49 protein-coding genes, 1 pseudogene and 2 riboswitches are annotated in these 57,232 nt (G+C 36.4%); of the genes and pseudogenes, 43 read left to right on the forward strand and 7 right to left on the reverse strand.

What is annotated here, in order from left to right:
* Nucleotides 1–192 precede the first annotated feature (192 nt).
* From QZ657_RS11500 to QZ657_RS11525, 6 genes and pseudogenes are all read left to right on the forward strand, one after another.
* Nucleotides 193–1,368 carry an XRE family transcriptional regulator gene (locus tag QZ657_RS11500; RefSeq protein WP_291967012.1) on the forward strand — a complete coding sequence of 392 codons (1,176 nt, stop codon included), beginning with the start codon at nucleotides 193–195 and terminating at the stop codon, nucleotides 1,366–1,368.
* Entirely contained in the window at nucleotides 1,368–1,874 is a 507-nt protein-coding gene (locus QZ657_RS11505) for a DUF4411 family protein (protein ID WP_291967014.1), read from the forward strand. Before QZ657_RS11500 ends, QZ657_RS11505 begins: the two co-directional genes overlap by 1 nt.
* A 153-nt stretch (nucleotides 1,875–2,027) precedes the next feature.
* A pseudogene (locus QZ657_RS11510) lies at nucleotides 2,028–2,216 on the forward strand (sulfatase-like hydrolase/transferase); the annotation flags it as partial.
* A gap of 360 nt (nucleotides 2,217–2,576) precedes the next feature.
* Nucleotides 2,577–2,680: riboswitch (SAM riboswitch) on the forward strand.
* Between the two features lie 116 nt (nucleotides 2,681–2,796).
* Entirely contained in the window at nucleotides 2,797–4,071 is a 1,275-nt protein-coding gene (locus QZ657_RS11515; protein WP_291967016.1) for an O-acetylhomoserine aminocarboxypropyltransferase/cysteine synthase family protein, read from the forward strand.
* A 186-nt stretch (nucleotides 4,072–4,257) separates the two neighbouring features.
* Nucleotides 4,258–7,644 carry a bifunctional aspartate kinase/homoserine dehydrogenase I gene (gene thrA / locus QZ657_RS11520; protein WP_291967018.1) on the forward strand — a complete coding sequence of 1,129 codons (3,387 nt, stop codon included), beginning with the start codon at nucleotides 4,258–4,260 and terminating at the stop codon, nucleotides 7,642–7,644.
* Nucleotides 7,645–7,725: 81 nt separating this feature from the next.
* On the forward strand, nucleotides 7,726–8,898 hold the full coding sequence (locus tag QZ657_RS11525) for a trans-sulfuration enzyme family protein (RefSeq protein WP_291967020.1): 1,173 nt from the start codon (nucleotides 7,726–7,728) through the stop codon (nucleotides 8,896–8,898).
* Between the two features lie 70 nt (nucleotides 8,899–8,968).
* On the opposite strand, the gene QZ657_RS11530 is transcribed toward QZ657_RS11525, so the two are convergent.
* Entirely contained in the window at nucleotides 8,969–9,502 is a 534-nt protein-coding gene (locus QZ657_RS11530) for a hypothetical protein (RefSeq protein ID WP_276473488.1), read from the reverse strand.
* Between the two features lie 86 nt (nucleotides 9,503–9,588).
* On the opposite strand from QZ657_RS11530, the gene QZ657_RS11535 reads away from it, so the two are divergent.
* The 21 genes from QZ657_RS11535 to QZ657_RS11635 all read left to right on the forward strand — a co-directional run bounded on the left by QZ657_RS11535 (nucleotide 9,589) and on the right by QZ657_RS11635 (nucleotide 34,162).
* Complete coding sequence (locus tag QZ657_RS11535; protein WP_291967022.1) at nucleotides 9,589–9,999, forward strand: RrF2 family transcriptional regulator; 411 nt, start codon at nucleotides 9,589–9,591, stop codon at nucleotides 9,997–9,999.
* Nucleotides 10,000–10,197: 198 nt separating this feature from the next.
* A complete protein-coding gene (locus tag QZ657_RS11540) occupies nucleotides 10,198–10,461 on the forward strand; it encodes a DUF2061 domain-containing protein (protein ID WP_276473490.1) in 264 nt (87 codons plus the stop codon).
* A gap of 14 nt (nucleotides 10,462–10,475) precedes the next feature.
* Nucleotides 10,476–11,099 carry a phosphoadenosine phosphosulfate reductase family protein gene (locus tag QZ657_RS11545; protein WP_291967024.1) on the forward strand — a complete coding sequence of 208 codons (624 nt, stop codon included), beginning with the start codon at nucleotides 10,476–10,478 and terminating at the stop codon, nucleotides 11,097–11,099.
* Between the two features lie 46 nt (nucleotides 11,100–11,145).
* Nucleotides 11,146–12,096 carry a sulfate adenylyltransferase subunit CysD gene (gene cysD, locus QZ657_RS11550; protein WP_276473492.1) on the forward strand — a complete coding sequence of 317 codons (951 nt, stop codon included), beginning with the start codon at nucleotides 11,146–11,148 and terminating at the stop codon, nucleotides 12,094–12,096.
* Between the two features lie 82 nt (nucleotides 12,097–12,178).
* Nucleotides 12,179–13,426 (forward strand): sulfate adenylyltransferase subunit 1, encoded by a 1,248-nt coding sequence (locus QZ657_RS11555; RefSeq protein ID WP_291967026.1) that lies wholly within the window; start codon nucleotides 12,179–12,181, stop codon nucleotides 13,424–13,426.
* Between the two features lie 111 nt (nucleotides 13,427–13,537).
* A complete protein-coding gene (locus tag QZ657_RS11560) occupies nucleotides 13,538–15,628 on the forward strand; it encodes a HEPN domain-containing protein (RefSeq protein ID WP_291967027.1) in 2,091 nt (696 codons plus the stop codon).
* A 3-nt stretch (nucleotides 15,629–15,631) separates the two neighbouring features.
* Nucleotides 15,632–16,435 carry a uroporphyrinogen-III C-methyltransferase gene (gene cobA / locus QZ657_RS11565; protein WP_291967029.1) on the forward strand — a complete coding sequence of 268 codons (804 nt, stop codon included), beginning with the start codon at nucleotides 15,632–15,634 and terminating at the stop codon, nucleotides 16,433–16,435.
* 112 nt (nucleotides 16,436–16,547) lie between these two features.
* Entirely contained in the window at nucleotides 16,548–17,609 is a 1,062-nt protein-coding gene (locus tag QZ657_RS11570; RefSeq protein WP_291962406.1) for an NAD(P)/FAD-dependent oxidoreductase, read from the forward strand.
* A gap of 159 nt (nucleotides 17,610–17,768) precedes the next feature.
* A riboswitch (SAM riboswitch) is annotated at nucleotides 17,769–17,878 on the forward strand.
* Between the two features lie 79 nt (nucleotides 17,879–17,957).
* Nucleotides 17,958–18,959 (forward strand): homocysteine S-methyltransferase family protein, encoded by a 1,002-nt coding sequence (locus QZ657_RS11575; RefSeq protein WP_291967031.1) that lies wholly within the window; start codon nucleotides 17,958–17,960, stop codon nucleotides 18,957–18,959.
* Nucleotides 18,960–18,983: 24 nt separating this feature from the next.
* Nucleotides 18,984–19,340, forward strand: coding sequence for a four helix bundle protein (locus QZ657_RS11580; protein ID WP_276473497.1), 357 nt, complete (start codon nucleotides 18,984–18,986; stop codon nucleotides 19,338–19,340).
* Nucleotides 19,340–22,108 carry a methionine synthase gene (gene metH, locus QZ657_RS11585; protein ID WP_291967034.1) on the forward strand — a complete coding sequence of 923 codons (2,769 nt, stop codon included), beginning with the start codon at nucleotides 19,340–19,342 and terminating at the stop codon, nucleotides 22,106–22,108. The genes QZ657_RS11580 and metH overlap by 1 nt, the downstream gene beginning before the upstream one ends.
* A gap of 176 nt (nucleotides 22,109–22,284) precedes the next feature.
* A complete protein-coding gene (gene metF / locus QZ657_RS11590) occupies nucleotides 22,285–23,238 on the forward strand; it encodes a methylenetetrahydrofolate reductase [NAD(P)H] (RefSeq protein ID WP_276473499.1) in 954 nt (317 codons plus the stop codon).
* Between the two features lie 108 nt (nucleotides 23,239–23,346).
* On the forward strand, nucleotides 23,347–24,444 hold the full coding sequence (locus QZ657_RS11595) for an acyloxyacyl hydrolase (protein ID WP_291967036.1): 1,098 nt from the start codon (nucleotides 23,347–23,349) through the stop codon (nucleotides 24,442–24,444).
* 31 nt (nucleotides 24,445–24,475) lie between these two features.
* Complete coding sequence (locus QZ657_RS11600) at nucleotides 24,476–25,264, forward strand: head GIN domain-containing protein (RefSeq protein WP_291967038.1); 789 nt, start codon at nucleotides 24,476–24,478, stop codon at nucleotides 25,262–25,264.
* A complete protein-coding gene (locus QZ657_RS11605; protein ID WP_291967039.1) occupies nucleotides 25,261–26,388 on the forward strand; it encodes a serine hydrolase domain-containing protein in 1,128 nt (375 codons plus the stop codon). Before QZ657_RS11600 ends, QZ657_RS11605 begins: the two co-directional genes overlap by 4 nt.
* 117 nt (nucleotides 26,389–26,505) lie before the next feature.
* Nucleotides 26,506–27,615, forward strand: a complete 1,110-nt coding sequence (locus QZ657_RS11610) for a hypothetical protein (protein ID WP_291967041.1) — start codon at nucleotides 26,506–26,508, stop codon at nucleotides 27,613–27,615.
* A gap of 342 nt (nucleotides 27,616–27,957) precedes the next feature.
* A complete protein-coding gene (locus tag QZ657_RS11615; RefSeq protein ID WP_291967043.1) occupies nucleotides 27,958–28,785 on the forward strand; it encodes a prephenate dehydratase in 828 nt (275 codons plus the stop codon).
* The gene (locus QZ657_RS11620) at nucleotides 28,782–29,930 is read left to right on the forward strand and encodes a pyridoxal phosphate-dependent aminotransferase (protein ID WP_291967045.1); all 1,149 of its coding nucleotides are present in this window, start codon (nucleotides 28,782–28,784) and stop codon (nucleotides 29,928–29,930) included. Before QZ657_RS11615 ends, QZ657_RS11620 begins: the two co-directional genes overlap by 4 nt.
* A gap of 30 nt (nucleotides 29,931–29,960) precedes the next feature.
* Entirely contained in the window at nucleotides 29,961–30,827 is an 867-nt protein-coding gene (locus QZ657_RS11625; RefSeq protein WP_291967046.1) for a prephenate dehydrogenase, read from the forward strand.
* Between the two features lie 6 nt (nucleotides 30,828–30,833).
* Complete coding sequence (locus tag QZ657_RS11630; RefSeq protein WP_276473505.1) at nucleotides 30,834–31,916, forward strand: bifunctional 3-deoxy-7-phosphoheptulonate synthase/chorismate mutase type II; 1,083 nt, start codon at nucleotides 30,834–30,836, stop codon at nucleotides 31,914–31,916.
* 155 nt (nucleotides 31,917–32,071) lie between these two features.
* Nucleotides 32,072–34,162 carry a DUF5723 family protein gene (locus QZ657_RS11635; protein WP_291967048.1) on the forward strand — a complete coding sequence of 697 codons (2,091 nt, stop codon included), beginning with the start codon at nucleotides 32,072–32,074 and terminating at the stop codon, nucleotides 34,160–34,162.
* Nucleotides 34,163–34,226: 64 nt separating this feature from the next.
* On the opposite strand, the gene QZ657_RS11640 is transcribed toward QZ657_RS11635, so the two are convergent.
* Entirely contained in the window at nucleotides 34,227–34,667 is a 441-nt protein-coding gene (locus tag QZ657_RS11640) for a hypothetical protein (protein WP_291967049.1), read from the reverse strand.
* A 174-nt stretch (nucleotides 34,668–34,841) separates the two neighbouring features.
* Nucleotides 34,842–35,654, reverse strand: a complete 813-nt coding sequence (locus QZ657_RS11645; protein WP_291967051.1) for a hypothetical protein — start codon at nucleotides 35,652–35,654, stop codon at nucleotides 34,842–34,844.
* Between the two features lie 107 nt (nucleotides 35,655–35,761).
* Between QZ657_RS11645 and rsgA the strand changes: the two genes are divergently transcribed.
* The 13 genes from rsgA to QZ657_RS11710 all read left to right on the forward strand — a co-directional run bounded on the left by rsgA (nucleotide 35,762) and on the right by QZ657_RS11710 (nucleotide 50,981).
* Nucleotides 35,762–36,715, forward strand: a complete 954-nt coding sequence (gene rsgA, locus QZ657_RS11650) for a ribosome small subunit-dependent GTPase A (protein ID WP_276473509.1) — start codon at nucleotides 35,762–35,764, stop codon at nucleotides 36,713–36,715.
* Nucleotides 36,712–37,164 carry a D-aminoacyl-tRNA deacylase gene (gene dtd / locus QZ657_RS11655; RefSeq protein ID WP_291967054.1) on the forward strand — a complete coding sequence of 151 codons (453 nt, stop codon included), beginning with the start codon at nucleotides 36,712–36,714 and terminating at the stop codon, nucleotides 37,162–37,164. The genes rsgA and dtd overlap by 4 nt, the downstream gene beginning before the upstream one ends.
* Nucleotides 37,165–37,241: 77 nt before the next feature.
* Complete coding sequence (locus tag QZ657_RS11660; RefSeq protein ID WP_291962267.1) at nucleotides 37,242–39,164, forward strand: DUF3857 domain-containing transglutaminase family protein; 1,923 nt, start codon at nucleotides 37,242–37,244, stop codon at nucleotides 39,162–39,164.
* A gap of 72 nt (nucleotides 39,165–39,236) precedes the next feature.
* The gene (locus tag QZ657_RS11665) at nucleotides 39,237–41,183 is read left to right on the forward strand and encodes a transglutaminase (RefSeq protein ID WP_291967055.1); all 1,947 of its coding nucleotides are present in this window, start codon (nucleotides 39,237–39,239) and stop codon (nucleotides 41,181–41,183) included.
* Nucleotides 41,184–41,254: 71 nt separating this feature from the next.
* Entirely contained in the window at nucleotides 41,255–43,231 is a 1,977-nt protein-coding gene (locus QZ657_RS11670) for a DUF3857 domain-containing protein (RefSeq protein WP_291967057.1), read from the forward strand.
* A gap of 8 nt (nucleotides 43,232–43,239) precedes the next feature.
* Complete coding sequence (locus QZ657_RS11675) at nucleotides 43,240–43,566, forward strand: nucleotide pyrophosphohydrolase (protein WP_276473514.1); 327 nt, start codon at nucleotides 43,240–43,242, stop codon at nucleotides 43,564–43,566.
* 37 nt (nucleotides 43,567–43,603) lie between these two features.
* Nucleotides 43,604–44,833, forward strand: a complete 1,230-nt coding sequence (aroA, locus tag QZ657_RS11680) for a 3-phosphoshikimate 1-carboxyvinyltransferase (protein WP_291967059.1) — start codon at nucleotides 43,604–43,606, stop codon at nucleotides 44,831–44,833.
* A 79-nt stretch (nucleotides 44,834–44,912) separates the two neighbouring features.
* Nucleotides 44,913–45,962 (forward strand): tRNA preQ1(34) S-adenosylmethionine ribosyltransferase-isomerase QueA, encoded by a 1,050-nt coding sequence (queA, locus tag QZ657_RS11685; protein WP_276473516.1) that lies wholly within the window; start codon nucleotides 44,913–44,915, stop codon nucleotides 45,960–45,962.
* A 101-nt stretch (nucleotides 45,963–46,063) separates the two neighbouring features.
* Nucleotides 46,064–47,107: a 23S rRNA (adenine(2503)-C(2))-methyltransferase RlmN gene (gene rlmN / locus QZ657_RS11690; protein ID WP_291967061.1), complete on the forward strand. Its 1,044-nt coding sequence runs from the start codon at nucleotides 46,064–46,066 to the stop codon at nucleotides 47,105–47,107.
* A gap of 302 nt (nucleotides 47,108–47,409) precedes the next feature.
* A complete protein-coding gene (locus QZ657_RS11695) occupies nucleotides 47,410–48,387 on the forward strand; it encodes a polyprenyl synthetase family protein (RefSeq protein ID WP_291963372.1) in 978 nt (325 codons plus the stop codon).
* A gap of 133 nt (nucleotides 48,388–48,520) precedes the next feature.
* A complete protein-coding gene (locus QZ657_RS11700) occupies nucleotides 48,521–49,084 on the forward strand; it encodes an RNA polymerase sigma factor (RefSeq protein WP_291963370.1) in 564 nt (187 codons plus the stop codon).
* Nucleotides 49,071–49,820, forward strand: coding sequence for a hypothetical protein (locus QZ657_RS11705; protein WP_291967063.1), 750 nt, complete (start codon nucleotides 49,071–49,073; stop codon nucleotides 49,818–49,820). Before QZ657_RS11700 ends, QZ657_RS11705 begins: the two co-directional genes overlap by 14 nt.
* A gap of 87 nt (nucleotides 49,821–49,907) precedes the next feature.
* Entirely contained in the window at nucleotides 49,908–50,981 is a 1,074-nt protein-coding gene (locus QZ657_RS11710) for a hypothetical protein (protein ID WP_291967065.1), read from the forward strand.
* Between the two features lie 57 nt (nucleotides 50,982–51,038).
* Here the strand turns inward: QZ657_RS11710 and QZ657_RS11715 are convergent, their stop codons facing one another.
* Entirely contained in the window at nucleotides 51,039–51,290 is a 252-nt protein-coding gene (locus tag QZ657_RS11715) for a zinc-ribbon domain-containing protein (protein ID WP_291963365.1), read from the reverse strand.
* A gap of 68 nt (nucleotides 51,291–51,358) precedes the next feature.
* Between QZ657_RS11715 and dnaG the strand changes: the two genes are divergently transcribed.
* Nucleotides 51,359–53,344, forward strand: a complete 1,986-nt coding sequence (gene dnaG, locus QZ657_RS11720) for a DNA primase (protein WP_291967067.1) — start codon at nucleotides 51,359–51,361, stop codon at nucleotides 53,342–53,344.
* A 72-nt stretch (nucleotides 53,345–53,416) separates the two neighbouring features.
* On the opposite strand, the gene QZ657_RS11725 is transcribed toward dnaG, so the two are convergent.
* Nucleotides 53,417–54,046, reverse strand: a complete 630-nt coding sequence (locus QZ657_RS11725) for a response regulator transcription factor (RefSeq protein WP_276473523.1) — start codon at nucleotides 54,044–54,046, stop codon at nucleotides 53,417–53,419.
* 167 nt (nucleotides 54,047–54,213) lie between these two features.
* Nucleotides 54,214–55,002 carry an NAD(+) synthase gene (gene nadE / locus QZ657_RS11730; RefSeq protein ID WP_276473524.1) on the reverse strand — a complete coding sequence of 263 codons (789 nt, stop codon included), beginning with the start codon at nucleotides 55,000–55,002 and terminating at the stop codon, nucleotides 54,214–54,216.
* 115 nt (nucleotides 55,003–55,117) lie between these two features.
* On the opposite strand from nadE, the gene gldB reads away from it, so the two are divergent.
* Entirely contained in the window at nucleotides 55,118–56,050 is a 933-nt protein-coding gene (gene gldB / locus QZ657_RS11735; RefSeq protein WP_291963359.1) for a gliding motility lipoprotein GldB, read from the forward strand.
* Nucleotides 56,051–56,392: a gliding motility protein GldC gene (gene gldC, locus QZ657_RS11740; protein ID WP_276473526.1), complete on the forward strand. Its 342-nt coding sequence runs from the start codon at nucleotides 56,051–56,053 to the stop codon at nucleotides 56,390–56,392.
* Here gldC and QZ657_RS11745 read toward each other — a convergent pair.
* On the reverse strand, nucleotides 56,389–57,048 hold the full coding sequence (locus tag QZ657_RS11745; RefSeq protein ID WP_291967069.1) for a hypothetical protein: 660 nt from the start codon (nucleotides 57,046–57,048) through the stop codon (nucleotides 56,389–56,391). The two genes, gldC and QZ657_RS11745, sit on opposite strands and share 4 nt — an antisense overlap.
* Nucleotides 57,049–57,232: the final 184 nt, after the last annotated feature.

Here is a 57,232-nt window from a genome sequence, read left to right on the forward strand (position 1 = left end):
TTCCGCTAATAGATTTAAATCCGCAGACCTATGTAGATAATATTTTTGAAGCTGACGAGTCGGACTTTAAAACCCAAACACATACGGTGTTTACGGATTCAAGTATAGAGTTTTCTGTGATGGAGTAAATTTTCAAAATTAGGAGGTAACTTATTAGTTTTATAAATAAAGTTAAATTTGTAGATTAAGGATATGGCTGATAAAGCATTTATAACATTTGAGATTTTAAAGTGGGCCAGAGAATCCGCGAGAATTTCTGTTGAAGATGCTGCAAAAAAAGTTTCTGTATCGCCGGAGAGATATTTAACCTGGGAGAGTGGAAGTGACTTCCCAACTATTCGACAAGCTCAAGTTTTGGCAAAAAGTTTTAAAAGACCATTCTCGCTATTGTTTCTACCTAAAATTCCTAAAGATTTCCAACCACTTCAAGATTATAGGAGAAATGATTCGAAAAAATTAGATACGGCCTCGTTATTTATTATTCGTGAAGTTCAAGAAAAGCAAAATTGGATAAGTGAATTTTTTGAAGATATGGGAGAAAGTCCACTACCTTTTGTTGGTAAATTTTCGATTAATGATAACCCAGAGATTGTTGCAAATGATATTTTAAATACTTTAAACATAAATCCGGCAAATTATAATAAGACTCCAATCAACGAATGGATAGAGAAAGCAGAAGCATCTGGTGTTTTCGTCTCACGAGCGAGTAATTATCATTCTAGGTTACTTTTAGATAGAGATTTAATACAAGGGTTTGCGATTGCTGACAGGTATGCACCTTTTCTTTTTGTCAATTCGAAGAATAATTGGAGTGCACCACAACTATTTACACTTGTACACGAATTAGCACATATATGGATAGCTAAGTCAGGTATTTCAAATGAAGTGGATATTGAATATAGTAAAAGACCTCTATCAAGATTTCATCCAGTTGAATTATTCTGCAATTTAGTCGCTGCAAATGCTTTAATGCCAAAAGAAATAATCACACAACTTGAGAGGAATATATTTGACTCTAATAATTTAATTTTCAAGCAATCTAAGGAGTTGGGTGTTAGTTCATTTGCATTTTTAGTAAGAGCTTTAAATTTGAATTTAATAACTATTTCTGAATATAAACTATTAAAGGATGATGCTGAAACTGAGTTTGAAATATTCTTAGAAAAAGAAAGGTTAAAAAAGGAAAAACAGAAAGAAAAGAAGAATGGACCTAATCCTTATCTACTTCGGTTAAATAAAAATAGTAGGCTATTTACGAGAATTGTTATGGACTCTTTTAATAATGGGTCTTTATCTCCTTCAATTGCAAGTAATCTTCTTAATACACAAATTAATAATTTTCAAAAATTCGAAAAACTACTTACATAATGTTTGAAGATGAAAAAGTTATTTATTGTATAGATGCTAATATTCTTATTCAAGCATGGCAAAAATATTATTCCCCTGATATTTGTCCATCATATTGGGAAGTTTTAGATGAACTAGGTCAGAAAGGTAAGATTTTTATTCCTGAGTTAGTTTATGAGGAAATTCAGAAAGGTGAAGATGATCTTTTTAAATGGTTGAAGAATAGCAAAATTCCTATAAAGAAAATAGATGGGGAAGTAGCTAATTGTTTAAAAGAGATTTATGCGGCAAACTCTGATCATCAATATTTAGTTTCGAGTAATGGAATACATTCTAAAGCAGACCCTTGGGTAATTGCACACGCTATGAAAGAAAAAGCTACCGTGGTAACTAAGGAGAAAAAGGATTTTATAAGTAAGAAAACTAAAATAAAAATCCCTCATGTTTGCGATAATATGAATGTTGACTGGATTGACGATTTTGACTTCATTAAAAAGGTGAATTTAAAATTCACTTGTAAATTGTAATCAACCAAATTGTTCGTGAAGTAATTTAAAATAAACTTATTTCATACTTATAATAAAAGTCACAACGAACAACAACGAACAACAACGAACAACAACGAACGAACAACAACCAAAATGAAAAAATTAATCCTAACCGCTGCAGTCCTACTTTTCTTGCTGCCATTTACGACTAGGGCGCAAAAAAGCAATACTAAAAAGCCCAATATTATTTTCATCATGTCAGATAATCATGCGTATAAGGCTATAGACGCATATGATAATAGATTACTGCAAACACCCAATATTGATCGCTTGGCAAAAGAGGGCATGCTGTTTGCTAATGCCAGTGTTACCAATTCTATTTAACATAATTTTTCTTCCCGAAAAAGGTCGTAAAAATCACTCGAAGAGACATCTGTACTTAGTTTTGTAAAGTTTTTAAAATTCAAATAACCATATTGTCAGTTCGAGTGCTTTCTATCTCATTTTTCATGAGGTAGAAAGTGTATCGAGAACAGGTTTGGAACACGTGAGCTTCTTTTTTACTTTAAAAAACACATATATGTTGACTTTGTAGAATATTTTGAACCACACATGTTTTAATTTTAAAGACCCACAGAAAAATAACAACACACCCTCAAATTATATATTTTTCATAAAATACTAGGTTTTTAAATTTTTCTGCCTTTATATTTGTAGCTCAAAGTTCACACACGTATTGAATAGTTATCAAGAAAGGTGGAGGGATTAGACCCTTTGAAACCTTAGCAACCCTTTGTTCCATACAAAGAAGGTGCTACATTCTACCCTTAGGGGAAGGATAACAGTAATCGATTTTTTCGATATTACTTTCTTATAACTTTTTGATTTTACTTACTCACATTTTTATGTGGTTAAGTTGGGCTTTTTAATTATTAAAATAATTTTTAAAAACAACAAAATCATGAGTAATTACAAATTAGCAACAAACGCATTACACGCAGGTCACGACACCACTATAAATGGAGGTACAAGGGCAGTGCCTATTTATCAAACATCATCGTATGTATTTAATGATACCGATCATGCCGCAAACTTATTTTCACTTAAAGAACTAGGGTTTATTTACACACGTTTAAACAACCCTACCAATCAAATTTTACAAGATAGATTAGCTGCTGTTGAAGGTGGTGTTGGTGCTGTGGTCTTTGCATCTGGTACTGCTGCTATTTCTACAGGTTTATTGACCTTGTTAAAAGCGGGCGATCATATTGTAGCATCCAGCAGTTTATACGGTGGCACCTTTAATTTATTGAATGTTACCCTACCAAGATTCGGAATCACGACCACCTTTGTAGATGCATCTGATCCTGAAAATTTTGGAAAAGCGGTACAAGATAATACAAGGGCTTTCTTTGTGGAGTCTTTAGGGAATCCGAAATTGGATGTGTTGGATTTAAAAGGAATCTCAAAGGAGTCTAAAGCAGCAGGAGTACCTTTTATAGTAGACAATACGGTAGCTACTCCTTCATTGTTAAACCCTATTGAGCACGGTGCCAACTTGGTCATTCATTCATTGACAAAATATATTGGCGGTCAAGGAACGTCTTTAGGTGGCGCAATTATAGATGCCGGTACGTTTGATTGGACCAACGGAAAATTCCCTGAATTTACAGAACCATCTGCAGGTTACCACGGTTTGGTATATAGCGAGGCATTAGGTGCTGCAGCATTTACCTTTAAATTGATACTGGAAGGTTTACGTGATTTTGGTGGTGCATTGAGTCCGTATAACGCCTTCCAAATTATACAAGGTTTAGAGACTTTGCCGGTACGTATAAAGCAACACAGTGCAAATGCATTGGAATTGGCTACTTGGTTAGAAGGAAGGAAAGAAGTGGCTTGGGTAAATTACCCAGGATTAAAGAGCAATAAATACTATGACTTGGCGCAAGAATACTTGCCAAAAGGTCAAAGCGGATTGGTTACCTTTGGTATCAAAGGCGGTTTTGAAGCGGCTAAAAAGGTTACCGATGCCACTAAGATCTTTTCTTTGTTGGCCAACATTGGTGACACTAAATCATTGATCATTCACCCGGCAAGTACTACCCACCAGCAATTAACTGCAGAACAGCAAGAAGGTGCAGGGGTTGGGCAAGATTTAATTCGTTTGTCGGTAGGTCTTGAAGATATAGAAGATTTAAAAGCAGATTTAGAGCAGGCATTTGCCAGTCTTTAAATTAGATAAGGTAAAAGCTGAAACCACCGATCACTGAGCGTAGCCGAAGTGATCGGTGGTTTAAGAAAAAAAGAATATTGGTGGCGGCTGAGCCTAGCCGAAGTCATTGAAGGTTCAAGAATATATTATTTTACATGTGGTGGCTGAGCGCAGTCGAAGCTCAGCCACAAATTGATTTTGAAATAGATGTTACATCAACTACAGATTAAAAAATACAAGACCCTAAGCGGTAGTGTTCAAGATATTCAATTATCATATCAGGTATTTGGAAAAAAATTGCATACTGCACCCATTATATTGGTGAACCATGCATTAACAGGCAATTCTAATGTTACCGGTGAAAATGGTTGGTGGTCTGCCTTGATCGGGGAAGAGAAGTGTATAGATACTAACAAGTACACTATTTTGGCATTCAACATTCCGGGCAATGGTCATGACAAGTTTGTAATAGAGAACTATAAGGATTTTGTAGCCGGTGATGTGGCTAGAATATTTTTATTGGGCCTACAGCAGTTAAAAGTAGAACGTTTGTTTGCATTGATCGGTGGATCTTTAGGTGGTGGTATCGCCTGGGAAATGGCAGCATTGCACCCAACACTGACAGAACATTTGATTCCTGTGGCATCTGACTGGAAATCGACCGATTGGTTAATAGCCAATTGCCAAATACAGGAACAGTTTTTAGTGAATTCTAAACAACCTGTGCATGATGCCCGTATGCATGCCATGTTATGTTATAGGACCCCGGCTTCCTTTAAAGAGCGATTTAAACGAAGTACCAATGAGGAGCTTAAGGTTTTTAATGTAGAAAGTTGGTTAATGCACCATGGCGATAAGCTACAAGAGCGTTTTCAATTGTCTGCGTATAAGTTGATGAATCAATTGTTAAAGACCATTGATGTTACTAGGGATGGTGATGAGAATTTTATTAAACTACAAAATAGCGATACCAATATTCATATAATCGGGGTAGATTCGGATATGTTCTTTACTGCCCAAGAAAACAAAGATACCTTTAAGCAATTGGCACAGGCAAAGAGCAATGTTACCTATGGTGAAGTACAGTCGTTACATGGGCATGATGCCTTTTTGATCGAGTTTGATCAAATGGAAAAATTGCTGACCGGTATTTTTAATACCAACGGTAATATCAAGAAGATCAAAATCCTAAAATTTGGTGGTAAATCGTTGAGCAATGGCGAGGGACTTGAGCGTGTATTGGATATCGTTACACAAAAGGTCAAGAACAATGAGAATGTAGCCATGGTGGTTTCCGCAAGGGAAAAGGCTACAGATCAGCTAGAGGGTATGCTAGAGAAAGCAGCCAAGGGAAAAGATTATAGGTCAGATTTTGAAGCGCTGGAAAAGTATCAAAAACATACCTATTCCAACGTAAATCTATCTGCCGAATTCAAAGGCTTGGCAAAATTGTATGAAGGAGTTTCTTTGTTGGGAGATTACAGTGCCAAAATAAAAGATGAGGTGTTGGCGTATGGCGAGTTGATCTCTGCCAAACTGGTAACCAAACTATTGATCGGTAAAGGAATCAATGCCAAACTTGTAGATACACGTGAAGTCATTAAGACCGATGATACCTTTGGTGACGCCAAGGTGCTTGAAAATGAATCCAAAGAATTGGTGCTTTTAAAATTTGCTGAGATTCCGAGTGATACGGTAGCGGTAGTAACCGGTTTTATAGCCTCTACAGTGGAGAACGAGACAACGACCTTAGGTAGGAATGGTAGTAACTATTCCGCCGCATTATTGGCTAATTTCTTAGATGCCGAAGAATTACAGAATTACACTCATGTTGATGGTATTTATACGGCAAATCCTGATTATGTACCAGAGGCGAAAAGACTGGCGAACCTGTCTTATGAAGAAGCAAATGAGCTCGCCAATTTTGGAGCAACCATTCTACATGCCAAAACCATAATTCCCTTAATTGAGAAGAACATTCCTTTACGTATTTTAAATACCTATAATGATGATAATGAGGGTACTTTAATAAGTGCCAAATCCAGTAAAGAAGGTATAAAGTCGCTCTCGGTAATAGAAGATGTTGCCATGATTAATATAGAAGGTCGTGGCTTGTTAGGGAAAGTAGGGGTAGATGCCCGTATTTTTAAAGCCTTACAATCTAGCAATATTAGTGTGAGCATTATTTCCCAAGGATCATCTGAAAGGGGAATAGGTCTTGTGGTGAAAAAGGATAAGGCAAAAAGGGCAAAGCTGGCACTGGAAAATGAGTTTAGCAACGATTTTGAATCAAAGGATGTAAATATGATTACGGTGATGGATGATGTGTCTATCATATCTATCGTAGGTCAAGATTTAAGCACTTTTCACAATCCGTTCAATGCATTGATTAAAAACCAGATCGTACCGTTGTTGTTCAATAATACGGTATCTGGCAAGAACGTAAGTTTGGTGGTAAAGAAATCAGATTTGCATAAGGCGGTCAATGTTATGCACGGTCAGGTGTTCGGCATCAGTAAGAAAATTAATATTCTGATTTTCGGTCACGGTAATGTAGGCGGTACGTTGATAGAACAGATTTTAAAATCGGCAAAGTCCATTAAAGAGCGCAAGAAATTAGACCTAAGGGTTTTTGGAATTGCAAACTCTAAAAAGATATTGTTGAATGAAAAAGGCATTGCCAAGAATTGGAAAACAAAATTAGAGCAGAAAGGAAAACCGTATAAGATTGATGACGTCTTTGAATTTGCAAAGCGTCACCATTTAGAGAACCTTATTGTAATAGATAATACGGCAAGTAAAGATTTTGTTGCCAACTATTTTGAATTTGTAGAGCATGGTTTTGATATTGTGTCATCTAACAAAATTGCCAATACCTTGCGTTACGATTTTTATCAGTTACTGAGGGAAGAATTGCAAAAAAATCAAAAGCAATATCTGTATGAAACCAATGTAGGAGCAGGATTGCCATTGATTGATACCATTAAGTTGTTACATTTATCCGGAGAGAATATAACAAGGATAAAAGGCGTATTCTCAGGTTCTTTAAGTTATATTTTCAATACATTCTCAGAAGTGGATGTACCTTTTTCATCGATTTTGAAAGATGCAATGCAAAAAGGATTTACGGAACCAGATCCACGTGAAGATCTTTCAGGAAATGATGTTGGGCGTAAATTATTGATTTTAGCACGTGAACTGGATTTGCATAATGAGTTTACGGATATCAATATTGAAAACCTGATACCTAAAAAATTGCAAGATGGTCAGGTAGATTTCTTCTTACAGCATTTAGAAGTGTTGGATACCAAGTTCAATGAAATTAAGAAAAACCAAAAACCAGATCATGTATTGCGTTATGTAGGTGATCTGCACGGAAATCTTCAGAAAGAAAAAGGAGTGTTAGATGTTAAATTGGTCTCCGTGCCCAAAGAAAGTGCCCTAGGGCAAGTTAAAGGGTCGGATTCCATAATAGAGATCTATACGGAATCTTATGGGGAAAACCCGTTAGTAATACAAGGTGCAGGCGCGGGCGCGGCAGTAACCGCAAGAGGTGTCTTTGGGGATATATTGCGAATTGCGGAGAAAGGCTAGTGAAAAGTACGAAGTACAAAGTCATAAGTACGAAGTATATGAAAGTAGAAATAGGAATAGGAAAAGAGAAGAATTAGTGAAATGAAAAAGAACAACAATAAATTTGAAACGAACGCAATACGTACACAATTAAAACGAAGCGAAAATTTGGAGCATTCCGTTCCATTGTATTTGACCTCTAGTTTTGTATTTGAAGATGCTGAAGATATGCGTGCTTCGTTCGCCGAGGAAAAAGATCGTAACATCTATTCAAGATACTCTAATCCTAATTCATCTGAATTTATAGAAAAGGTATGCCAAATGGAAGGTGCAGAGAGCGGATTTGCTTTTGCATCGGGTATGGCAGCGGTGTTTTCTACATTGGCAGCATTGTTAGATAGCGGTGATCATGTGCTATCGGCAAGAAGTATTTTTGGTTCTACGCATTCATTATTTACCAACTTTTTTCCAAAGTGGAATATTGATCACACATACTTTAAAATAGATGCCTTAGAAGAAATTGAAAATCTAATTACTCCGAAAACAAAGATCATCTATGCGGAAACACCTACCAATCCAGGTGTTGATGTATTAGATTTAGAAGAGTTGGGTAAGATTGCCAAAAAGAATAATCTAATTTTAATCATAGATAATTGTTTTGCATCACCTTACTTACAACAGCCTATTAAATTTGGGGCGGACTTGGTCATACATTCCGGTACCAAACTAATGGATGGTCAAGGCAGGGTTTTGGCTGGTATTACCGTAGGTAGTGCAGATTTGATGGATAAGGTATATCGATTCTCACGAATTACCGGTCCGGCACTTTCACCTTTCAATGCGTGGGTACTTTCTAAAAGTTTAGAAACACTGGCAATAAGAGTTGATAGGCATTGTGATAATGCTTTAAAGTTAGCCGAATATTTAGAAGCGAGCGATAAGGTAAATTGGGTAAAATATCCATTTTTAAAATCGCACCCAAAATATGAAATTGCAAAAAAGCAAATGAAAGCGGGTGGTTGTGTAGTAGCCTTTGAAGTTAAAGGCGGTTTAGAAGCGGGTAGGGAGTTTTTCGATTCCATTAAACTATTATCCCTTTCTGCCAATTTAGGAGATTCAAGAACCATAGTAACACATCCAGCGTCAACAACACATAGTAAATTGAGTGTAGAGGAACGTGCTGCAGTGGGGATATCAGATGGTACGGTCAGAATTTCTGTAGGTCTGGAACATATAGACGATATCATAGCGGATATTGCTCAAGCTTTAGGCTAAAAGAGATAGTGATAAAAACAAAAAAAGCCCGGTACATACCGGGCTTTTTGTTTGTTTTATATAAGGAAGGTTATTTTGTTAATGTCATATTATAAGTGGCACTAACACTTGTAGTACCGCCCAAAACTTCAACGGTATCGTCTAATTCATATCTAAGAGACATTTTAGAATCGGTTAGCTCTGTAATGGTCAATCCAATTTCTTCTTCATCACTAGAAACAAAATATAAAGTGTTGCCATCTAGTCTCCATTTATCGGATTGAAAAAAATCTTCACCAACTATTTCTTCAGATTGTGATTCTCCCATAAAGGTTGTAGTCAATATAGTAGTGTAAGAACCTTCGCTGATAACATTCTGTGGGTCTTCGGAAAAAGTGACGACCGTGTCAAAATCTTTTCCAATAGACGTAAACGTAGTTTCTATAGAAGTTTGTTCAAAAGTTGTAACGGACTCACCATCTTTAGTTTCAAGAGCGGTCAAGTTCCATGTTCCAATTATTTCACTCTCGCTAGCGGCAGAAACAGAAGCGTCATCGTCACTAGAACATGATGTGAAAACTAAAGCGAACATTGTAATAATCGATAATAAGTGTACTTTTTTCATAATTAATTTAATGGTTGTGACTGTATAACGATGATTTGTTGATTCAAGTATTTAGTACATATTTTTTATTTGGCTATCTTAGCAACATGCTCTCAAAAAAGACAAAATATGGTTTAAAGGCGCTAGCTTTTTTGGCGTCTCAACCTCATAAAAAACCAGTTCAAATCTCAGAAATTGCCGAGAAAGAGAATATCTCTCAAAAATTTTTGGAGAGTATACTTCTAAGTTTGAGAAAAACGGGATTTTTGGGTTCTAAGAAAGGTAAAGGCGGGGGATATTATCTGTTAAAAACTCCAGAGGAGATTTCAATGACCGATGTTATGAGGGTGCTTGAAGGCCCTATAGCAATGGTGCCATGTGTAAGCCTTAATTTCTATGAGACGTGCGATGATTGTCCTGATGAAAACACATGCTCCGTACATAAATTAATGTTGCAGGTGCGTGATAGTGCCTTAGAGGTGTACAGAAGCAATACTTTAAAGGATATCATTTCTTAGCGTTCAAAATTCATTCATTATTATTTTATTGGAATTCAATATGTTGCGAAATAGTAAATTTTTGTGTCCATTTGTTAATAATCTACTAAATCTATAGGGTAATAGAAATTTATCTGAATTTTTGGCGACTACTTTGAAAATATATACTATTTTTGAAAACTCTATTAAATTAGTAGGGTAATAAAAATTAAGTAAAAGATGATTGCAGATCAACTTGTTTTGAATAAAAAAGAGTCAAAGACTACCTATAAAGAAGATAAAACTTCAGAGAAACCGCTACGTAGTATTGCAAAAGCGTTTAGTTGGAGGGTAATTGGTACGTTAGATACGTTGGTGATATCCTATATATTAACAGGTGAAATTTCTATTGCGGCCTCTATTGCCTCTATAGATTTTGTAACAAAAATGATTCTGTATTTTTTTCACGAAAGAATCTGGAATTTAGTAAAGTGGGGTAAATAGAAAAGAAAAGGATTATGGCATTGACAGAAGCACAAGTTCAACAATTGAACGTTCAGTTTAAAGGAATACCACCTCAAGAAATTATTTCTTGGGCAGTAAAACATGCTCAGGTTCCTGTAGTAACTACAAATTTTAGACCATACGAAGTGGCTATTTTGCATGCCGTTTCAGAGGTGAGAAAAGATATTCCTGTGGTTTGGTGCGATACAGGGTATAATACTCCTAAAACCTATAAACATGCAGAAGAATTGACTGAAAGGTTGAATTTGAACATAAAATTATATGTGCCAAAACAAACTACCGCGCATAGAGATGCCGTAATGGGTATACCACAAATAGATGATCCTAGGCATGCAGAGTTTACCGAGCAGGTGAAATTGGAGCCTTTTAAAAGGGCAATGGCAGATTTTAAACCAGATGTTTGGTTTACTAACCTTAGAAAAGGGCAGACCGCACATAGGGATAGTTTGGATATATTAAGCCTAAGTAAAGACGGTGTATTAAAGGTGAGTCCGTTTTATCATTGGAACGATACTCAGCTAGATGCCTATTTGAAAAAGTATGATTTACCTAACGAGCATAACTATTTTGATCCAACCAAAGTGTTGGCAAATAGGGAGTGCGGGTTGCATAGTTAACCCTAGGTAGTAGAAAAAATAAAGATAATTGATCTAAAAAAGTATAATGAGTAATACAAGCACGGAATTGGAGGCAACACCTTCTTTAGACCTTTTAAAAGATACATCTCAAATAAATGCCCTTGAAAATGAGGCTATTTATATCATTAGGGAGGTTGCAGCTCAGTTTGAGAAGCCGGTACTTTTGTTTTCGGGAGGAAAAGACTCGATCACATTGGTGCGTTTGGCACAGAAGGCATTTTGGCCATCAAAAATTCCTTTCCCTTTAATGCATATAGATACAGGTCATAACTTTCCTGAAACCATAGAATTTAGAGATAGATTGGTAGAAGAGTTGGGTCTGGAATTAATTGTGCGTAATGTACAGGATTCTATTGATCAAGGTAAGGTGAAAGAAGAATCTGGTAGGTATTCAAGTAGAAATAGCTTGCAGACAACAACGTTGTTAGATGCCATTGAAGAATTTAAGTTCGACGCTTGTATTGGTGGGGCTCGTAGAGATGAAGAAAAGGCACGTGCAAAAGAACGTATATTTTCTGTTCGAGATGATTTTGGTCAGTGGGATGAGCGTAATCAGCGCCCAGAGTTGTTTGATATGTTGAACGGGCAAATAGAATTGGGGCAGAACGTAAGAGTATTCCCTATTTCTAACTGGACAGAGTTAGATGTTTGGTCGTATATCAAAGAGGAACAAATTGAAATTCCTTCCATCTATTTTGCGCATAAGCGTAAAACCTTCTTAAGGGACGGTATGATCTGGTCTGCAGAAGATGGTATCGTATTTAGGGAAGAAGATGAGGTAGTAGAAGAACGTTTGGTGCGTTTTCGTACCGTAGGCGACATGTCTTGTACGGCAGCCGTTCTTTCAGATGCAGAAACGATTGATAAGGTAGTAGAGGAAATTAGGGATTCATCCATTTCAGAGCGTGGCGCACGTATAGACGATAAGCGTTCAGAAGCGGCAATGGAAAAAAGAAAACAACAAGGATATTTTTAATCTGGTTGATAGTTGTTAGTTATTCGTTGATAGTACATCACGAATAAAACTAACAACCAAGAACCGACAACGAACAACGAAATTGGAAGTACTAAAAATAGCAACAGCAGGTAGTGTAGATGACGGTAAAAGTACCTTGATTGGGAGAATATTGTATGATACAAAGTCACTGACCAGCGATAAATTAGAGGCAATAGAAAAGACCAGTAAGCAAAAGGGATATGATTATTTGGATTTCTCTTTGGCAACAGACGGTCTAGTTGCGGAACGTGAGCAAGGTATCACGATAGATGTAGCCCATATCTATTTCTCAACGGCAAAGAAAAGTTACATTATAGCGGATACACCTGGGCACGTAGAATATACGCGTAACATGGTAACTGGAGCTTCAACTTCACAAGCGGCGATCATTTTGATCGATGCACGTAAAGGGGTAATAGAGCAAACTAATAGACACTTCTTCATCAATAACCTATTACGCATAAAAGATGTAGTGGTAGCTATTAATAAGATGGATTTGGTAGACTATTCTGAAGAAACTTACAATGCAATTAAAGCTGATTTTGAGTCATTGATGGCAAAGAGAGATTATCAAGATCAGAAAATCACTTTTATTCCTGTAAGCGCGTTGAAAGGTGATAACGTAGTAAACTTGTCAGACAAGACCCCTTGGTATAAGGGACAGTCTTTGTTGGAGCATTTTGAAGCATTGGATAGAAAGGATATTTTCAATGTGGGTACACCACGTTTTCCGGTGCAATATGTTATCCGTCCAAAAACGGATGAACACCATGATTTTAGGGGATTTGCCGGTAAAGTATATGGTGGCGAATTAAGCGTAGGCGATGAGGTAGTGGCGCTTCCATCACAGACACGCTCTAAAATAAAAGATATTTATTTTCATAATAAGAAATATAAAACGGCATCAAGGAGATCATCGGTAACCATAACATTGGAAGATGAAATTAATTTGAGTCGCGGAGATATGTTAGTGAAAGCGGGTGATCTGCCAACGGTAGACAAGCAATTTACGGCAACGATCTCTTGGATGGATTCATTGCCTTTGGCGGCCGGTAATAAATATATTGTTCAACATGGTGTCAATAAAGTATTGGCAAAGGTAGAGCAAGTGCACCATAAGATCGCTCCGGATTATTCTGGTATAGATGAGAAAACGGAGTCTTTGGGCATGAATGATATTGCTCAAGTGAGTTTCCGTTTAAATAAACCAATTTTCTATGATCAATTTAAAAATCACAGAACAAACGGTTCATTTATATTGATCGATACAAAATCCAACAGTACCGTAGGTGCAGGATTCATAAGTTAATATAAACATGTCAATTTTATATTGACTGTTTTTATTAAGTCTATAAAATCTATAGGCAAAATATAGTAATAATTTACATCGGTATTTATACTGAACATTTAATACTAAGCAATGCAAAGTTTTAGAACAGAATTAGAAAATCAGGTAGTTGAAAAGGATATTCTTGAATTGGAACGTAAAATTCATGAGTTTCATGGTGGCAAGCTAGATGAAGAAAAATTTAGAAGTCTTCGGTTGGCACGTGGTGTTTACGGACAGCGTCAAGAAGGGGTTCAAATGATTCGTATAAAGTTGCCTTATGGTAAGGTGACCTCTAAGCAGTTGCTTCGTATTTGTGATGTGTCGGACGAATATTCTACAGGTAGATTGCATATTACCACACGCCAAGATATTCAGATCCACTATGTAGATTTGAATAGAACGCCACAGTTGTGGGCAGAATTGGAGAAAGATGAAATTACCTTAAGGGAAGCCTGTGGTAACACGGTACGTAACGTAACCGCAAGTGAAACGGCGGGTATTGATGTTGATGAACCTTTTGATGTTTCACCTTATGCACACGCATTATTTCAGTATTTCCTTAGAAATCCTGTAAGTCAAGAAATGGGACGTAAGTTCAAAGTTTCTTTTTCCGCAAGTGATGCGGATACCGGTTTGTCCTATATGCATGATTTGGGCTTTATTGCCAAAATACAAAATGGTGAAATAGGTTTTAAAGTAATGCTTGGTGGCGGATTGGGTTCCCAACCACGACATGCCGATGAGTTGTACAGCTTTTTGCCTGCGGATCAGATAATTCCTTTAATGGAAACCGTGGTTCGTGTTTTTGACCGTTACGGTGAACGTAAAAGTAGAGCTAAAGCTAGAATGAAATTCTTGTTGAAAGATTTAGGTCTTGACGGATTTAAGGAGCTTTTGGCGGCAGAGAAAACGGCGGTACCTTTTGATACTTTTCCAATAGACCCAGAGGCATATCCTAAGGTGAAGGTGTCAGAATTAGAGGTTCCGGCAGTAGAGATTAGTGACGTAAAAGCTTTTGAACAGTGGAAATCTACCAACGTAATACCACAAAAACAACCAGGTTATTTTGCTTTGGGTATTAAGGTGTTATTGGGTGATTTCTATACGGATAAAGCACGTTTATTGGCAAACTTGGTGCAGAAATATGCAGCAGGTGAGTTAAGATTGTCCTTACGTCAAAACATTTTGATTCCTTTCGTAAAAGAAGAGAACGTAGCATTCTTTTATACTGAATTGGAAAAGTTAGGTTTTGTAGAGGCTGGTTATAATAAGGCTCTTGATATCACCGCTTGCCCTGGTACGGATACCTGTAATCTGGGAATTGCAAGTAGTACGGGAATTGCAGAGGAACTGGAAAGAGTGATAAAAACAGAATACCCAGATTATATAAATAACGATGATGTTGTCATAAAAATCAGTGGTTGTATGAATGCCTGTGGGCAGCACAATATGGCAAATATTGGTTTTCAGGGCATGTCCGTTCGTACAAAGGATAAATTGGTAGCTCCTGCGCTTCAGGTATTGTTGGGCGGTAGCAATGATGGTAATGGTAACGGTCGTTTTGCGGACAAGGTGGTAAAAGTGCCAAGTAAAAGAGGTCCGGAAGCATTGCGTTTGATTTTAAATGATTTTGATGCCAATGGTGGAGATCTATCGTTCCCGGATTATTATGCCGAAAAAGGACAAATGTATTTCTATGATTTTCTTACGCCATTATCATCAATAGATGATTTAACGCCAGAAGACTTTATAGATTGGGGTAATACGGAGCGTTATGAAAAAGCTATCGGTGTAGGTGAATGTGCCGGTGTTGTTATCGACTTGATCGCAACATTACTTTTTGAAAGTGAAGAGAAAATTCAGAATGCACAAGAAATGTTCGATGCGGAAAAATGGTCTGCCAGCATCTATCACGCATATTCTTCTATGGTAAACTCGGCTAAGGCGATGTTGACCGCAGAAAATACGAAAGTGAATACCCACGTAAGTATCATTAAGGATTTTGATGAGAAATTTGTTGCCGATGGTAGAATTGCCGTAGCGGGCGGATTTGAAAAATTGGTACTTCAATTAAATCAGAACGAACCAACAAAAGAATTTGCACAATCTTACATAAAGGATGCGAAAGAATTTTTGGAAACTGTTGAAAAGTTCAGACAGCAAGAATTGGCAGAAGCATAGATAATGGCAAATCATTTACAACATATAGAGAAACCTAAGTTAACCGTAGTTGGTGCAGGACCAGGTGATGTGGAGCTGATTACGTTAAAAGCGATCAGAACGCTGGAAAATGCCGATGTGGTTTTGTACGATGCTTTGGTGAATGAGGAGTTGCTGGATTATGCCAAGAATGCGGAATTGATTTTTGTAGGTAAACGTAAAGGATGCTATGCATATCAACAAGAGCAAATTAATGAGCTTATTGTAAGTAGGGCAAAATCTAACGGACATGTGGTGCGGTTAAAAGGAGGGGATCCTTTTGTATTCGGTCGCGGTTCGGAAGAAATGGAATATGCCGCTTCTCATGGGTTGCAAGTAGCCATGGTACCTGGTATATCGTCAAGTTTAAGTGTGCCTGCATATCAAAACATTCCGGTAACAAAAAGAGGTTCTTCAGAAAGTTTTTGGGTAATTACAGGAACTACAAAAGAGCATAAACTATCAACAGATGTTGCCTTAGCTGCAAAAAGTAGTGCTACGGTAGTCATATTGATGGGGATGTCAAAACTCCCTCAGATAGTAGAATTATTTAAGTCTGAAGGTAAATCGGAATTACCTATAGCTATAATTCAGAACGGAACGCGAAAGAATGAAAAAATAGGAGTTGCGACTATAGATACCATAGTTGATGTGGTGGAGAAAGAAAATCTTTCTAATCCTGCTATCATTATCATAGGAGAAGTAGTTAGACATCGTGAAGCGTTAGCGGAGGCAACTCATAAGTTTGCTGAAGAGCATGTTAGTTTTGTTGAAGTAAATAAAGCATAGCATATTTAGTAAAGGATAAGTATATAGAATAAGTGAAATTAAAAGAAGCTAAAAAGTAGTTGTATAGAATGATGTCAACTTTGTAGAATTACTTTTTACTAAAAAGAGAATTATGATTAAAACAGATATGCTCATTATAGGAGCGGGACCTACCGGATTGTTCACGGTGTTTGAAGCAGGATTATTAAAGTTAAAAACGCATTTAATAGATGCATTGCCACAACCAGGTGGTCAGTGTTCAGAGATATATCCTAAAAAGCCTATCTATGATATTCCTGCATTTCCAGAAATTTTGGCAGGTACTTTGGTAGATAACCTTATGGAACAGATAAAGCCTTTTGAACCAGGATTCACTTTGGGAGAAAGAGCAGAAACGCTAGATAAGTTAGAAGATGGTTCTTTTGTGGTTACTACCAATAAAGGAACAAAGCACAATGCGCCTGTAGTGGTGATTGCAGGTGGTCTGGGTTCTTTTGAGCCAAGAAAACCACCTATTGCTAACATCGTAAACTTTGAAGATACAGGTGTTTCCTATATGATCAAAGATCCAGAAGTATATCGCGATAAAAAAGTGGTCATTGCCGGTGGTGGAGATTCTGCCTTGGACTGGGCTATATTTTTGACCGATGTAGCGGCAGAAGTAACCTTGGTACACAGAAGGGATGAATTTAGAGGGGCATTGGATTCCGTTGAGAAAGCATCTGAACTGGCGAAATTGGGTAAAATCAAGTTGATTACCAAAGCTGAGGTAAAAGAGCTGCACGGTGAAAATGAACTTAAGGCAGTGGTTATTAAGCACACGGACAAGGAAAAAGAAGATACTTATTTAGAAGTGGATAATTTTATTCCTTTATTCGGTCTGTCTCCTAAATTAGGTCCTATAGGTGATTGGGGCTTGGAAATTCAGAAAAATGCCATTAAGGTAAATAACGCAAAAGATTACCAGACCAATATACCGGGAGTATATGCCATTGGTGATGTGAATACTTATGAAGGTAAGTTGAAATTGATACTTTCAGGTTTCCATGAAGCAGCTGTTATGTGCCAATATGCATACCAGCAGATCAACCCAGGTAAGCGCTTTGTAATGAAATATACAACCGTTGGTGGTGTTGAAGGTTTTGATGGTTCTAAGAAAGAAGCAAAGAAAGAAGTAGTACAAAGTATCGCATAAATTATATTATTTGAGTAGTACGGCCTCCGGATGCTTTAGACGTGCGGGGGCTTTTTTTGTGACATTTTTTAAGAATTTCGTTGGCTAAAAAAACCATTGAAGTCTTGGTAAAGAGCGAGTAGTGCCGTTACTTTGCAATTCGTTCCTAATTAAATTGTATTGTTATCAAGAAAGGCGGAGGGACTAGACCCTGTGAAACCTTGGCAACCCTTTCCGTAGTGGAAAAGAAGGTGCTACATTCTATCCTCATTCAAAAGGACAGATAACTAAAGAAAGAACATAATTACCTTCCTTTCCTTACTTGATATCATATATTTTAAAGCGAACAAATAATTTGTTAAGCGTAAAATGAAGGATATAAAAGAAATTTTAAAAGAGCGTATTTTAATACTGGATGGTGCCATGGGTACTATGCTTCAACGTTATAAGTTTACTGAAGAAGATTTTAGGGGAGAACGCTTTAAGGATTGGGAACATCCGTTGCAAGGTAACAATGATTTGTTGTCGTTAACGCAACCCGATGCTATAGCAGATGTTCACCGTCAGTATTTTGATGCTGGGGCAGATATTGTAGAGACCAATACCTTTTCCGGAACTACGATTGCTATGGCAGATTATTTTATGGAAGATTTGGTGTATGAGCTCAACTATGAATCTGCGCGTATTGCCAAAATGGTAGCAGATGAGTTCACTGCAAAAGAACCAAATAAGCCTCGTTTTGTAGCCGGTAGTATTGGACCCACCAATAAAACGGCAAGTATGTCACCAGATGTAAATGATCCAGGTTATAGGGCTATTTCATTTGATGAGCTACGTATTGCATATAAACAACAGGTAGAAGCTTTATTAGATGGTGGGTCTGATATTTTATTGGTAGAAACCATTTTTGACACGCTCAATGCCAAGGCGGCATTATTTGCCATAGAAGAAGTTAAAGAAGAACGAAATATAGATGTTCCCATAATGGTTAGTGGTACTATTACCGATGCATCCGGTAGAACATTATCGGGTCAAACGGCCGAGGCATTTTTAATATCCATATCCCACATTCCTATTTTATCGGTTGGGTTTAATTGTGCTTTAGGTGCAAACCAGTTGGTACCTCATTTAGAGGTGTTGTCCACCAAAAGTGAACATGCGGTCTCAGCGCACCCCAATGCCGGTTTGCCAAATGCATTTGGAGAGTACGACGAAACTCCTGAGCAAATGGCAGAACAAATAAGAGAATACGCAGAGAAGGGGCTAGTAAATATAGTAGGTGGATGTTGCGGAACTACTCCTGAACACATTACGGCAATAGCTGAGGTGGTGTCCAAGTATGAACCTAGAAAGTTGACAGTTGTCGGTTGATGGTTGTCAGTAAATAGTAACTGAATGGAATATACAGAATTAGAAGTGTGGAAAGAATCTAGGGTTTTGGCGAATTTGATATATAAAGTTTCTCAGCAGTTTCCTAAAGTTGAAATGTATGGGTTAACAAATCAGATACGTCGTTGTGCTGTTTCAGTTCCGTCAAATATAGCTGAAGGATGTGGAAGAAGAACAGCAGCAGATACTATCCAGTTTTTACACATTTCTAGAGGTTCTTTATATGAACTGGAAACTCAGTTATTCATCGCTTTGGATCAAGAATATTTGATTAAAGAAGATTTTGAATCGATTGCGAAGCAAATTTTAAAATGTAAAAAACTCATTAATGGGTTTATCAATTACTATAAAAAGACCAAATAATGTCTGGAAGTATTTCAAAAAAACCATCAACTGACAACGGTCAACCAACAACTAAATACCTGAAATTGTCAGGTTTGGAACCCCTAATAGTCACTCCCGAAACGAACTTCATAAACGTTGGTGAGCGAACAAACGTTGCGGGTTCAAAAAAGTTTCTTCGTTTAGTAAAAGAGGAAAAGTTTGAAGAGGCATTGGCAGTGGCTAGGGAGCAGGTTGAAAATGGTGCTCAGGTTATTGATATTAACATGGATGACGGATTGATCGATGGTAAACAGGCCATGGTCAAATTTTTAAACCTTGTTATATCGGAGCCGGATATTTCTCGTGTGCCTATTATGATCGACAGTTCTAAATGGGAAATCATTGAAGCTGGTCTGCAAGTTGTTCAAGGTAAATGTGTGGTAAACTCCATTAGCTTAAAAGAGGGCGAAGAACAATTTATACACCACGCCAAACTCATAAAAAGATATGGTGCCGCGGTAATTGTTATGGCTTTTGATGAGGTAGGTCAGGCAGATAATTATGACCGTAGAATTGAAATAGCAAAACGTTCGTATGATGTTTTGGTGAACAAGGTAAATTTTGCACCAGAGGATATCATTTTCGACTTAAATATTTTTCCGGTAGCAACGGGAATGGATGAGCATAAATTAAATGCTGTTGATTTTATTGAAGCTACAAGATGGGTCCGTGAAAACTTGCCACATGCCAGTGTAAGTGGTGGAGTTAGTAATGTTTCGTTTTCATTTAGGGGCAATAACCCGGTGCGTGAGGCTATGCACTCGGTCTTCTTGTACCACGCTATAAAAGCAGGTATGAACATGGGTATTGTAAATCCTAGTATGCTAGAGGTGTACGATGATATTCCTAAAGATTTATTGGAGCATGTAGAAGACGTTATCTTAAATAGAAGAGATGATGCAACAGAGCGCTTATTAGATTTTGCGGAATCTGTAGTCGGTAAAACCAAGGAAAGTAAAATAGATCTTTCTTGGAGAGAAGAACCTTTACAGGATAGAATTACACGTGCCTTGGTAAAAGGTATTGATCAATATATTGTTGAAGATGTAGAAGAGGCTAGAGTAGCTGCCGATAAGCCAATAGAGGTTATTGAGGGCAACTTAATGACGGGTATGAACGTGGTGGGCGATTTATTCGGTAGCGGAAAAATGTTCTTGCCGCAAGTGGTAAAATCTGCCCGAGTGATGAAAAAGGCGGTAGCTTATTTATTACCCTATATTGAAGAAGAAAAGTTATTGAATCCGCAAGTTGGAGATTCTGATAATGCCGGCAAGATATTAATGGCAACCGTAAAGGGCGATGTTCATGATATTGGTAAAAATATTGTGGGTGTAGTATTGGCGTGTAACAATTATGAGATCGTTGATCTAGGCGTAATGGTGCCACCGGAAAAAATTATTGCAGCAGCTATTGAGCATAATGTAGATATTATAGGTCTTAGCGGATTAATTACCCCATCATTGGATGAGATGGTGCATTTGGCAAAGGAAATGCAACGTAAAGATTTCAAGATTCCGTTGTTGATCGGTGGTGCAACCACTAGTAAAGCACATACCGCGGTAAAGATCGATCCACAATATAAAGAGGCAGTAGTTCATGTAAACGATGCTTCTAGAGCGGTAACCGTGGTGGGCGATTTATTGCAGAAAGAAACATCTACAAGCTATAAGAAAAGTATAAAAGATGATTATGATGTGTTTAGGGAAAAGTTCTTGAACCGTTCATCTAGTAAAACATATAAGCCAATTTCTGCGGCACGGAGAAATAAGTTTAAAATAGATTGGAAAACTTCTGAAATTGTAAAGCCGAACGAATTGGGTATTCAGGTGATCGAAGATTTAGATCTGAATCTTTTGGTACCCTATATAGATTGGACTCCCTTCTTCAGAAGTTGGGAACTGCATGGTAAATACCCGGCAATTTTGACCGATGAGGTTGTTGGGGAACAAGCAACCGATTTATTCGCAGACGCTCAAGAGATGCTGAACAAGATAATTTCCGAAAAGAAATTAAAGGCTAAAGGTGTATTTGGACTGTTTCCGGCAAATTCCATTAATGACGATGATATTTTAGTCGATACTAGTTCAAGTTTAGAAGGGAATACAGGGTCGCTTAGCGGAGCCGAAACAGATGGGAACTATACTTTCCGTACCCTTCGCCAACAATTGGAGCGTAGGGAAGGAGTCGCAGATTATGCCTTGGCGGATTTTATTGCTCCAAAAGAATCTGGGAAACAAGACTACATGGGTTGTTTCTGTGTGTCCACAGGGTTTGGTACTGCAGAAATGGCGGCGCAATATGAGAAAGACCTAGATGACTATAACTCCATCATGGTAAAGGCATTGGCGGATCGTTTAGCCGAAGCATTTGCTGAATACTTGCATAAAGAGGTGAGAACAGCGCATTGGGGTTATGCCGCCAATGAAGATCTGAGCAATGAAGATTTAATCAAGGAATCTTATAAAGGTATTCGTCCTGCGCCTGGTTATCCTGCTTGTCCCGATCACTTGGAAAAACTGACCATTTGGGATATTCTGAAAGTAAAGGAAACCATAGGTGTGGAGTTAACAGATAGTCTTGCCATGTGGCCGGCCGCATCTGTAAGCGGATATTATTTTGGTAACCCGGAAGCCCGTTACTTTGGTCTTGGTAAAATAAAACTGGATCAAGTAAAGGATTTTGCGGAACGAAAGGGGGTTTCGTTTGAAGAAGCCGAGAAATGGCTTGCACCAAATATAGTGGACTAATGCGTTAGGGATTGCAGCGGCATCTTTTTCTATTTCTGAACTGTGCCAATGTTAAGTAAAAAGAGTTGTTGAAATAGAAAAAATATAGCGAAAAGCCCGCCCGAACGCCCAAAGAAGAATTAAAGTAAATAAGCCTCTTGAAGGTTTGCTCATAACCAAGAGTAAAAGAATATAAAATGAAAGTTACAGACCATATCACCAATGCAAAGGGAAAAACACTTTTTTCTTTTGAGATCGTACCGCCGGTAAAGGGGAAAAATATTCAGGAATTGTACAATAATATTGATCCTTTAATGGAGTTTAACCCTCCGTTCATTGATGTGACTACATCGCGTGAAGAAACTATCTATATTAAGAAAGAAGGGCTTTTGGATAAGAAAACAACACGTATGAGACCTGGTACTGTAGGTATTTGTGCGTCTATTCAACATAAATATAATGTTGATACGGTGCCTCATGTGCTTTGTGGTGGTTTTACAAGGGAAGAGACGGAGTACATGTTGGTAGATTGTCATTATTTGGGCATACAGAATGTAATGGCTTTACGTGGTGATGCCCGTAGTGAGCAAAAGTATTTTGAACCTACAGAAGGCGGTCATCCATTTGCTATAGATTTGGTTAAGCAAGTGCAGGCATTAAACTGTGGTAAATATTTGCATGAAACTATAGAAAGCGAACACTGCAGTGATTTCTGTATTGGTGTGGCCGGTTATCCGGAAAAACATTTAGAATCTCCATCATTACAATCAGACCTAAAGCGATTAAAGGAAAAGGTAGATGCCGGTGCGGATTATGTGGTTACGCAAATGTTCTTTGATAATAAAAAGTATTTTGAATTTGTAGAAGCTGCAAAGGAAATTGGAATTACCGTACCTATTATACCGGGCATTAAGCCTATTGCCGTAAAGAGGCACATGCAATTATTGCCGCAGGTGTTCAGAATAGATATGCCACAAGATTTAATAGAAGCTGTTGATGCTTGCGCCACCAACAAAGATGTACGTAAAGTAGGTATAGAATGGGCAATTCAACAATCTAAGGAATTGAAGGCGGCAGGTGTTCCTGTATTGCATTACTATTCTATGGGGAAATCCGATAATATTAAGGCGATAGCGGAAGCACTTTTTTAAAGGTTTAGAAAGTATTTAGTAGAGCGTATTAAGTACAAAATGTCCGATAATGATAATACTTGGTACTTAATACTTGGTACTTGATACTTATAACTATTTTTGCCTACAATGAATTTTAAGTTTCTAACCATTGTAATGCTATCGGTAAGTTTTTGCTTTGCGCAAGAAGCTACCGAGAAAAAGAAGTATACGCTTGATGCCAACCAATTCTATGGTTCCATCATACTGCACAATCCAGATATTTCGCATTTGATCACATCGCACCCGGCAGGGGTTATTTTAAGTTATAACCGCAAAACGTATGGGGAAGAAGAATGGGAAGAGTTGTATAATTATCCGGATCTGGGTTACTCCTTTATTTATCAGAATACGAACAACAGCACGTTGGGCGATAATTATGGTTTGTATGCGCACTACAATTTTTACTTTTTTAGGCGGAACATGCAATTACGCGTAGGGCAAGGTATTGCATACGCTACTAACCCGTACGATAAAGAGACCAATTTTAGAAATAATGCCTACGGCTCGGATTTTTTAAGTTCAACCTATTTAATGCTGAACTATCATAAAGAGAATATTATAAAAGGATTGGGATTTAAGGCAGGTGTGTCCGTAATTCACTATTCCAACGCCAATTTTAGGGCGCCGAATACGTCTACTAATACCTTGGCATTTAATGCCGGTTTTGTATATGATCTAGATGGTGGTACTGAAATTGATTATGTACACAGGGAAAAGGAAAAATTGACTGAGCCATTACGTTACAATTTTGCGTTGAGAGCAGGTTTAAACGAGAGTGATGTTATTGATTCCGGTCAATATGGCTTTGTAGTGCTTTCTGCCTATGCCGATAAAAGGGTTGGAAGAAAAAGTGCTCTTCAAGTGGGAACAGATGTATACTTTTCTAATTTTTTGAAAGAGTTGATCAGGTATCAAAGTATTGCTTTCCCAGAGAATGATGTGGATGCAGATGATGATTATAAAAGGGTAGGTGTATTTGCGGGTCATGAACTGTTCATTAATGAAATGTCCGTCATTTCACAATTTGGCTACTACGTGTATTATCCGTTCGATTTTGAAGGTCGCACCTATTTGCGTGTGGGATTAAAGCGCTATTTTGGAGATAAAGTTTTTGGGGCAGTAACCTTAAAGTCTCACGGCGCAAAAGCGGAAGCGGTAGAATTTGGGATAGGAATACGATTGTAGAAATATAATGTTAGAAAATAGAAAACATAAAATGGACAATTGGACAAAAGGGATGTACCAAACATTTTTGACTTTCACTACTATGTTTGTTTTGCTGCTCATAGGTAATTCTTGTGATTCAGAAAACGCTTCGGATTGTTTTCAGAGTACAGGTGATATGATACGAGAGGAAGTTACAGTAGCTGAATTTACGAGTATTACCGTATTTGAGAATGTGACTTTGGTTATAAAACAAGGCGACACCCAAAAAGTAGAAATAGAAACCGGTGAAAATCTTAGAAATGAGGTTTCTGCTGTTGTAGAAGATGGTCAATTATTACTGACCGATACAAACGATTGTAATTATGTAAGAGATTATGCTACCACTACGGTCTATGTGACTACCCCTAATTTGACCAGTATACGTAGCAGTACAGGTTTTCCTATTAAAAGTGACGGAGTTTTGGCTTTTGATAGCTTAAGATTGTTGTCGGAAAGTTTTACGAATCCGGAAGCAGAAACAACAGATGGGGAATTTGATCTAGATTTAGAAGTGGCTTCGTTAAGTTTAACGGTTAACGGCATTGCCTATTTTAAGTTGAAAGGAACAGCGGAAAGTATGAGTATTACCATAGCTGCGGGTGATTCTAGAATTGAGGCTGAAGCATTGATCACTGATCGTGTTACCATAAACCATAGAGGTTCAAATGATATTTTAGTGAATCCGCAAGAAAGTCTTACCGGAGTATTAAGGGGTACTGGCGATGTACAAAGCTATAACCGCCCGGCAACTGTTGAAGTGGAAGAATTGTATAACGGAAGATTGATTTTTGTGGAATGAATCCCATTTTAAAATATCTGAAAAATGTATTCGCTACTAAACGAGTGTTGGGAGATGACCCGACTTTGACCGGATTGGTAAAAGCAGATGCTATTTTACAAGATATGTATGCCGATGATAAATTTCCAGGATTGGCAATTACGGTTTTAAAAGAAGGAAAAACCATTTTCCAAAAAGGGTATGGGTATGCGGATTTAGATACCAAAAGATATGTAGACCCAAAATCCTCAATTTTTAGAATTGCAAGTGTATCCAAGCCTATAGCGGCTACCGCATTGGCACATATGGTGCAAGAAGGGTTGATCTCATTAGACAAATCTTTCTATGCCTATCTGCCAGATTACCCCAAGAAAAAGTGGGATTTCACTATTCGTCAATTGGCTAGCCATACATCAGGTATACGTGTGTATAAAGGCAAGGAATTCGCCTTGAACGAACCTTTTGGCATAAAGGACAGTTTGTCAATCTTTAAAAACGATCCGTTGGTATTTGAACCAGGTACCGAATATTTGTACAATAGTTTTGATTGGGTAATGATTTCGGCGGCCATGCAAGAAGCAAGTGGTATTCCGTTTGAAGCATATGTGCAGGAGAAAGTATTGGATCCATTGGGAATGAAAAACACATACATACCAAAAAGGCATCCTGATGATAACCTTAAGCAATCGGATATAGATGTGAATGCTATTGCAACATCCGAAGCACAGAACAATGTAACTTCATTTTATACCAAAAGTATGTCCGGGTTTAGAAAAGCGACTCCCGTAGACATCTTTTACAAGCTTGCTGGTGGAGGTTATTTATCAACTTCAGAAGATATTGCAAAATTCGGTCAGGCATTTTTAAATCAAAAAGTAGGGGTAAAAGAAGCCGTTTTGAATCAATTTTTAACTGCTGAGCTAGTAAACGGTAATTCTACATACTACGGTTTAGGTTGGCAAGTAAGTGAAGATGCCAAAGGGCGTAAGTTTTTTGGACATGTGGGTAGTGGGGTAGGTGGGTATTCCAATTTTTTCGTGTATCCAAAAGAGCAATTGGTATTTTCAATTCTGATCAATAGTACAGACCCTAAAGTACAAGAAGATCTTGATGTTGTGATAGATAGCATATTGAACGTAACGTAAGTTTTAATAAAAAGTTACCAATGTTATTAAATAGTATACTCTTACAATTTTGACTACTTTTTTCAGTTAGTAATTAATATTCGTTTAGTAAATATTAACAAACAACCAATCGTAATTATGAAAAAACCTAATTTATTTATCTTGTTCTTTTTAAGTATTATCATTTTTTCTTGTTCAAAAGATGATAGTAATGGCAGTTTCTCAGATGATATAGATCCAGATGGAGTTAATGTAAAAGAAGAAGTTTTATTAGATATAAATGCAACCTCTTCTGGAATTGCAATAGAAGGGGCTACATTGAATGATGGCGGAGTAACGCCAACAGGAGGTGTAGATTTTAGTTTGGATTATACTTCTCAAACTGCATTTCAAGACTATGGATTTGAAATAATTTTTGACGCACCAACAGATTTTGCCGGAGCTTATATTCAGTTGTTCGATGAAAATGGAATGGCAGATAGTTATATAGATGTACCTTCAAGTGCTACAGAAGTATATTATGGAGGCAAATTCTTATCAAAAGAAAGAAAAGATATTTTCACTAAAAAAGGAGCGTCTACCCAAAAAGATGAAGATACTGTAATAGACGTCAATTTTTCTAATACTGTTCCTGCCGGAACATTCTGTTATGCAATTTGTGTATATGATAGCCAAGGTAACATTAGTCAACCAGTAGAAGTATGTGTAACAGTTGAGTCTTGGGGAGGTAATGTAAATCTTGTGGGCGACTGGGATTTTACAAAACAAATAGATAATGGAGAAACTATTGCCGTTGGTGAAGAAATATGTGAAAGTTATGACTCTACGCTAAATTGCGATAATGGAACTCAACGAGAGGTAGAACTGGATGAATGTTATACACTTAATAATCTACTGATTACATTTAATGAAAACGGGACCTATTTCTTTAGTCAAGAATCCAATTATAAAAGCTATGATTACGCTGCATCTAATGAGTCTTGCGAGGTTATATATGAAGAAGATGGTGGTGAGGCCTATACATCTTCAGGCAACTGGGCTTTTAACGAAGAGGAGAATATTTTGACCTTGGTAGAATTTGAATATACTGAAACTGGAGACGGAGAAACTTATACGGACGTAGAACCAGATGGTTACTTATTGTTAGAAGGAGAAATAAGACTTTCAGCTAATGAATTAATAATTTCAGAATCGGATACTTTTAATGGAGAAACAGAACTTTACGAATATTTTTTCAGTAAAAAGTAAGGACAAATAATTAGTTTGTTTAAAAGACCTCTTTCTAGAGGTCTTTTTTATTTCTATTGGTAATTCATGTTTAATTTAAATTTTTAACACAAAACCTTCGTATTTTGAGATAGAAATTGAATTTTTTAAAATAATAAAACGGAAAACGACCATTTTTAAATATAATTACTACATTAGCCACAGATTACAAAAGTGATGACAAAACAATATTTCTGGAACGGTTTTTATTTTTACTTCTTTTTTAAGAGAGGTACGGGACTGTTGTAGTATATTTTAAATATAAAATAGAATCTAAGTTCCGATGTACATCGGAACTTTTTTTTTGAATAAAACGGAGCAAAAGTGAGTCTAAAAATAGCCATACAGGGAATAAAGGGCAGTAACCACCATCAAGTGGCAAAAGATTGTTATGGTGATGATATTGAGTTGGTAGAATGCCTTTCTTTTGATGCTTTGGTAGATAAGTTGTTGACCAAAGAAGCGGATCAGGGTGTTATGGCCATTGAAAATTCCATTGCAGGATCGATCATTCCTAATTATGCTTTGGTAAACCATAATAACCTACACATCATTGGGGAGTATTATTTAAACATCCATCACAATTTAATGGTATTAAAAGGCCAGAAAATTGAGGATATAACAGAAGTAAGTTCGCACCCAATGGCACTATTGCAGTGTAAGGAATATTTTAGACAATATCCGCATATAAAATTGGTGGAAGACGTAGATACGGCAGAGACCGCAAAGCGAATTCAAAAAGAAAAACTTAAGCATGTAGCGGCTATTGCTCCTAACGTTGCGGCAGAATTATATGGGTTGGACATCGTAGCGAACGACATACAAACCATTCAAAATAATGCTACGCGTTTTATCATTGTAAAAACAAAAAATGATGCACTGCCAGAGGCAGAGATCAGTAAGGCATCTTTACGGTTTTTAACAGACCATAAAAGAGGTAGTTTGGCGGCAGTGCTTAATGTTATGAGCGATTGTAGATTGAATTTAACCAAAATACAGTCGTTACCGGTGATAGAAACACCTTGGAAATATGCTTTTTTTGTTGATGTAACTTTTAATGATTATGCAGATTTCACGAAGGCTAAAAGTCTATTGAACATCATGGCAGAAGACTTTAAGATTTTGGGTGAATATAAAAATGTAAGACAATGATACGTACTGCCAAAAGGTTAGATACCATACAGGAATACTACTTCTCAAAAAAATTGAGAGAAGTTCGTGGTTTAATGGCACAAGGTAAACCTATCATTAATATGGGTATTGGTAGTCCTGATCTGGCTCCGTCCCAAGAGGTTTTAAAAGCCATACAAGCAGCAGTGTTAGAGAACGGTGCGCACCAATACCAAAGTTACCAAGGCTTGCCTCAGTTAAGAAATGCCATAGCCAATTTTTACAAGAATAAATTTAGTGTTACCGCAGACCCAAATACCGAAATTTTACCATTAATGGGATCTAAGGAAGGTATAATGCATATAAGCCTTGCTTTTTTGAATGAGGGTGATGAGGTATTGATACCAAATCCTGGGTACCCAACATACACCTCTGTAACCAATTTGGTAGGGGCCGTGCCAAAATACTATGATTTAACCGCTGATAATGGTTGGTTTCCAGATTTGGAGGCATTGGCAAAGCAAGATTTATCAAGGGTAAAGGTAATGTGGTTAAGCTATCCTCATATGCCAACAGGTGCTACGGCAACCAAAGAGCAGTTTATAAAGATGGTAGCATTTGCCCAAGAGCATGATATTTTATTGGTGAACGATAATCCATATAGTTTTGTTTTGAATGACGAACCTGCCAGTATTTTAAGCTTGCCCAATGCAAAAAATGTTTGTTTAGAATTGAATTCTTTGAGTAAGACGTTCAACATGGCCGGTTGGCGTGTAGGTTTTGTTTTAGGTAGCAATGAGCATATCAATGCTATTTTAAAGGTAAAGAGCAACATGGACTCCGGTATGTTCTACGGCATACAAAAAGGAGCAATTGCCGCCTTGAATAGCAGTGATGACTGGTTTAAGGAACTAAAGGAAGTTTATGGTAAGCGAAGAGAATTGATCTATAAGTTGGTAGACAAGCTTGGCTGTTCATATGATCGTAACGCAGTAGGCATGTTCGTTTGGGCCAAATTGCCGGAAGGCAGTGTATCATCAGAAGAGTTCATAGATGATATTTTATATAATAAAGATCTGTTTATTACGCCAGGAACCATTTTTGGGAGTAATGGTGAAGGCTATATTCGTTTTTCACTATGTATAACGGAGCATAAGATAGAAGAGGCAATTAAAAGATTTGAATAATAGGTCTTAAGACTAAAGCGTAGCTTTAAAATGAATGTATTTGTAATAGGTATCGGTTTAATAGGAGGTTCTTTGGCGAAAGACATAAAGTCGGCATTCGACAATGTTACCGTCTATGGCATAGAATCTAATGAGGCAAACTTGGCTGAAGCATTGTCTTTGGGTATTATAGATAAAAAAGCTACCTATCAAGATTTACAATTGGCAGATATGGTCGTTGTAAGTATACCGGTAGATGTTATGGTTACCGAGCTTCCTGTTATTTTGAATGCCGTTCATGAAGATTGTGTTGTTTTTGATGTAGGGTCTACCAAATCCATGATTTGCAAGGTGTTGGAAAATCATCCTAAGAGAAGAAACTTTTTGGCATGTCATCCTATTGCAGGAACCGAGTTTTCGGGTCCGTCCGCAGCGATCAACAATTTATTCAAAGACAAAACAAATATTATTTGTGAGGTAGAGTTAACGGCATTTAAGCTCCAAGAAAGAGCATTAAAAGTTTTTCAAGCTATTGGCATGAGAATACGTTATATGAACCCTGTTGCTCATGATAAGCACATAGCTTACGTATCTCATTTATCTCACATAAGTTCATTTATGTTGGGTAAAACAGTGATCGAGAAAGAGAAGAACGAGCGTGATATTTTTGATATGGCCGGTAGTGGGTTTGAAAGCACGGTGCGTTTGGCAAAGAGTTCTCCTGCCATGTGGACACCTATTTTTAAACAGAATAAAGAGAATGTGGTAGAAACTTTGGAGGAGTACATTCAAAATCTAACCGCATTTAAGGAACTGTTGTTGAAAGATGATTATGAGGGCATTTATAATGAAATGAATAATACGAATAAGATTAAAGGAATATTAAAAAGAAATACCGTTAAACAAGAAATAGAATAAGTAAAAATGGAAAATTCAAAACAAATGAGAACATGGTTGGATGATTTAAACCTTGACCATCCACTAGTAATAGCAGGGCCATGTAGTGCGGAAACCGAGGAGCAAGTGTTAGGTATAGCACACTCCCTAAAAGATACCGATGTAAACTATTACAGAGCAGGTATATGGAAACCACGTACTCGCCCAGGAAATTTTGAAGGTGTAGGAGCTTTGGGGCTTAAGTGGCTTCAAAAGGTAAAAGCTGAAACAGGTATGAAAACGGCTACCGAGGTGGCCAACCGTGCTCATGTAGAATTAGCTTTAGAGCATGATATAGATTTATTATGGATAGGGGCAAGATCAACCGTTAGTCCGTTCATTATGCAAGAATTGGCAGATGCACTTAAGGGCACCGACAAGGTTGTATTGGTAAAGAACCCGGTAAATCCAGATTTAGCTTTATGGTTAGGCGGTATTGAAAGGTTACATACGGCAGGTATTAAAAAGTTGGGTGCAATTCATAGAGGATTCTCTACATATGAGAAAACCAAGTATAGAAATATACCGGAATGGCAAATGGCGATCGAATTTCAGAACAGATTTCCAGATTTACCTTTAATCAACGATCCATCTCATATCACAGGTAAGAGAGATATGATCTTTGATGTTTCTCAGACTGCTTTAGATTTAAATTTCGACGGATTAATGATCGAAACGCACCATGATCCAGATAATGCATGGAGTGATGCCGCACAACAGGTAACTCCAGAGAAATTGGTTCAGATTATGAGAGACCTAAAAATTAGAAAAGAGAGTGATCCAGAGGCGGAATACAATGCCCAGTTGAGTAACTTAAGAGCTCAGATAGATGTTATTGACAGTCAATTGATAGAAACATTGGGTAAGAGAATGAAAGTTTCGGACGGTATAGGTGAGCTTAAAAAGCAAAAAAACGTTGCCGTATTACAATCTAATAGATGGAACCAAATTTTAGGTGCAATGATACTTGAAGGGGAAAGTAAGGGACTTAGTGAAGAATTTGTTCTTCGTATGTTCAAGGCTATTCACCAAGAGTCTATCAACCACCAAGAAAAGATAGTGAACGGTTAAGGTTTACATAACTTTATAAATACAAAACATCCGTAATATGCGGATGTTTTTTTATGTCTTAATTTTAATAAGTAAGAAAAATAATACATTTTTAACAATATCCCTAATTTACAGTCGTTAGGGGTCTAAAGAACCATTTTAACCAATTAAAAAGTATGAAGAAAGTAGTATTGTTTACGTTCATGTTAATGGCATCATTTGCTGTAAAAGCCCAATCGTATATAGGCTTTTTAACAGATAATTACAGTGGTGTCAATAGTGTTATCTCTAACCCTGCAAATATTGCAGATTCACGTTTTAAAACAGATATTAATCTAATAGGAGCTAGTGGTTTTTTAGCTAATGACTATATAGGTGTTGGGTATTCTGATTTGGTTTCCAGTGATTTTGACTATGATACAGATGCCTTATTGACCCTTTCGGATAACAATAATTTTTCTGGTAATGTAGATGTGTTAGGTCCTTCGTTTATGTTTAATGTTGGTAGAAAATCTTCTATTGCCATATTTACAAGAGCAAGAAGTTTTGTGACAGGAAATGAATTTAATGGAGAAAGTATTGATGACCTTGATGATAGTATTGATGAAAGTCAAGACTTTTTGGTAAACGAAGGAGATTTCTTTGCCGCCGGTCATGGTTGGGCAGAAGTGGGGATCACGTATGCACAAGAATTAATGAATAAAGATGAGCATTTCTTAAAAGGTGGTCTGTCATTTAAGTATTTGAAAGGATTTGGTAATGCCTATGTGGCCGGTAGAAATGTAACTATTGATTATGATGCGGATGGCGCTACATTACCGGATAATTCTACTATTGGAACTTTAGCATCTACAGGAGATTTAATTTATGGGCGTGCCGATCAGTATGATGTAGAAGATTATGATTATGAAGTGCCAGATGCTAACGGATTTGGGTTTGACCTAGGTTTCGTTTATGAATGGAGACCAGATTATGAAGATTATGTAGTTACAGGTTCTGACGGAGAAAAAACCGTCATGAAAGATAAAAATAAGTACAAGCTTAAATTTGGTTTGTCGCTTACAGATGTAGGTTCAGTAAATTACAAAGGTAGTTTAGTAGATACCTATAATATCAATAATACCATTACACAAGACGATTATGATAATATAGAGGATTCAGATGATCTTCAAAATTTATATACGTTCACCCAAGCTACGGAAGATCTAAAGGCAGGGTTGCCAACGGCATTACATTTTAATGCAGATTGGAATATTAAAAATCATTTTTATTTGAATTTCAACACTGATATTTCTATGCGTTCTGCAGGTGAGAATAATTTACGAACTGCAAACGTATTCTCATTGACCCCACGTTTTGAGAGTAAGTGGTTTAGTTTCTATTTGCCCGTAAGTAGCTATCAGTATAGTGGTTTGCAAGTAGGTGCAGGCTTACGTGCCGGTCCTCTTTATCTTGGGTCGGGATCATTGATCTCTACATTTACAAAAAATGAAATACAAGGAGCAGATGTATATGCAGGGTTGAAAATTCCGGTGTACTATGGTCAGCCAAAAGATTCAGATGGAGATGGTATTCCAAATAAAGAAGACGGTTGCCCAAAAAAGGCAGGACCAATAGAAAATAATGGTTGCCCATGGGGAGATACCGATGGCGATTCGGTATTGGATAATGAGGATCAATGTCCAGATGAGGCAGGTCCTGTAGAAATCAATGGTTGTCCTTGGGTAGATACGGATGGAGATACCTTGTTGGATAACGAGGATCAATGTCCAGATGAAGGCGGACCTGTAGAGAATAATGGGTGTCCTTGGCCAGATAGTGACGGAGATTCAGTTTTTGATAAAGATGATAATTGTCCTGATGAAATGGGTACGGTAGCGAATAACGGTTGTCCAGAACCGGTTGTTACGGCTGAGGTTCAAAAGTCGTTGAACGAGTATGCAAAAACTATTTTGTTCAACACAGGTAAATCAACATTAAAGGATGAGTCAACACCGGTATTGGTTGATATCATCGGTATTTTAAACGAATATCCCAATGCAAATTTCACTATTGAAGGGCATACGGATAGTATAGGTTCAGAAGCTACCAATCAAAAATTATCAGAGAAGAGGGCACAAGCCGTATTGCAATTTTTAATTAATGGTGGTATTTCGCCATCTCGATTAACAGCAATAGGGTATGGAGAAAGTAAGCCAATTGCTACTAATATGTATAAAGACGGTAGACAGAAAAACAGACGTGTTGAGATTAACTTGGCACAGTAGCTATACAAAGATCTAGTACTAAAAAAGCCCGGTAAAACCGGGCTTTTTTTTGTGTGTATTAGTGCTATCTTTTAAAGATATATCGGGTAATGAAAATGCCTTGCCCATCTGTGTTACCGGCATCAGCTTCTACACCACTGGTTACAAAAACAAGTTCCCATCCATTTTGTGCCATATCACTTAGTTTAGATGAAATAAGTGCATCGTTTGCCGCAATGTTCTGAAAGCGAATACCGGCCACATTATAGAAATTAAGCAGTTTGGTCTCTTCAAAATCCTTTACGCGAATATCACTGCGTTTAGATTTATTTCGTATGTTATCTTCCTCGGTCTGTTCAGAGGTGAACTCCTTAAAATCTCGATCTGCATTGGTATCTATAATTCGTGATCGTCCTAATCCACTAGGTACTATAGATTCTACACTGGTAACAACTTTGTATTCCTGTGCTGTAGATGTGGTAATTGCAGTAAAGGCAAATAGGGCAAGTAAGATGATTTTTTTCATGATCATAGTTTTTACGTTTATTTAAAGATTGTACGGTGAAAATATAAGGTATAATGAAGAATGCAAAGAATACAACTTTATATCATTGTAAATTGATGCTTTACCATTACAATAGCTTAAAAAAAAAGACCCGATTCTAAAAGCATCGGGTCTTATAATAAATAAAGTTTTGTTCTATTGAATAGAGAAATCAAATACAGATTGGTTTTCTCTACCTTGTGGAACCTGACCTTGATAGATAAAGCAATATTCCCCTGGTTCTAACGTATCTGGAGTAACTTTGAACTTGTTACCTTCAATTTCCTCTATAGCAAAATTTAGTGCGTATTTTGGATCAATACCGCTGCTACTGGTGATCCAGCTACTTTTTCCGGTAATAACCTCTCTAAGGTTCTTTTTCTCTTTAACAGTAAGTTTTACCAAAACAAACTCATTAGGGTTACTTGCCATTCTAAACCACCAGTTAAAAATACCGGTATCTCCACCTTGGTTGTTTTGCATATTATCTACCTGGGTAACACTTGGGTCAAAAATGAAAGTAAATTCAGGCTGACTTTGGCGTATAACGTTGTTCGATTTTGTTTTTGGTAGTTGTGCTTTTTTCTTGGCGTTGATTAAACCGGAAACTAATTTTTGTGCCACTTGGTTAGAGTTTGCACCAGAAAATACGCTTGGTTGAACCAATTTGTCTTCACCATTGACATCGGTATAGTAAATACCGGTCTTGGACATTGTGTTTTGTTTTGATTTGTCCATAATCAAAGAAAGAACCTCAGAAGATACACCTGCGTTTTTCATTTGCCCTAGAGCGGTTATAGATGCGTCAAATTTTACATCGGAAGTATTTATTTTATCGATAATCATGTAATCGTCAAAACCAAGTTCCACCATTTGAATGACAGATTCGTTTGTAATAGTTTCTTGGGCAGACCCAAAAGTGAATACTGATAACGTGAACATCAGTAATGATTTTTTAATAAATTTCATTTTCTTGTATTTGGTTATTATTCAGCGATCTAGTTCTATTTTCAAATTTATGTTAATTTTTATATTTAAAGCAGTTACTTTGTATAAAAGGACGGATTTTAGGATAAATGGTAGGAATTGTTTATAAATCTACGGGAAGTTGGTACACTGTCAAGGCAGTAAATGGTGATTTCTATGAATGTAGAATAAAAGGAAAGTTTAGAATAAAAGGTATTAAAAGCACCAATCCTGTGGCAGTTGGTGATAGCGTTCGCTTTGAGGTTGAGACCATTGGTGACGATACCATAGGTATTATCAATGAAATAGAGGATCGTAAAAATTACATAATTCGTAAATCTGTAAACCTTTCAAAGCAGACCCATATCATAGCTGCCAATTTAGATCAGGTCTTTTTATTGGTGACATTGAACAATCCGCCCACATACCCTGTTTTTATAGATCGATTTCTGATCACTGCAGAAGCATATGAAATTCCGGTTGTTTTACTTTTTAACAAGATAGATACATACGTACCGGAAGAGTTGGACGAGATTAAATTTTTAGCGGCTCTTTACAGAAATATAGGGTACACTTGTATAGGTATTTCTGCGGCAACGGGCAAGAACGTGGATAAGGTCAAAGAAATAATGAAAGGTAAAACATCTATGTTTTCCGGTCATTCTGGAGTTGGTAAATCTACCTTGGTAAACGCCATAGAGCCAGATTTGGATATTAAGACCAAACAAATTTCTCAACAACACGCACAAGGGCAACATACCACTACGTTTGCGGAAATGTTCGATTTAAGTTTTGATGCTAGAATTATAGATACGCCCGGTATTAAGGGTTTTGGTATTGTGGATATGGAAAAAGAGGAAATAGGAAACTATTTTCCAGAGTTCTTCGAACTAAAACAAGACTGTAAATTTAATAATTGTATTCACGTAGATGAGCCTAAGTGTGCGGTTAAAGATGCCTTGGAAACTGGTGATATAGCATGGAGCAGATATAACAGTTATTTACAGATGATAAAAGGAGAAGACGAGAATTATAGGGTAGACATTCACGATGATAAAAAATGAGAGTAGTACTACAAAGAGTTTCTAAGGCAAGTGTAACGGTTGAGGAAAAAAGAATTAGTTCCATAAATGAGGGAGTGCTCATTTTTGTAGGAATTGAGAATGAGGACACCCAAGTTGATATAGACTGGTTAACGAATAAAATAGCGAACCTTCGCTTTTTTAACGATGAGAACGGAGTGATGAACACCTCGCTTTTAGATACTGGTGGAGATGCAATAGTAGTCAGTCAGTTCACATTACATGCCAGTACCAAAAAAGGCAATCGTCCATCTTACATAAAAGCGGCAAGCCCAGCGGTAGCAGTGCCTTTGTACGAAGCCTTTATTACAACATTAGAATCTAAACTTAATAAAAAAGTAGGTACAGGTGTCTTTGGTGCAGATATGAAAGTACAATTGTTGAATGATGGCCCTGTTACCATAATGATTGATACGAAGGATAAAACTTAGAGTCTAATAATTATTCATCATATTTTGTAAGAAAAATTATATTTTATCGTTAGTATTGCTCAGCCAAACTAAAAATAATGCGAATTTTACTATTGAGCTTGATCTTTACCACGGTCATAAATGCTCAGACCAATTACTCCGTTTCCTCTATAGACGGACCATTAAAAGAAAATGCGAATGCAGTTGTACGCTTAGATGAAACCATTGTAGAAATTACCGCAAAAAATAAGATGCAGGTAACCAACCATCGGGTAATTACTATACTTAAAAAAGCTGGTGAGAATTCAATAAAGCCATATGCATTTTATAGTCCCAATACTAAAATAACAAATATTTTAGCCCTAGTTTACAATGACCAAGGTGAGGAAATAGAAAAAATCAAAAAAAAGGATTTTTATGATATTAGCGCTGTTGATGGAGGAACTTTATATGGCGATTCAAGGGTTAAGGTGTTTAGGTATAAGCCAACTTCTTATCCGTATACAGTAGATTTTACTTATACCTATACTACACCTAATACAGCATTTCTTCCAAGATGGATGCCCATTGATGATTATATGGTTAGTGTTGAGAAAAGCTCTTTCAACATGAAAATAATCGAGTCGTTACAATGGAGAAAGAAAGAGAAAAACTTTAAGGATTATGATATCATAAATAACTCATCTAAATCTGTTATTAGCTATGAGATGAATCAAATTCCTGCACAAAAAAAAGAAGCTTTAAGTCCTTCTTTTTATTACTATGAGCCCCAACTTATGATTGCCTTGAACGAGTTTCATTTAGAAGGGGTAGATGGTTATGCCAAAGATTGGGAATCTATGGGGAATTGGCAATTTAAAAGCTTGCTTGCCGATCGCGATCAATTGCCGGAACATACCGTAAGGCTAATAACAGAAAAACTTTCAGGTATTACCGATCGTGAGGAAAAAATAAAGAAAATATATGAATATGTACAAAATAATACCCGTTACATATCTGTACAACTTGGTATAGGGGGGTGGCAACCAATAGCTGCAGAAGAGGTAGATAGGGTTAAATATGGAGACTGTAAAGGCTTGACCAATTATACAAAGGCGCTTTTAAAATCTCAAGGTATAGAATCTTACTACAGTGTAGTTCATGCTGGTAAATCAAAACTTGGGATGGAAAAAGATTTTGCGATCATGCAAGGCAACCATGTTATTTTAAACGTACCTAACCAAGAAAATGATATTTGGCTAGAATGTACAAGTCAAAAAATCCCGTTTGGCTTTTTAGGTGATTTTACAGATGATAGGGATGTGCTCGTAATTAAACCATCTGGAGGTGAAATTAAGCATACCCACAAATATTTGAACGATAATAATTTACAGAAAACCGTAGGTGAAATGGAAGTTACGGATACAGGTGGTATAACCGCCAATCTGGAAATTGAGACCTATGGTATACAGTATGATAAACACGCTGAAGTTTTATCAATGTCTGAAAAAGATAAAAACGATTATTACACGGAATATTGGAGTAATATCAATGGATTAAGCATAGGCGAGACAATTTTTGATCATGATAAGAACAATATTAAATTAACTGAAAAAATAACGTTGTCAGCACAATCATATGTTACTAAAATGGGCGATGACTTATTGTTTAAACCCAATGCTTTTAATGCCAATAAATATGTTCCGAATCGGTATAGTGATAGAAAATTATCTTTTGAAATAGATAGAGGTTATACAGACAATGATGAAATAGATATAAAACTGCCAATAAATTATAAGTTGGGGAAATTACCTGCTCCGGTAATCATTACTTCAGAGTTTGGCAACTATGAAATGTCATTAGAGAAAATTAGTGAAAATCAATTGCGTTATAAGCGAAAAATTCAGTTGAAGAGTGGGCTCTACGATAAAAGTAAATATGATGGTTATCGTGATTTTCGAAAGAAAATTAAAAAGTATGATAACACTAAAATTGTATTAAGTAAAACACCTCAGGGCAAGCCCACGAAGCATTCAAAGTAAATAAATTTTTAAGTTCTAGGTAAGTCTTGGGGTAGTATACCCTTTGGTGGTGCCAATAAATAATTAATAAATATGTCTCAAATTAAAATAGTTATATTAACAACACTGTTCTTTTCATTATTAAGTAATGCTCAAAATTACGATTTTGGAAAGGTGTCGAAAGAAGAATTAATTGAGCAATCGTATCCTTTGGATTCTTCTGCTGTGGCGGCTTACCTTTATAAATATAGAAAGAGTTATTATGTCTACAGTCAAAACAGCGGATTGTCACTTGTAACGGAAATACATGAACGTATAAAGGTTTATGATAAAGCCGGGTTTGATCACGCTACCAAGATTATAAATTTAAGTAAAGGTATTGGTAGTGCAGAAGTAGTCTCAAAGATAAAAGGTTATACATATTCTCTGGTAAATGGGGAAATAGTTGAAACTAAGTTAGAAAAAGACGGCATATTTAAGTCTGAGTTTTCAAAAGGTATGAACCAGGTAAAACTTACCATGCCTAAGGTTAAGGAAGGTAGCGTTTTGGAGTATAGGTATAAAGTTATATCTCCATACTATAGCAGTATCGATGAGTTTCGTTTTCAAGAAGCAATACCTATAAAACGACTTAAAGCTAGTATGGCTATTTTTGATTATTTCAGATTCAATCAACGTCAAAAAGGTTTTTTGCCACTTAATCCTAAAACAGATCGGGTAATGAACAATCAAGTTGGTACCTATGATGTTGTAACTTCATACAATCTTGTAAATGTTCCAGCTTTAATAGATGAGAGCTTTGTCAGTAATATAGATAATTATAGAAGTGGTGTAGATTTTGAAATTGTTTCCGTTCAATTTCCAGGTGAAATGTCCGAGAATTTTGCTAAAAGTTGGGAAGATGTTGTTGCCACTATTTACAAGAATACATCATTTGGTAATGAATTGGAAAAGAAAAATTTTTTTGAAGATGACCTTGATAATAAACTTAAAGGTATCGCTGATAAAAAACAACGTTTAAAGGAAGTTCTCACTTTTGTGAAAGATAAAATAAAATGGAATAAAAATCGTGGTGTTACCGCAGAGGAAGGAGTTAAAAAGGCTTATAAGAGTGGTGTAGGAAATTCTGGGGATATCAATTTGTTTTTGGTATCATGTTTAAAACATGCGGGCTTTGACGCTTATCCAATTATTTTAAGCACAAGAGATCACGGAGTTCAGTTGTTTCCAACTTTAAAAGGTTTCAATTATGTAATAGCAGGTATAAAAGATGGTGAAAGTTATTCTTTTTTAGATGCTACGGAAAAGTATAGTATGGTAAATGTTTTACCAATGAGAGATTTAAATTGGTTTGGCAGGGCTATCAATAAAGATGGTACGGCAGTAATGGTGGATTTGCTACCTGCAAAAATGTCAAAGGAAATTACCATGTTAAATTTAGTTCTTGGTGATGATCTAAGTTTTGAAGGTTCTGTAAAACAACGCTATTCGGATTATTATGCTATGTTGTTACGGGATAAATATAATGCGGAAACTGAAGTTGAATACATTCAAGAGTTAGAAGACAAGTATAGCGGTATTGAGATTTCAAATTTTGAAATAAAAGAAGTAACACAACCAAATAAAATTATAAATCAAGCGTACGAGATTTATTTAGATGAAAGTATTGATGATGCCGGTGATAAATTATACTTTTCCCCGTTATTGCATCTTTCCCAAGATGAGTCACCGTTTAAATCTGAAATAAGGGAATTTCCTGTTGATTTCGGTTACCCTTGGGAGGATAGTTTTATTGTAAATATTACACTACCTGAAAATTATACAATAGCAACATTGCCAGAGAATAAGATGATTTCTTTACCCAATAAATTAGGCTTCTTTAATTTTCAAATATCAACTCTGGATAACACCCTACAAATTTCTTCAAAAATTAGCTTCAAAAAAGCTTTGATTTCCAATGATCATTACGCACAATTAAAAGAATTTTATTGTCAGATAGTTGAAAAACATTCGGAGAAAGTTGTTTTACAAAGAATTTAAGATCATCATAAAATATATCTTAAAAAGAACACTGTATAACTGTAAATTAAATTCAACCTACCACTTTTAGTATGTACTATTTTAGATTGTTTACCCTTTTTTTCATTTTGTTCGTGAATTTTAAAAATTGTTTTGCTCAAGAAATACCAGAGTTTGGTACTTTGTCAAAGCTAGAGAGTGAGTTTGTGTCTTATGAACAAGATCCGGAAGCTGAGGCAGTTTATTTATATGAATATGGTAATAATTATTTTGAAATTAGAGATGACTACATCTACCTGATAACAAAATATCATGCTAAAATTAAAATACTTGAAAAAGAAGGCTTTGATTATGCAAATATTGAAATACCACTATATCGTTCCAAGAAGAGAAAAGAAAAAATAGTCAATATCAAGGCTCAAACACATAACGGAGAGTTTAAGCATTCTGTAAAAGCCAGTGAATTCTTTGAAGAAGAGGTCAATGAAAAGTGGACTCACACAAAATTTACTTTTCCTAATGTTAGAGAAGGGTCTATTGTTGAATATGAATACGAAATGCAATCTCCTTTCTTTTTTAATTTTACGGGATGGGAATTTCAATCGGATATTCCTAAGTTGTATTCTGAGTTCAATGCAAAAATACCTGGTAATTGGCTGTATAATAGAAGCCTTAAGGGTAAATTGAATTTAGATGTTAATGAGGCAGATATAGTAAAAGGTTGTTTTAAATTTCCAGGCACAAAAGATGATAGCGACTGCGAGTCCTTGAAATATGTAATGGAAAACGTACCGGCATTTAAGGATTCTGAAGCATATATGCTATCATCTAATAATTACAGGTCTAAGTTAGAGTTTGAACTTTCTGAATATAAGAGTTTCTATGGCGGTACTGATAAATACACCAAATCATGGGATGATGTAGATCAGGAATTTAAGACCGATAAGGATATTGGTAGTCAGCTTCGTAAAAAGAATTTTTTTGAAAAGAATGTAGATGAAAGTTTATTGACCGAAGGAGATGAAATTACACGTGCCAAAAATATATATGAATTTGTAAAAAAACATTTTGTATGGAATGAGGAATATGGTATCTGGCAAGGTAATAAGGTGAAAAAAGCTTTTGACGAGAAGAAGGGTAATGTAGCAGAAATTAATATTGCTCTAATAAATCTTTTAAATGCGGTGGGCTTAAAAGCTAACATGATGGTAATGGCCACCCGTAAAAGAGGATTGCCAAAGAAGACCCATCCTGTCATGAGTGATTTTAATTATATTGTCGCAAAACTGGATATTGAAGGAAAGTCCTATTTATTGGACGCAACTAATAAATATATGCCTTTTGGCATGCTGCCATATCGTTGTTTGAATTATTACGGTAGAGTAATGGATTTTGATAAGGATAGTTATTGGTATGATATTGTGCCGGAAAATTTGAATGCTGTAATGTTACGGGCTCAGATGACTATCAATACTACCGAACAAAAGTTGGAAGGTATTTTTGATTTAACGAATACGGGATATAATAAGGTGTCACAAGATAAATTGCTGGCAACTACAAATGAAGATAGTTATATTGAAAAATTGGAAGAAGAGATTTCAGATGATTTTAATATTATTTCTCATGAAAAGAGATCTAAATATTCTAATGAGAAAAAGCTTACTGAGCGTTTCAATTTTGAAATTGAAAACTTGTTCCAAGGCGATGATATTTACTTAAATCCATTTGTATTAAAATTTTTCGATAAAAATCCTTTTACGGCTTCGGAAAGAAATTACCCAGTTGATTTTGGTTACCCAATGAAATATCAGTATGTTTTAAATGTTAAAATTCCGGATGGGTATAGCGTAAAGTCCTTACCTGAAAATAAAAATTTTGTTATTCCTGAAAATGGTGGTGTATTAAAATTAAATGTATCTGATAATAACAGCGGTACCCTTAATTTATTTTTTACTTTTGAATTGAATTTTGCGCATTATGGTAACGCATTTTATAACGGGTTGAAAGAACTTTTTGATGAAGCTGTAAAAAGTCAAGGTCAATCTTTGATTGTTTTTGAAAAAATTTAAGATACACTATGAACATTAAAAACGCACAATTAGAAGTAGATAATTGGATCAAGGAGCACGGAGTTCGCTACTTTAACGAATTAACCAATATGGCACAGCTTACCGAAGAAGTAGGCGAGGTTGCAAGAATAATCGCTAGACGCTATGGAGAGCAAAGCGAAAAAGAGTCTGACAAGAACAAGGATCTGGGCGAAGAATTGGCAGATGTTATGTTCGTAGTATTGTGTTTGGCCAACCAAACCGGTGTTGATTTACAACAAGCTTTCGATAAAAAGTTAGATTTAAAAACAAAGCGTGATCATGACCGTCATCACAATAATAAAAAGTTGAAATAGGCGTATATTTGGCGTTCTATTTTTAAAATGATACGCATTGAAACTTCAATTGACAGGTCCGTCCAATACTAAGCTAAACGATACAATTACTATAACAGGTTCAAAAAGTGAATCTAACCGTAGTTTATTATTGTCGGCTTTATATCCAAATATTAAAATAGAGAATATTTCCAATTCAGACGATGCCCAAGTTATGGCAAAAGGTTTGGAAATTACGGAAGGTACCGTAGATATTCATCATGCAGGTACCGCTATGCGTTTTTTAACCGGATACTTTGCATCACAAGCTGGTAAAGAAGTAGTGCTTACCGGTTCTAAAAGAATGACGGAGCGGCCTATAAAAATCTTGGTAGATGCCTTAAAGACCCTGGGAGCGGAAATATCTTATGTTCAAGATGATGGATATCCCCCTATAAAAATTAAAGGACAGCAAATTGTAAAAGATAAAGTGAGTTTACCGGCTAATGTAAGTAGCCAATATATTTCTTCGTTATTGTTGATTGCTCCAAGTTTAGAAAACGGACTAGAATTGGAACTGATTGGTAAAATCACTTCTGTGCCGTACATAAAAATGACCTTGGCGTTGTTAGAGGAAATTGGAGTGGAAAGTTCTTTTGAGGGTAACCTCATCAAAGTCTCTGCAAAGGAAAAAGTAGCACCAAAAACATTGGTAGTAGAATCAGATTGGAGTTCTGCCTCTTATTATTATAGTATTTGCGCACTGGCAACTCCGGAAACACAAATAACGTTATCTGCCTACAAAAAAGAAAGTCTTCAAGGAGACAGCGTACTTGCCAATATTTATACTTCGTTTGGTGTAGAGACCACTTATGGCAGTAATAACATTACTTTAAAAAAGACCGATAAAAAGATAGAATCTAAGAATGAGTTTGATCTGGCAAATGCTCCGGATATAGCCCAAACAATTGCGGTTACCTGTTTTGGTTTAGGGGTAGGTTGTTATTTGACCGGCCTGCACACCTTAAAAATTAAAGAGACCGATCGTTTAGAGGCTTTGCATACAGAACTATCTAAATTAGGGGCGAATATAACCGTTACGGATAAAACATTGACCATAATACCATCTGTAGGTATTCTTGAAGATATTGCCATAGATACATATAATGATCATAGAATGGCAATGGCTTTTGCTCCTCTGGCCATGAAAACAACACTTTTTGTTAATGATGCAGAGGTGGTATCTAAGTCATACCCTGATTTTTGGAACGACCTAAAACAATTGGAATTCGGTATAAAAGAATTATAATTAACGATTTACTTGACAAGGCCTATCTGCAGATTGTATATTTGCAGCCGCAATTTGCTACATTAAATATAACAGCTACATGAAATTATCAAATTTTAATTTTGAGCTTCCAGACGAATTATTGGCGGAGCATCCATCTGAAAATAGAGATGAGTCTAAATTAATGGTCATCCACAGAGATACCGGAAAGATTGAGCATAGAATGTTCAAGGACATGATCGACTATTTTGATGAAGGTGATGTTATGGTTCTTAACAATACAAAAGTATTTCCAGCACGTTTGTACGGTAACAAGGAGAAAACCGGAGCTCGTATTGAGGTTTTTCTTTTACGTGAGTTGAACGAAGAGCAACGCCTTTGGGATGTTCTTGTTGATCCTGCACGTAAAATACGTATTGGTAACAAACTATATTTTGGTGATGATGAAACCTTGGTAGCAGAAGTTATTGATAATACTACTTCTAGAGGTAGAACCTTACGTTTTCTTTATGATGGTGCTTACCTTGATTTTAGAAGAAAATTAAGGGAGCTAGGTGAAACTCCGTTACCAAAATATATAAAGAGAGATGTTGAGCCGGAAGATGAAGATCGTTACCAAACGATCTATGCCAAGCATGAAGGTGCTGTGGCGGCTCCAACCGCTGGTTTGCACTTTTCTAAACATTTGCTAAAGCGTTTGGAAATTAAGGGTGTAGATTTTGCCGAGTTGACTTTGCACGTAGGTTTAGGTACATTCAACCCAGTTGAGGTAGAAGATCTTTCTAAGCATAAAATGGATAGTGAAGAAATGTTCATTGATGAAAAAGCAGCAGAGATCGTAAACAATGCTAAAGCCAAAAAACGTCGTATTTGTGCCGTAGGTACAACGGCAATGCGTGGCTTGGAAAGTGCGGTGTCTTCTAAGCAGACATTGAATACCTATGAGGGTTGGACAAATAAGTTCATATTCCCTCCTTATGATTTCAGTATTGCAAATGCCATGATTACAAACTTCCATTTGCCAAAATCAACATTGTTGATGATGGTATCTGCATTTATGGGTCATGATCTAATGAACAAAGCATATAAAGAAGCAATATTGGAAAGCTATAAGTTTTATTCTTATGGTGATGCAATGTTGATCATATAAGTTGATATAATCCTTTTTAAAAAGGAAATTTTTTTAATCCCGCTTTATCTACATATTGACAAAGCGGGATTTTTATCACCAGTAATACCTACCTTTAATAGATGGAAGAAATAGAGAAAAAAGATATCCGGGCACTAACGAGAGAGCAGCTTAGGGAGTTCTTTGTTTCTAATGGTGACAAAGCTTTTCGTGGCAACCAGGTCTACGAGTGGTTATGGCAAAAAGCTGCGTATTCTTTTGATGTAATGACCAATTTATCAAAAGAAACCAGGGAAATGTTAGAAGCCAATTTTGTCATTAACCATATTAAGGTAGATCAAATGCAGCGCAGTAGTGACGGTACTATAAAAAATGCCGTACGCTTGCATGACGATTTAATTGTTGAGTCCGTTTTAATACCTACAAAATCAAGAACAACTGCTTGTGTATCCAGTCAAGTAGGGTGTAGTTTAGATTGTAGGTTCTGTGCAACGGCACGTTTAAAACGAATGCGCAATTTAAATCCCGATGAAATATATGATCAGGTTGTAGCTATTGATAATGAAAGCAGATTGTATTTTGACAGACCTTTAAGCAACATTGTTTTTATGGGCATGGGAGAGCCTTTAATGAACTACAACAACGTATTAAAGGCAATTGATAAAATCACATCTTCAGACGGGCTGGGCATGTCTCCAAAGAGAATTACGGTCTCTACCTCTGGTGTGCCTAAATTGATCCGAAAAATGGCCGATGATGAAGTTAAATTTAAATTGGCGGTTTCTTTACATTCAGCTGTTGATGAAATTCGTACGTCAATAATGCCCTTTAACGCTAAGTTTACCTTGAGTGATTTAAGGGAGTCCCTACAGTACTGGTACCAAAAGACAAAAAGTAGAATTACGTATGAGTATGTGGTTTGGGAAGGCATAAACGATACTCAAAAAGATGTAGATGCGTTAGTGGAGTTTTGCCGTTTTGCGCCTTCTAAAGTAAATCTTATAGAATATAATCCTATTGATGACGGCGAGTTTAAGCAAGCTTCTAACGCTGCTATAGACCGCTATGTAAATTCACTGGAAAAGAATAATATAGTAGTGACCGTTCGTCGCTCTAGAGGAAAGGATATTGATGCCGCATGTGGCCAGTTGGCGAATAAAAGTTAGAAGTACAAAGTGAAAAGTACTAAGTATTAAGTATTAAGTTAGAAAATAGAGTATAGAAAATAGACTTGTTGGAACATACAATTTTTTATCAAAGCTAAGCTTCAGAAATGGAAGGTATTGAGTACTACGAATTACTAGAGCAATTGCTAATATAAAATCTTAATTCTACATAACGCGAAGCGTTATAGCTAACAACCAACAACCAACAACCAAAAGCTAGCAACCAACAACTTTAAAACTATCCTTCCAGCTACTGTTATTTCCTAGCTTTTGCCTAATTTTGATGTTCTAATGAAGAGCGCCTGAAAATTGTAGCACAAATAAAGGAACCTGTCTATCAGGAAATGGAGTTGTTTGAGTCTAAGTTTAGAGATTCAATGACCTCTAAGGTTGCATTACTCAATAGAATTACCCATTACATCGTAAATAGAAAAGGGAAGCAAATGCGCCCTATGTTCGTATTTTTAACGGCAAAACTGTTAAATAATGGCGAAGTAAATGAGCGTACCTATCGTGGTGCATCGGTAATAGAGTTGATACATACGGCTACATTGGTGCATGATGATGTAGTAGATGAGAGTAATAAGCGCAGGGGCTTTTTCTCTATAAACGCCCTGTGGAAAAATAAGATTGCCGTTTTAGTGGGAGACTACCTGCTTTCAAAAGGCTTGTTGCTTTCTATTGATAATGGAGATTTTGATCTGCTGAAAATAATCTCTGTTGCCGTTCGTGAAATGAGCGAAGGCGAATTATTGCAGATAGAGAAAGCTAGGCGCTTAGATATTACCGAAGAGGTGTATTATGATATCATTAGGCAAAAGACCGCCACTTTAATAGCGGCATGTTGTTCTTTGGGAGCTTGTTCCGTAAAACCGGATAGTCCAGATGTAGAAATCTTTAGAAAGTTTGGAGAACTATGTGGTATGGCATTTCAAATTAAAGATGATTTGTTTGACTATGGTGGTGAAAAAATTGGGAAGCCTACAGGAATAGATATTAAAGAGCAGAAAATGACACTGCCTTTAATTTATGCGTTAAATAATTGCAGCAAGAAAGAGAAGAGTTGGGTCATCAATTCCATAAAAAATCACAATAAGGATAAAAAGCGCGTCAAAGAAGTCATTGCTTTTGTGAAAGATAAAGGCGGGCTAGATTACTCGGTGACCAAAATGTTACAGTATAGAGATGAAGCTTTAAAACTTCTAAGTACATATCCTGAATCTGATTATAAAAGTGCCTTAGAATTAATGGTGAATTACGTAGTTGAACGTAAAAAGTAAATATTACTCTTTTTTTTTATATTTAAGTAATTGAAATATAGTGTTTTAAGAATTAATTTTAATTTTTATTGACCTTCAGGCAACCATACCTTCTTCTTCTGCGTCTATGCTAATAGAAGACCAAACCAATATTTTGAAAATTATACCTTTTTATAAAAACGAGAGCCAACTCATAAAAAAAGCGTCATCGGGTAACCGCGATGCGCAAGAGCGTTTGTACAAAAAGCATGCGCCAAAAATGTTGAGCGTTTGTCGTCAGTATATAAAAGATGTTCATTTTGCGGAAGATGTAATGGTGCAGGGTTTTTTAAAAATGTTCAACAATTTAGATACGTTTAAGTTTGAAGGTAGTTTTGAAGGGTGGTTACGTAGGATTATGATCAGGGAAAGCATATCCTATTTAAGAAAACAACAGTTTGTCGTGTATGATGATGAGGTGTACGAGAAAAATCAGTCGGAAGAGATTTCGCAGAGTACTGATTTAGATACAGAGCATATTCAACAATTGATAGACAAGCTGCCCCAAGGTTATAAAATGGTCTTTGTATTGTATACCGTAGAAGGGTATAAGCATAAAGAAATTGCAGAAATGCTGTCGATTACTGAGAGCACTTCAAAAACACAATTATTAAAAGCCCGAAAATTGCTTCAAGATCAATTAAGGCAACAAAATATTATAGGGTATGGAAACCGATAAATTTGAAAAACATATTAAGACCAAGTTACAAGAGCGCGAAATTCAGCCATCGGCAAATGCATGGTCCAAAATTATATCAGAATTAAATGATGATGATGCCAAAAAGAAACCTGTATATCTATGGATGGGTATTGCGGCAAGTGTTGTTGTGTTGGTAGGTATAGCAATATTCTATTTTGGTGGAAATACTGCAGCTACCAAAATACCAACAGAAATCGTAGACATTGAAAAAGAGCATACGTTAAAAGAAGTTCCTGTAAAAGATGTTTTGCCAATAGTGAAAGAGGAAGTAGAGGTTGTTGCACATTCAGAAAATGAAACCAGCATAGAGAAGGTGGTTGAGGAAGAAAATATACAAATTAAAGAACAAGAGCCTTTAGTATTAAAAGATGAGATTGAGGTTGGGGTAAACCAAGTACCTACTAGTACATCTGTTGAGGAATTAGTGGTGACCGATGATATTATTAATTCTAAAGTGGCCGATGTTATTGCACAAGTAACTGTTCTGGAGCAAAACAGTACAGTGACAGATGCCGAGGTAGATTCATTACTGAAACGTGCCCAAGATGAAATTTTAAGAGATAAAATATTTAATAAAGATAAATCTGTTGATGCTATGGCTTTGTTGACAGAGGTTGAGGATGAACTTGATCAATCCTTCCGAGACCAAATTTTTGATTCCCTAAAAGCCGGTTTTATAAAAGTGCGTACTGCTGTGGCAGACCGCAATAATTAATCAATCACAAATCGTTTTTCTTTATCTCTATAAAATACTATGGGGACAGGGAGCGGAGTTTATTCATCAAAAAAAATCAAAATAGAAATGAGAACAATTACCATGTATTTAGTAGCCTTATTGACACTTTTATTAATGCAAAGTGTTATGGCTCAAGATAATTATATAGAGAAAGTAGAAATTTTAAAAGAGCAAAAGCTTAGTATAACTAGACAAGAAAAGGAAGCCTTAAAATTTGAAATAGATGAAATAGTTAAACAATTGGAAAATGGTGAAATTACAGAAGAAGAGGCCAATGCATTAAAGATGAAGGCTGCAGAAAAAAGAGCGCTTAACATAGAGGAGAGAATTGCTATTATCGATAATAAAATATCCCTTTTGGAAAGAAATAACGGCGAGGTCATAGAATTGGATTCCTTAAATTATAAGTTCGCTTTTGAATTGGGATTAGGGGATGATGATGACAAACTGTTTGGAATACGTATCAATGAAAATAGGCATAGAAAAGAACCGGTCTATGACAGAAGAACTTATTCTGATATTGTTTTGGCCGTTGGTTTAAATAATGCAATTATAGAAGGGCAGTCCTTAAATGATTCTCCTTATAAAATTGGCGGAAGTAGATTTTTTGAAATGGGATGGCAATGGCGCACCAGGGTGTTTAAGAATACAAATTTCCTAAGGTTCAACTATGGGTTTTCATTTCAATTTAACGGCTTAAAGCCAAAGGATAATCAGTACTTGGTGTCATTGGATAACGGTCAGTCCGAGCTTCAGGAATTTGAATATGAATTGAATAAATCAAAATTTAGAATGGATAACTTGGTATTTCCAATGCATTTTGAATTTGGTCCTTCAAAGCTATCTACTACAGAAAAGACCATGAGATACTCGTTGCATAACAAATTTAGAGTTGGTTTAGGTGGTTATGCAGGGTTCAACTTAGGAACACGACAAAAATTGAAATACACAATAGATGGTGAAAAGGTAAAGGACAAATTAAAGCGTAGTTATAATACCAATGATCTGGTATATGGTTTAAGTGCATACGCTGGTGTAGATGGGGTTTTGTTGTATGTAAAATATGATCTTAATCCTATATTCAAAGATGCAGCTATAGAACAACAAAATATCTCTTTAGGCCTACGTTTCGATCTTTAGAAAAATATTCATCAATCAAATTAGCTGTGGTGCCGTTCGTAAAAACGGTTACTACAGCTAATTATTTAGTTTAGACAGTTCTCTGTTCATCTCTTCAGTAAACTCATTTTCATAATACCCACGTTTACAATGGCTGCATTCTACGGTAGTGGTACTGGAAATTTTAAAAAGCTTGATCCAAAATATATGGAAGTAATTCTTTTGGGTTACAGCTGTCAACGTTCCCTGTTGCTGACAATAAGGGCATATACAATTAAAAAGCTTTTTAGTTTCGGGCTTTCCGGGTCTAGTGCCAAAGAATAGAATCATTATTGCTATTTTTGATGTTCTAATTTACACAAATTTATTAGCCCTTTTTAAAGGGGCTGGGTAACAATATGATTTCAAAAATTACCATAGATAAAGTTTATGAAACCGCTCGTTTAGAAGAGGTAATTGGTGATTTTGTACAACTGAAAAAATCAGGCTCTAACTTCAAAGGTCTTAGTCCGTTTACAGATGAGCGTTCACCAAGTTTTATGGTATCTCCCGTAAAACAGATTTGGAAAGACTTTAGTAGCGGCAAAGGCGGTAATGTGGTTGCTTTTTTAATGGAGCACGAGCATTTTACCTATCCTGAGGCTATTAAGTACCTAGCAAAGAAATATAATATTGAAGTAGAGGAGACAGAACAGTCTAACGAACAAAAAGAGCAGGCCAGTGAGCGCGAAAGTATGTATCTGGTATCTGAATTCGCCCAATCGCATTTTAAAGAAATGCTGTTGGAATCTGAGTTGGGTAAAGCGATTGGCTTAAGCTACTTTAAAGAACGTGGGTTTACAGATGAAACCATCAAGAAATTTGAATTGGGGTATTGCCTTGATCAATGGGACGGATTTACCAACGCGGCATTGGATAAAGGATATAAATTGGAATATCTGGCAAAAACCGGATTGACCATTGTTAAGGAAGATGCTAACAATCCAAATGGATCTAGAAAATTCGACCGTTTTAAAGGTAGGGTTATGTTTCCTATTCATTCTTTAAGTGGCCGTGTACTAGGTTTTGGTGGCCGTATTTTAACGAATGATAAAAAGGCGGCCAAATACCTGAATTCGCCTGAAAGTGACATCTATCATAAGAGTAAGGTGTTATATGGTATTTACCATGCCAAACAAGCTATTGCCAAAGAGGATAATTGTTACTTGGTTGAGGGGTATACAGATGTAATTCAATTTGCACAACGTGGTATCGAAAATGTAGTGTCCTCTAGCGGAACGGCACTTACACCAGAACAGATTAGGTTGATCAACAGATTGACCAAAAATATTACGGTATTATTTGATGGCGATGCTGCCGGTCTAAGGGCATCGCTAAGGGGTATTGATCTAATTTTGGAGCAGGGTATGAACGTGCGTGTATGTACGTTTCCGGAAGGCGAAGATCCAGATAGTTTTGCCAAGAACAATGAGCTAGATGATGTCATGGCCTATTTAAACGGCAATTCTAAAGATTTTATACAGTTCAAAGCATCTTTATTGGTAAAAGAGGCGGATAATGACCCAATAAAAAGGGCTGGTACCGTTAGAGATATCGTAAATAGCATTTCTAAAATTCCTGATCGCATTCAAAAGGAAATTTATATTCAAGAGTGTGCGCAGATCATGAATATATCTGAGGCAGTTCTGTTCAATACACTTGCACAAATAGGTAAGAAAGAAGAAAAGAATGTACAGGCGCAACAAAAAGAGGAGCAAAAAGCTTTTGATGTTGTTCGGAATACCAATGCGGAAAAACAAGAAAAGGTAGACGTGCAATATTTGCTAGAGCGAAAAATCATAGAATCGCTCATGTTGTACGGTAATCATAAAGAACAGTTTGAAGATTTGGTGTTGAAAGAAAATGATGCCGGAGATTTGGTGTTAGAACCGGAAATATCTGAAATTAAGGTCTATGAGAAAATCTACTTGGATCTGCAAGAAGATGAAATAGAATTGGCGAACGAAGATTTTCGTAAAATGTATGCCAAGCTAATAGAAGCTTTAAATGAAAAGGAGGAGTTCTCGATAACCACGTTCGTAAATAGTCTAGAGCAAGAAATGGCCAACCAGATATCTTCTATATTAATGGAAGAGGAGCGGTATGTGTTGCATGACTGGGAGCGTAAAGAGATTTTTCCTAAGAGTAAGGAAATAGGGGTAGCGCAGTTGGTAAGTGAGACCATATTAACACTACGCTGTTTTCTGATCAAGAAAAGAATGAACACATTACAGAATACTACTGAAGATTCTACTACGGATCATAGGGAAGTACTAGAGGAAATTATGAATTACATTCAGCTTAATAAATTGCTGAACAAGAAATTGAACAGGGTATTATCCTAATATTTATGAGATAAATGAAAAAGACCTGCTAAGTGCAGGTCTTTTTTTATTTTGTTATACAGTTGTAAGAATTTAGTACAATTCTAAGGCTTTTGCCTGTTGCAATAAATCTACCATATTATCTACATTTAATTTTTTCATTAAACGAGCTTTGTAGGTACTAACTGTTTTTTCGTTTAGGTTTAACCCTAAAGCAACCTCTTTGTTTCGTTTACCACTAGCTAAAAGTTTTAGAACTTCTATTTCTCTAGTTGATAATTTTCTAAAGAACCTTCTTGGTTTTTTGGTTCCTTCGTCAAAAGCAAGACGTTGGGCAAGTTCGTTGGTAATGAACATGCTGCCTTCACTTACCTTAGTAACTGCTGCGGTAATATATTCTACACCAGATGATTTGGATAAATATCCAAAAGCACCGGCTCTAATGGCGCTAAGAGCATAAACGTCTTCAGATTGACCACTGTACATAAGTACTTTTACGTCTGGGTAATCTTTCTTGATTTTTCGTAATGCCGCTATTCCGTTAATATCTGGAATATCCATTTCTAGCATGACCACATCGGGGGTTGTGTCTTTGAGTTTTTCAAAAAGATCTTCGGTAGTAGCTACCTCGTCGATCAGTTCAAATCCCTCAGCGGATTCTAGAACCTTCCTAACTCCCATTCTTATGATAGGATGGTTATCCGCTATTAAAACTTTGATCATTAATTGTTTTTTTTATATAGATTTCAGGACCTAATCTTGTCTGAAAAGACAACATGCAATGTAAGGCTTAAAATTCTAAATTAGAAGCCAAAGTTGCATTATTTTACATTTAACGTAAAATTTTGGACTTTATTTTCGATTTAATACCTTGATTCTTAGTTGAGTTGTTATTTTAACTCATTTGGTATCTCACAAACGGGAATAGGCAACATTTTATGTTGGTTCATTGTATTTAACCTTAAAAATATAGCATACACCTCTTTTTTTCTACCTTCAAAGTCATCTATTGTTTTGCCCTCGTCTTTCATGTTCATTGCCCATTCTAACTCTGGATAAGAGGCTCCTATCTGGTCTTCGTCCGTTCTGTCGTCTCCCCATAGGCCATCTGTTGGCGCAGCCTTAATTATCTCTTCGTTTACTCCCAAAGACTTTGCAATATCATATACCTCGGTCTTCATTAAATCGGCAATCGGGCTCAAGTCAACACCGCCATCACCATATTTAGTGTAAAATCCAACTCCAAAATCTTCAACTTTGTTTCCGGTACCTGCAACCAAATATCTTTCAAGTGCGGCAAAGTAGTACAAGCTGGTCATTCTCAAACGAGCTCTCGTATTGGCCAAGGACATAAATCTATCTTCCTCATTTTCTACTGCAGGCAGTGCGGCCACCAAACTATCAAATACCGGGGTAAGGTTTACGGGTTGTCTTCTAACGTTGGGAAAATTTTCTATCAACCAATCAATATGTCTAGAAGCACGGTCACTTTGGTTCTCTGCTTGGTGAATGGGCATTTCTAGGCAAAGTAGGTCTAAACCTGTTTTTGCGCATAGGGTAGAAGTAACTGCAGAGTCTATTCCTCCGGATACGCCTATGACAAAACCCTTCTGCTTTGCATTTACAGCATAATCCTTTAACCAATTTACAATGTGATCAATTACTTTTTCCGTTTGCATACCACTCTAATTATTTAGTAAAATCAATTAACTTTGCCCTAAAAATAAGTTGAACACTGTAAATAATAAAATGTATTGTAAAATACTTGCTAAGGTCAAACCTATTTTTATACTATTGTCAGTTTTTTTCGTTCTTTCTAGCTGTAATGATAGTGATAAGGTGGCAGAGGAGATTGCCGCTATACCAATGGACCTGAAAATTTCTAGATTTGATCGTGAGTTTGCCACTGCTGGTGAAAAGGGTTTGCCGTCATTACGTAAAACTTATCCATATTTGTTTCCGGCTCCTGACAGCGTTTGGATTGCGAAAATGAAAGATTCCCTTCAAATAGAACTGTTTCAAGAAGTAGGCAATGCCTTCCGTAGTTTTGAGGATGAGGAAGAAGGTTTGGTGCAATTGTTCAAACACATTAAATATTATTTTCCGCAGTACAACGTACCTAAATTAATTACGGTTACCAATGATGTTGACTATAACAATAGAATTATTTTAACGGATAGTTTGTTGTTCATAAGCCTTGATAATTATCTGGGACCGGAACATAAATATTATGGAGGCTTTCAGCGTTATATAGCTAAAACATTAGATCGTAATTATTTAGTGAGCGATGTGGCAAGCGCCTTTGCCAAGCAAGTGGTGCCAAGGCCTAGAGACCGCTCTTACCTTGCTAGAATGATCTATTTTGGTAAAGAACTGTATTTAAAGGATAAATTGATGCCAGAAGCTAGCGATGGTAAAAAGATAGGGTATTCTGATGAGGAAATGGACTGGGCAATTGCCAATGAAGAACCAATGTGGAGAAATTTTATTGAAAACGAATATTTATACAGTACCGATAATAAACTGAACCAACGATTTTTAGAACCGGCACCGTTTTCTAAATTCGGATTGGAATTGGACAACGAATCTCCAGGAAGGTTAGGTCGTTACATAGGCTGGCAAATTGTACGTGCCTTTATGGAAAATAATGACGTAAGCATTGTACAATTGATGCCAATGCCTGCAGATGAAATATTTAAGAAATCAAATTACAAACCGAGAAATTAGATGGCAGATTTACATACTTCAGAGATTACACTGCGCGTAGGATTGGATGAGAATAGGATACCTGAAACATTAAACTGGTCTGCACAGGACGGTGGTGTTGAAAATGAAGCTGCAAAGGCAATGCTACTATCCGTTTGGGACAGTAAGAACCAAGAATCGCTAAAAATAGATTTGTGGACAAAAGATATGCCCGTAGATGAGATGAAGACATTTTTTCATCAGACCTTGGTTTCTTTATCGGATACTTTTCTAAAGGCGACCCAAGACGAAAAGATGACTGCTACCATGAAAGATTTTTGCGATTATTTTGCAGAAAACCTTAATTTAAAAGATCAAGGTTAAGCCGTTTTTAATTTCTTTTTACCTTTTGTTTTCTTTATCCAGTAGATAATATAGGCAGTTCCAAGTATGGATGGAGTAATCCATGCCCATAAGTTATCTTGGTGCATACCGGCAACAAAAAATGCTGTTACCGAAGCAATGAGTGCACCTAGCATTCTACTTAAATGATTTATGAGCCAGAGCTTTCTGTTTTCTAATGTATTTATAAAGAGTTTGCAATCTCCGTAAGTTAGAGAGAGACCCGTTAGTCCAAATATTAAAAATAGGATGCTGTGAGAAAAGCCTTTTAAAAGTCCTGTGATACCAAATATGATCATCAATAGGGCGGAAAAAGCCATAATTCCTGAAACCAGCTTATCCGTCCAATTGGCTTTTGTCTTTTTAGGTGATTTAAATGTTAGGGCTCTATTACCCGCCAATACCATATAAACGGTAAAAATACCCATCAAGAATAAAAAAGTATTGATGTGGTTGGGCATTCTGGCAACCACCAAAGAAATGACAGAGCTTATAATCATGGACCAAGAAAACCATTTGCCCAATAGTTTATGATTTCGTTGTCCTTTCTTCACAACAATACTCGCTATTCCGGTAATCAGTCCCACACCACCAAAAAAAGCGTGAATGTAAATGAAGATTTTTATGATATTTTCCATGTTCGGTTGGTTTTATGTTACTCAAAGATGGAGGAATTGTTGCTTAGAAAATAAGTTAAGTTACTCAATTGTAAGTTTTGGATACTGAGTTGTGGTGAAGATAATTATGAGGTATTAAGTACTAAGTACTAAGTAAAAAGTACAAAGTCTTTGCGAGGGGCTTTTTAGCAATGTGGCAATCTGT

It is taken from the genome of Maribacter sp. (genome assembly GCA_020629415.1).
Taxonomy (GTDB): Bacteria; Bacteroidota; Bacteroidia; order Flavobacteriales; family Flavobacteriaceae; genus Maribacter; species Maribacter huludaoensis.

Coding starts and splice junctions, on each gene's coding strand:
- QZ657_RS11675 (WP_276473514.1), top strand. CDS start 43,240: ATGAACATTAAAAACGCACAATTAGAAGTAGATAATTGGATCAAGGAG.
- QZ657_RS11540 (WP_276473490.1), top strand. CDS start 10,198: ATGATTGCAGATCAACTTGTTTTGAATAAAAAAGAGTCAAAGACTACC.
- dnaG (WP_291967067.1), top strand. CDS start 51,359: ATGATTTCAAAAATTACCATAGATAAAGTTTATGAAACCGCTCGTTTA.
- QZ657_RS11630 (WP_276473505.1), top strand. CDS start 30,834: ATGGAAAATTCAAAACAAATGAGAACATGGTTGGATGATTTAAACCTT.
- QZ657_RS11605 (WP_291967039.1), top strand. CDS start 25,261: ATGAATCCCATTTTAAAATATCTGAAAAATGTATTCGCTACTAAACGA.
- QZ657_RS11610 (WP_291967041.1), top strand. CDS start 26,506: ATGAAAAAACCTAATTTATTTATCTTGTTCTTTTTAAGTATTATCATT.
- QZ657_RS11710 (WP_291967065.1), top strand. CDS start 49,908: ATGAGAACAATTACCATGTATTTAGTAGCCTTATTGACACTTTTATTA.
- QZ657_RS11670 (WP_291967057.1), top strand. CDS start 41,255: ATGTACTATTTTAGATTGTTTACCCTTTTTTTCATTTTGTTCGTGAAT.
- QZ657_RS11665 (WP_291967055.1), top strand. CDS start 39,237: ATGTCTCAAATTAAAATAGTTATATTAACAACACTGTTCTTTTCATTA.
- metF (WP_276473499.1), top strand. CDS start 22,285: ATGAAAGTTACAGACCATATCACCAATGCAAAGGGAAAAACACTTTTT.
- rlmN (WP_291967061.1), top strand. CDS start 46,064: ATGGAAGAAATAGAGAAAAAAGATATCCGGGCACTAACGAGAGAGCAG.
- QZ657_RS11505 (WP_291967014.1), top strand. CDS start 1,368: ATGTTTGAAGATGAAAAAGTTATTTATTGTATAGATGCTAATATTCTT.
- QZ657_RS11660 (WP_291962267.1), top strand. CDS start 37,242: ATGCGAATTTTACTATTGAGCTTGATCTTTACCACGGTCATAAATGCT.
- QZ657_RS11715 (WP_291963365.1), bottom strand. CDS start 51,290: ATGATTCTATTCTTTGGCACTAGACCCGGAAAGCCCGAAACTAAAAAG.
- QZ657_RS11620 (WP_291967045.1), top strand. CDS start 28,782: ATGATACGTACTGCCAAAAGGTTAGATACCATACAGGAATACTACTTC.
- QZ657_RS11625 (WP_291967046.1), top strand. CDS start 29,961: ATGAATGTATTTGTAATAGGTATCGGTTTAATAGGAGGTTCTTTGGCG.
- queA (WP_276473516.1), top strand. CDS start 44,913: ATGAAATTATCAAATTTTAATTTTGAGCTTCCAGACGAATTATTGGCG.
- QZ657_RS11645 (WP_291967051.1), bottom strand. CDS start 35,654: ATGAAATTTATTAAAAAATCATTACTGATGTTCACGTTATCAGTATTC.
- QZ657_RS11530 (WP_276473488.1), bottom strand. CDS start 9,502: ATGAAAAAAGTACACTTATTATCGATTATTACAATGTTCGCTTTAGTT.
- rsgA (WP_276473509.1), top strand. CDS start 35,762: ATGGTAGGAATTGTTTATAAATCTACGGGAAGTTGGTACACTGTCAAG.
- QZ657_RS11580 (WP_276473497.1), top strand. CDS start 18,984: ATGGAATATACAGAATTAGAAGTGTGGAAAGAATCTAGGGTTTTGGCG.
- cobA (WP_291967029.1), top strand. CDS start 15,632: ATGGCAAATCATTTACAACATATAGAGAAACCTAAGTTAACCGTAGTT.
- metH (WP_291967034.1), top strand. CDS start 19,340: ATGTCTGGAAGTATTTCAAAAAAACCATCAACTGACAACGGTCAACCA.
- QZ657_RS11705 (WP_291967063.1), top strand. CDS start 49,071: ATGGAAACCGATAAATTTGAAAAACATATTAAGACCAAGTTACAAGAG.
- QZ657_RS11725 (WP_276473523.1), bottom strand. CDS start 54,046: ATGATCAAAGTTTTAATAGCGGATAACCATCCTATCATAAGAATGGGA.
- QZ657_RS11570 (WP_291962406.1), top strand. CDS start 16,548: ATGATTAAAACAGATATGCTCATTATAGGAGCGGGACCTACCGGATTG.
- thrA (WP_291967018.1), top strand. CDS start 4,258: ATGTTACATCAACTACAGATTAAAAAATACAAGACCCTAAGCGGTAGT.
- QZ657_RS11535 (WP_291967022.1), top strand. CDS start 9,589: ATGCTCTCAAAAAAGACAAAATATGGTTTAAAGGCGCTAGCTTTTTTG.
- QZ657_RS11500 (WP_291967012.1), top strand. CDS start 193: ATGGCTGATAAAGCATTTATAACATTTGAGATTTTAAAGTGGGCCAGA.
- QZ657_RS11745 (WP_291967069.1), bottom strand. CDS start 57,048: ATGGAAAATATCATAAAAATCTTCATTTACATTCACGCTTTTTTTGGT.
- gldC (WP_276473526.1), top strand. CDS start 56,051: ATGGCAGATTTACATACTTCAGAGATTACACTGCGCGTAGGATTGGAT.
- nadE (WP_276473524.1), bottom strand. CDS start 55,002: ATGCAAACGGAAAAAGTAATTGATCACATTGTAAATTGGTTAAAGGAT.
- cysD (WP_276473492.1), top strand. CDS start 11,146: ATGAGTAATACAAGCACGGAATTGGAGGCAACACCTTCTTTAGACCTT.
- QZ657_RS11560 (WP_291967027.1), top strand. CDS start 13,538: ATGCAAAGTTTTAGAACAGAATTAGAAAATCAGGTAGTTGAAAAGGAT.
- dtd (WP_291967054.1), top strand. CDS start 36,712: ATGAGAGTAGTACTACAAAGAGTTTCTAAGGCAAGTGTAACGGTTGAG.
- QZ657_RS11515 (WP_291967016.1), top strand. CDS start 2,797: ATGAGTAATTACAAATTAGCAACAAACGCATTACACGCAGGTCACGAC.
- QZ657_RS11600 (WP_291967038.1), top strand. CDS start 24,476: ATGGACAATTGGACAAAAGGGATGTACCAAACATTTTTGACTTTCACT.
- QZ657_RS11575 (WP_291967031.1), top strand. CDS start 17,958: ATGAAGGATATAAAAGAAATTTTAAAAGAGCGTATTTTAATACTGGAT.
- QZ657_RS11640 (WP_291967049.1), bottom strand. CDS start 34,667: ATGAAAAAAATCATCTTACTTGCCCTATTTGCCTTTACTGCAATTACC.
- QZ657_RS11525 (WP_291967020.1), top strand. CDS start 7,726: ATGAAAAAGAACAACAATAAATTTGAAACGAACGCAATACGTACACAA.
- QZ657_RS11595 (WP_291967036.1), top strand. CDS start 23,347: ATGAATTTTAAGTTTCTAACCATTGTAATGCTATCGGTAAGTTTTTGC.
- QZ657_RS11545 (WP_291967024.1), top strand. CDS start 10,476: ATGGCATTGACAGAAGCACAAGTTCAACAATTGAACGTTCAGTTTAAA.
- QZ657_RS11635 (WP_291967048.1), top strand. CDS start 32,072: ATGAAGAAAGTAGTATTGTTTACGTTCATGTTAATGGCATCATTTGCT.